The following is a 54,857-nucleotide window of genomic DNA, read 5'->3' as shown; positions in this document are numbered from 1 at the left end:
CCGACCGAGGTCGTCGTAGGTGTAGGTTGTCGTGTTGCCTAGCTCGTCAGTCTGCGTGAGGACGTTCCCGTCCGAGTCGTATGTCGTCGAAGTCGAAGCTTCATTCGCCGTACCCACCGCGTAAGTGGTCGAAGTGCGGCGACCATTCGCGTCGTAAACGTACTCCGTCACCACTCCATCAGCGGCAGTCACCGACTCAACCATCCCTCGCGGCGGATCGGTCACCCAGAACGGAGCATCGGTGTAGGCGTAAGTAGTCGTGAGATCATCCGTCTCCAGATTCACCCCATCATCGATCAGCCCGATCACCTTCGTCTCGGTAAGCATCAACTCGTACGTCGAGTCGTACGTCCAAGTCGTGATGTTCCCTTCCGCATCGGTGTACTGGATCGGCTGATTCCAGGTCGCATGATAAACCCACGTTCGCACGGACTCGTCGGGCAAGGTCTCTGTTAACCTATTACCACGCGAGTCGTAGGTGTACTCGTAAATCGGTGATTCCGAAGGACCGGCACCATCGGGGTCTGGGAGAATCTTCTTGAGCAGCAGGCCGTCCGGGTCACGGATGTAGATGGTCTCGTTGCCGAGAGGATCGATTTCGCGTGTCACGTTACCGAGTATGTCGTACTCGTACTGCTTCGAAATGCCACGGTGATCGGTCACCGTTTCGATAGAATCTTCGCCGGAAACGGCCGCCTGTTCCGGGGAAATGTATTCGTTCCTGAGACCACCCGGCAACTCAATTGACGCTAGGCGTCCGGTCGAGTCGTAGGTGTAAGTGGTTGTTAAGCCATTAACAGTCTTGGAGGCCAGGCTGTCATTGGGATTGTACGAATAGGTTGTCAACGGGGCAGCTAGTGCGCCAGCTCCATCCGGGTCGGTTCCAGTTGCAGACGTTAAAAGATCACCGCTATATGTCAGGCTGACCCAGGCACCTGTGGTGTTCGATGCACTAACTAGTTTGCCTCCCGAATAGCTGAAAGTGCTTGTGCTTAAAGGTCGGACAATTGAGGAAATGAGCTTCTTTGAGCCAATCGTAGTATAACTGTATGTTGTTGTGCGTCCTTTCGTGTCCGTAGTTTCAAGGGCATATCCATTGCTGTCAAATGTTGTAACGGAACCATCCTTGTCAACAAGTTCGTATCCACTTCCCGTAGACGTTAAGCTTGCAAAGGTTCCTTTTGCCGAGATATAGCTACCGCCACCAACATTGGCAAAGAAATCTCCTTGGTTATGGCTTTCTGCCATGACGCCATTTGTGCCCACGTTCAAATAAGGCACGGAGTCGACCTTGACGCTGTACGCGTCGCCGATAAATATGCTTCCTGAAACTTCGTATGGGCCGCCGTTTAAATGATATTTTGCGGGTGATCCAGAGGGAGTTGATGTCAGAATTGCCGAGTATTCAGTAAACGTAGGATCGCCAAATTCACTACGGTCGAATGTGAAAGTAAATACAACTTTTGTCGGCTCTGTGGTTTCGGGAAATCGACCGAAATGATGAGTTTGTGTGAAGCTCTTTCCTCCAATATTACCACTTACGGTCAGGTTGTCTGTCCCATACATTTCTGGGGCAATTGTCGCCGTAAACGAAAGTACGACCTTGCCAGGCTGGACGATTAAAATGTTGTCGTCGCATCCACACGAGGTAAATGGCACATCGTGCGTTGTGCCAGTCTGATTCGAGCTCGTCTTGTCTGCAAAAGTTGCCGTATATTCATCATCGTACACGGGGATAGATATCGACGCATCTACTGAGTCAATGACGTAGGATCCAGGAAGATAGGGATCGGGTGCAAGAGTAAAAGTTAACTCGCCTGTTCCCTCTTGGGTCCAGTTGTCAAGTAGAGGGATGTAGATCACTTCTTCTTCAGTCGCGTCAACCATTACTCCATAGGTGCGATACAGCCCAGAACTGGCATCGTACTCAACATCGAACGTGCTGTAGGCATCGTCCATGTCGATTCGTGAAGTGTCTCCGGATACTTCAAAGTATATGTAGTAATCGTACCATTCATGATCGTAGAGATTGTCTGATATTGTGATTTCTAATGTATCGGCCCCATGACCTTCAGTGATTGCGATCAGATCAGCAGAAAGTGATAAGCCGTCAAGCAGGCACCTAGTCTCAAGCGACTCGAAGAAAGCAGTTGCTGGACTGCCTCGCTTACATGTCGATTTTTTTTTGAAAGGACTCTTGCTCAATCGGCCTAAAGAAGAAAGCAGTTCGCGAAGTGACATGGAAGTCCTTTGCCAAGGTCAGTGGGGAGGGGCTATTGGACCGTGGCTAATCAGATGCAGTGAGTCATCTCCTGGCTAGGCTGACAGCAAAGATACCAGTGCAAGCAGTCGTCGTAAAGTTGATGAAAAGCGCAATAACAGAACAACAGTTTGTATTTCGGGTGGTATCCGCCACGAATGGGGAGGGTGATTGCGCAGACTCTAGAAAATGTTTCTTCTCTGGACAGATGTGTTGTGTCAGAGTGTAACAGCTCATACTGCGAAAGAATGTGGGGGGACAGTATTAAGTGTTACGCATAAGTAAACAGCAATGTAGAGGAGCGTTCGATTCGCTTGTGTTACCAGCAATCGAATCGTATGAAAAGAGGTTGCCAAGCCCGTATCAGGCAAGGAGGATGCCACCCATATTGGCTGCCCCAGGGCACGGTTTGTCACGTTCACCAAAGTTGGACTGGGCGGGCGTTTGCGGTGAAATCAAGTCGAAAGGCCTTGATGTAACACATCGCAGATTCAGCGTTAAGACGCACGCGGAATGAGTTGCTGTTAAAGCGGCATGATTGCGGTCCTGTCACTTTACGCGGATTTCAAAAAGAGAGATATGAAAAAGTCTGCGTGATCATCGGAGAGGGATTAAGGTCACGTTGCTTCAATTATCGTAGGCCTTGAAAGGTGCTGAGCATTTCAATCGCTTCCGAAGCACGTTCAAAACCGCCCAGACTCTCGGCGAACTTCTTCGTCTGCAGCAGGTCGTCTGCTGTGAGCGGGCCGCGTTGCTTCGGGCCGTTTGCTTTTCGCCGGTCCATCGACTTGATCGTGCTGACATACTGAGGCGTCACGTCCTTATAGCCAGCCTTCTTCAGGGCTTCAGCCGTTGCCCCTGGGGACGCGTTCGGGTTCGCGACCATGTGCTTACGGATCGCATCGGCCTTGCTGAGTTTGGGGGTCTTCGTCATCGGTTGTCTTTCCGTTGAGAGTTCTAAAAAGTGAAATCAAAAAAGGGATAGTTGGGGCGTCGCCTGGCCGGTTTGTCGATCGAATGCCAGGCGTGGTACCTGGTGCGATGGTTCGGCTGGCTTTGTTGTTGGTAAAGGCATCGTTCTCGCCGCGATTGGGGCGGGCAGGCTCGAGGGCACGCGGCCGTTCTTGACGCAAGGCACGCAGGGGCCTCCCTTGCTATTGCGGCCGGTGTCGCCGCAGGCCATGCAAAGCGGGGATTGCTCATCGATCCAAGTGGCCCAGTCGCCTTGAACCGATTCCGTTGCCGGCTGCAGCTCGGTTGTGGGTGCTGGTGGTGGTGCGACTTGTGGCGACTCACCAGGCAACGCGACCAGGCCAGGCGTTGCTCGCCTGCTTGCGTGGATCTTTGGTGCGGCCTGGTGGGCTTCGCGGAACGCGTCGCCGTAGTCGGTTGGTTTGTCCGTTGTGGGTAAGCCTCGATCGATTCGCCAGCACGCATAAGAACAGAAGACGCCAAACGCTGGACCGCCGCAGCGGTGACAGGTGTAAATGGTTGGTATGGTCTTCATGGTCCTAACGCCTTGCTGTTCGTCTTTCTTCAAACGTGAAACAATTCCATCTGCGATCCAGCAACGCGTTCGCGGTGGATCGGTTCAAACTCCGGGTTTCGGCAGGTCGGGCAGTATCCGGCTCGCGGATCCGCTTTGCGAATGAGGTTGCAGCGGGAACACTTCCAGAACCACAAGGCCCATTCCTCGTCGTCCGGCTTTCGTTCCTTGCGTTTCTTGGTCGCCATCACGCGGCCTCCGCTTCCCAGCGTTTGACCAGGCTTGTCAGGCCCTCCGTGACGCGCTGGGCATCTTCAAAGATCAACCGGCACGCCCAGCCATGACCAGGCACCTGGTGAACACACGCGGATGCCTTGATCACGTACAAGCCAGGTTCCCGGGGAACGTCGGCCATATTCATGTGCAGCCCCAGCGACCCCGCCAATCGCGAGTCGCCGCCTGGTGTCTCGATCCGCTGGTGTTCCAGAATCGGGGCCTGGTCGCGTTCAATGCCGACCCAAACAGCCAGCGTGATAATCGATTGCTTCTTGAGCATTGGCCGGCCCTTTCAGTTCAAGCTGGGCTGCAGTTGAGCGATACAGGCAACCACCTGGTGCAGGTGGTTGTGTTGTGCCAACCGGTAATGGGTGACGCATGGCGGTTGCGGTCGGCCGTTGTCGCCCTGGTCGGTAACGGCAACGCGAATGATGTCACCAGGAACCAGGTCGCGGCCTTGCTCCTTTGCTTGCGATCGCAAACTTTCCAGGGAGACGATCAGGCTTGCTGGTGATACCTCAATCGTTTGCCCCTCTAAGGCGAATTGCGTAAATGTGAAGGTCGGAAGGTTGTTGTCGCCAGGCATCGCTTCGTAGGGGGTGACTACGTCGACTTGGATCGTCGCGGATTTGCTCATGGGTTCACTTTCAAAAGGGGCAGTTGTTTGCCGTGGTTACGCGCCGACGGCTTCGAGTTGGTTGAGCACCTGGCGTCGGGCTTCTTCCGTCGGATCGCCTGGTGTTGGGCTTCGTGGCACGCCCCGCAATTGCAACGCACCGCGGGTGTGTGCTGGGATCTGATTCGGTGGGCGATCGGGCCAGCGTGGCTCGATCCAGACGCCCAGTTCCAGTTGGTCGAAGTCGGGGCACAGGTTGCGGATTGATTGCCGGAAGTAACCCGGCGCGTTCCCCTTGCCGCGACAACCGCGGGCCGCGTCGACGAGCTGGTGACGCGTTAGCTTGCCTGGGTTGGTGTGCAGGACGCCGGCCGCTTTGTAGAAGATCCCACCATCGCCCCCGACGTAGCCGGCTTGGTGGAACAATTCCTCGGCGACTTCCAGAACCTTCACCAGCTCGACTTCGGTGAATAGCTCGCCTTGGGCGTTCTTCCCTACCTTCGCCTTTACCTGGTCAGTGCAGGCAGGCGGATCAGGGGCCTGGCTTGGTGTGGCCGGTTGGGATCGCTTCGCCTTAGGTTGCTTCTCTCTGGTACTCTGACCAGAGATGTTCTTGTTGTTCTTTTCTGAACTCTGATTTAGGTCAGGCGTTTGTGGGCTGGCATCTGACGATTTCGTGACGGTCGTTTTGCGGCGTTTCTTCGCCTGGGTCTGGGCGTTCTTGCGGCGTGCTTTCGCGGCCTGGCTGAAGCGTTCCTCCCATCGCGGGACCTCGATCGCATCCTCGGTGATCTGCAGCCAGTCGACGTAAGGGTCGGCCAAGCTCGCCCAGAAGTCGGCCGTTCCGCCCAGCATGTCAGCCAGTGCGTCGACAGTCAGGCCTGGGAAGTAGCCGTCGACCGTGTGCCGCTCGACCCAGGCCCAGAAGCTAAACAGGCGATCGAGAACCGTTGCTCGATCTTCGCCAGTCAACAGCATGATTCGCCGGAACTCGGGCTTCTCACGCAGATCTAAATCCATTTGCATCCATTCGCCGGCCATCGTTACGACTCCTTCGCCTGGTGTGTCGTGTTGAAGCTGGCCGCGTTTGGTGTGCTAATTGTCAGATGGCATCTGACAAGCGTGTCTATCTCAATCCGTTCGCGGGGCATGGTTCGCAATCCTTCCTGGTTAAGCTGCGGAATCGCTGGGACCTTGGTCAGGTTCGTTTTCGCCATAGAGCTTTAGCCACACTTCCTGGCGATGAACTTCGATATCCTTCGGGGCCTCGATTCCCAGGCGAACCTTGTCACCTTGGATCGAAACGACCTTGATCATCACGTTCTCGCCGATGCGAATGATTTGATCGGGGAAGCGAGAGAGAACTAACATCAGAATCCTTTCAGGTGTGGTCCGAGGTATCGGCCCAGGGGGCAAAAAGAAACGCCCACGCAGACACTGCGCGGGCGTTGTTGATTGATTCAAATTGCGGGCAGCGATTGAACACGCGACGCGATTCGCTCGCGTGGTTCGGTGCTGCAGGTTGTTCGACTTGGTGGAATCCATCCCGACTACTCCTTAGGCCGCCAGGGCTCCTGGTTGGTTGCCGGCTGTTCCCACGGCACCTTGGGCAAAAGGTTGGAACAGCCAGCAACCGGGGGCATAGGAGAGCACGCGCAGGACCGTCCTGTGCGTGCAGCGGGTGGAAGAGTAGGGCAGGGGATCCCAACGAAGCGGACGGCCATTTACACGACGTCCAATTTCCCCTGCCCATTTGCCAGGTCGTCGAAGATCGTTAGCTTCTCCTGCGCGGAGGAAAGCAGGCGAACCTTCTGGTAAATGCGTGTCGTTCGCATGCTCGCGTGACCGGCTGCGAATTGGGCAGCTTCGCCGCTGATCTCTGACAGGCTGGTAATTGCAATCGCGCGGATGGCATGAAAGCCAAATGGGGGCACGTCGGCCAATTCCTGCAACCGGTGCAGTTCGTCGTAGATCGTCTTCTTGGAATGGGTGACGAACATCGGAAACAGAAGGTCGCGCTGCCCTCGGATCCGCATCAAGAGACGCATGGCGTGGGGGTGAATCGGCTTTGGTTCGTCCTTCTTTGACTTGCGGCAGATCTCGTAGGGCAGCACGATCTGCATACGATCCCAGCGAACCGCACGCATCGGTATTTGCGAACACTGACCAATACGGAGCGAAGTACAAAGCATGACGCCGAACAGTGCCTGCCAAAGGTGACCAGGCAGCACGCCATCGACCTTGGGGAACGTTGCATGTTCGCCCGCAATGTGGAACAACTTCACGACGTGTTCCGCGGGAATCTCGTCCTGATAGGTCTCGCGACGCTTGGGAAGCTTGGTAAAGGGAACTCGATCCAGGAAGCCAACGGCCGTCTTCTCTTTGCCGCGCCGGCCAGGTGGTCCCGCTTGGTCGAGCACCCATTGAATATGGGACAAGTGCTTGTGGACCGTGTTGACCGACAAGTTCCGGCCGCGATAGCGATAGGCGAGCAGCTCGCCTTTGAACTCGGACAGCGTTTCGCTGCTGATTTGGTTTAACGGTGGGTTGTCGGTCAGTTCCTCCCACAAGTCGAGGGCGCGTTCGTAGCCTTCCAGGTTGCGACTGGTGGGATCCTCGATGCAGTGGGGAATGTAGTGGCGTTGGAAGAACTGCCGCAAATAAGATGAGGGCCCGAGGATGGGCGGTTGTGAGATCATTTTGCAGATGCCTCGTGCAGAAGTCCGGCGTCTGCTCGCTCCTAGCGTCCGTCGCTGCAGCAGCCGGTATCAAGGCCTCCGTGGGAACCGCGGGTTCCGCCGCGGCATGAGAGGGGAATCGTGTGGGCGCGTAACGGCCCGGTGTGCGCATGCAATCTCCGCGCATCGCTTTTGATCCGTTGGTTCAGCACCAAGCAGCAGCGTCCGATTCAACCGGCGCAAGTGGCGTCGCATGAAACGGCGGTCAGAAGCGGCGCAGGGACCCTTACAGTTCTGCGCCGCTTCTGATCCAGCCAAAGCTCGGCGGTCGTAGCCAATGCCGAAACTTCTGCAAAACGGCTACGACAGGGTTCGGAGTGTGTGCAAGATACTCCGATCAATCGTGACCACGCCGCCGAAAAAGCACGTTGGACGGTGTTGAAGGCGCGGACGCGTTGACCAGGCCAGTCGGCCTATCGAAGAACTTGCAGAAGTTTGAACGTTAGAGGATCGCAAGCAATGCCCAAGGCAGTTGGACGCGATCGGCCGCGTGAATGCGGCACTGTTTTGGTATTCCTAAGGGACAAATCTAGCCAGAAAATATTGCGTGTCAAGCGAGACCGCAGCAGATTGTTTTTGCAGAGGCGCAGAAGAAAGCCGCAGTAGAGTGATACCGCGGCTGTTTAAGAGGAATGCGTTTCGAACCCTACGGGCCGTCCTTAAGTAGCTTGCGTTCTTCGCGTGCTTGCCTTGCTCGACGAGCGAATTCAACTCGAATGTATTCTTGGTCATCATCACTAAGTAGCGTTGAGTCAACCTCGACGAGCTCACCATTGTCTTGGCGTTCGAGTGTTACTTTGTCTCCACTAAGACGTTCGAGTCGGGCGTTCACTGAGAACTTCGCGTCGGCAGTTTCCCAAACGCGAAACTGAGCGGCTCTGATCTCTGCAGCTTTCTCGGCCGCTAGTCTTTCCGCCTCGGCTTTTCGCTCTGCTTCGATCCGGTCCATTTCAGCGCGTCGCTCGATCGCTTCTACCCGCATTTGTCGTCGGGCTTCGTCTATGTCGCCGAATGCTTCAAGTACGAGCACCGTCTTGTTGGCACCCAGGATGGTTGTGTATTGAGTTGTTCCAGTGACCTTAGCAAGAGGCAAGCTGATTCCTTGGCCATCGACGGCGTCTGCCATATTGAAGCCTTTCACGATGACAAACTGTAGAGATTCGCCAACGGTACAAATGGCTGTTGTGCGATCAATGACTTGCGTGATTTCAAGGCTTGGAACGGATCCGATTGCACCGACACGAAGATTCCCAATTCTGGGTTCACCGTCTCGGATCCATCGCTTTACATCTTCCTGGTCGGGGTCATATCTCTCTTCTTCTGGTTCGCTTTGAATTTGGGAACTGATTTGAGGGTCGGCAGATGTATCTGGGGCTTGGCGTTGAAATTTCGAGGATGATTTTGATTCAGGGTGGGAAGTGCTTGAGCGAGATGGAATCGAGCTTCCTCCTCCACCGCAAGCCAGTCCAATTATCAAAAACCCCGTGATGGTGCCCCCTAGCAGCACATTGCGAACAGACATAATTCCGGCAGATCCCCCCAAGGCTAAGACGATGACAGATAAACGAATGTCATTCTAAGTGTGGGGGTGTCGGTTCGCTACTTTGGGTGGCCCCTTGGTGGGTATTTATTTTTCTCCCAATGGCTAGTTTGGTGCTAGGCTTTGGCAGTCGAGGCTTTGAAAGAATACCGGAGTCCCACTCCGGTATTGGATCTAAGTCATTTAGATTCGACGACGTTTGATGAAGAGAAATCCGGACAAACTTCCGGTGGGCGCATGAAAAAGGATCCGTGGCCCGGCGTCGCAATGTAGCTAACGAAACGAGTAATTGGCAGCGAGTGCCAAAGAGTTTCCATTGCGACCCCGGACCAGGGATCCTTCACGTAAATCGAGCGGATAGCCTGCCCGGCGTCGGATAGTGTTAGGAATACCAAAACAGTATTGGCAGTGAATGCCAAGAGAGTTTGGCTATCCGACCCCGGGCAGGGCACCGCTTTAGATCCGTGGCCCGGCGTCGCAATGTTAGCAATACGAAACCATCGATTGGCAGCGAGTGCCAAAGAGTTTCCATTGCGACCCCGGGCCAGGGATCCTTTGAGTTGTGTCAAATTTGACACAACTTGCGCGTAGAAAATGGCAGTGTTCAGGTTGCCCTGAAACTGCCATTTCTAATTTCGCTTCCGAAAAGATCGGAGAGGCGAGGCCGACGGGGATCGAACCCGCAACCACCGGATCGACAGTCCGGTACTCTAACCAATTGAGCTACGGCCCCAACTTGTCTCGCGTTGAGATAAGTAAATATAGGCCCATCGTTCTGAAACTCAAGGCCCCCCTGGCAATTTCTTAACCGCTTTTTTGCCCAAAATCTTATCGAGGCAGGAAATGCCAGTTTTGTCGTTTGTATTGCCTGGTTCTCCCCCAAAAGGGACTTCCTAAACCGAGCATTCTGAGCTGTTTTCTCCACATTCCTCCCGTTTGTGACCTAGCGTTGAAAAGTGGAACCACGTTCTGCCTTCCTATTTGTTACCAGGTCTTAGGGATTCGGCCATGCGCCAGCTCGTATTTCAGGTCATCCGCGAAATCGAAGACTTTGTCGTGCATATGGGAAGTGTGGAATGGACCATCGCGTTTGCGGTTGTCGTCGGCTTTGGTTTCCTCTGCATGCAGGGGGTGGGCAAAAAGACCAGGTCGTAGGACGCCAGTAAGCGAGAACAGAAACAGAGTATGGGCAAACAATCGATCCAACTTTAACGTGTGCAGGACAGGCCAGGATGGAAGACTGGATAATGGGAATACCGACCCCAGTGGCGATGGCATTGATCGCGCTGATCGGATACTTCCTTGGCAAACGAAATCAGAAACCTGAATCGACCGATCAAGCTTACGCCCGGCGTGAACTGAAACGCGCCAAGGCGATCGTACGCCAATTGGAAGAAATCTCGCGCGAGGTACGTCGCAACCTCTCGGCACACCAGTCGAGCATCGCTCATTTCAAAGAACGCATTACCATGATGAGTTCTAACGAGGATCAGCCTGGGGAATCGTGGCAAACGCTGTGCGAAGAAGCCGAACGCATGCTCAGTCCGACGATTCGGCTCTCGGCTCAAATCGCCAACGCCTACGACGAAGTGCGACAGCAAGCCAACTTGCTGATGACGTTTACCGAGTCTCGCACCGATCCACTCACCGGTCTCAGCAATCGCCGGGCTCTCGACGATAGCCTGGAAAGCCTGTTCGCGATGAAGGATCGCTACGAGCTGACCTTCTCGCTCTGTATTATCGACGTCGATCACTTCAAGAAGATCAACGACGAATATGGTCACCTGGAAGGAGATCGTGTGCTGCAGGCGGTCGCCAGCCTGATCGACAACTGCGTTCGCGAAACCGACGTGGTGACTCGCTATGGTGGTGAAGAATTTGTCGTGCTGATGCCTTCGACCACGTTGGCTGGCGGTTTGATCTTTGCCGAACGTGTCCGTGCAGCCGTCCAGCAGGACATGAAGGTCACCGTGAGTGGTGGCGTCGCCCAGGCCAGCGAATCAGACGAACCTCAAACGTTGCTGGCTCGCGCCGACGCGGCCCTTTACCGCGCTAAAGCGAACGGTCGCAACTGCATCTATTTCCACAACGGCGATGCTGTCCTGCCCCATCCGCTGCCAGGGCAGTTCTCGGTGCCGAATCGACCCGAAGACGAAGACAACCTGCTCGAAGAAGTTCGCTCGTTGGAACGGACGCTCGGTATGCGGTTGGACGATCAGGTCGAAACGCAGCGTATCGAACAGCGTCAGCCAGAAGCGGTCTAAGACGCTCGATTACCAGAAGCCTCGTTTGCGATCGAGCCCGTACGCGTCGGCTCGGTCGCGATCCTCTTGAGCCTTCTCTGGCTCTTCCAGCTTTTCGTAAGCCGTAGCTCGGTGCGAATACAGCACCGACAGAACTTGCTTCAGCTGTTTGTCGAGCGAAGCAACATTCTTGGGCATGTTCTCGATCTGTTCTGGGGGCAGATCTTGCAGCATCTTCGTACGGCGTGACTCGTAGAACTCGATGGCCGTATCCAGGTCGTGCAGGCCACCTTCTGGGTCTCCGGCAAACACTTTCAAATAGCCCATCGTGTCGATGTAGGTTGCCTCGTGGCCATACATGTCGATGGCACGTGTGATGTCTTTCATCCCCTGTTCGATTTGCTCTGGCGTAGCTTCATCGTCACCGGCCGCCATGGCGATGGTGTAGGCCCGCTGATTGAGAGCCTGATGCAGATGGATCGTCTTCTTGGTTTCTGCCAGGTCAACCACCTTGTCTGCCAGGAAGAGGGCACCATCGTGCTGGCCCATACGCGACAGGATGAAGGCGGCCTGGTGTAGGACCTGAGGTTTCTCTTTGCCGAGGGCGATCGCTTCTTCGATTTGCTTGCGAGCTTCGGTCTCGTCGTCGAGGCGGAAGTACATTTCGGCGGCGTTCAAGCGGAGCTGCGGATCTTCCGGATCCAGCTCCAGGGCCTCGTTCGCCAATTGCTTGGCCTGGTCGTTCTGGTCGTTCTCTAAAGCTTCGACCACTTCCGCCCACTTCCACTGAGCGGCGGAGTCGCTGGTAAAGAACGAGAAGACTCCATAGAAGGTAAACAGCAGAACCGCGATCAACAGCATCGATGCGATCGGCACGCGGCGTTCGCGCGGCGGGGCCGGAGCAACGGGCGGCGTTGGAGCAGGGGAGGGAGTCTCGGGCGAAGTCGGCTCGGTCATTCGGGATTCAGGTGATTGGCAGAAAGAAAGTCAGAGGATGCCAGTAAAAGGCTGTTCGCCTGCATTCTACCAGAATGTGCCCGCTCGCGAGAACAACGGCAGAGAGTTAACCACTAGGCAATTGCGCGACTTTTTCCCGAGAAGCACCGCGTCAAAATTTGTTTGACGCTTTCCAGACGAAGTTTTAAATTCGCCGGAAACCACCTCATTTTGTCTTCTTCGGTCCCCCTCGCTAATGATTCTTTCTGCCACGACAAGTTACCGATTGGTATCGGCGGTCGCGCCCCAGTGGCCTGCGATGTCGTAGCGGAATGGCTGCATGGGTGATGAGGGCGAGTGTCGGACCAGGCGACGATGGGGTCCGAGTTCTTTTCCTGCTCGCTCTTTCTCTTGAATCTTCGTTGAAAGGAGATTTACCCATGGCGCTTTTCGAGGTTGAAACGAATGCACATATCGTCATCACCTGGGCGGATGACGAGAACGAGGCCAAAGGCCAGGTTTACGACAACTACCCCGGTGATGACATTATCCGCATCTCGAAGCGTCCACGCATGTCGTGGGTGATCTCGAAGGCGGCACTCGGCCTCACGACAGGGCCGCTCGATCCGTGCGTAGTCGCTCGCGAGTGCTTGTCGAAGGCGGAAGGTGACAAGGTCCACGCGATCCGGTTGTACATGAACGAAACCGGAAACGACCTGAATCAGGCACGCCGCGCCATCGAATCGAACATGGTATTGGGCTGGTAACGAAACCCAGCAGTCAGCTTTGATATGTCGAATTGTCCGATCTGCGGGGACCGTCCAGACAAGGTGCGGCGAACGATTCGTATCGCCGCGGATTGTCCCCCTGCGGTCGACGGACTTTACCCGGATGAAGGTTTGCCGTTATCGGCATTCCGAAGGGAAAAATGCGGGCACTTAGGCTGGTTTCGTGCGGGAATTGCCTTGCAGGTCTCCGCAAATCTCTCACCTCCATCTCAATTCATTGAAATTGAGTGATCTGCCAGGAGGAAACGGTTCGATGGAAAAGGAACCGCATCTATTTTCTTGGGAGATTGAGCAATGAATCAATCCATTCACCGAGCAACGGAAAAGTGGATTTCCGTGAGTGCCCCGGGAGGGATGGCGAGGCAGGTTTTTGTCGACGTCTTTGATGCGACGGAACATGCCTGGAAACGCGTTGGCACCTTCACAGATCGTGCTGCCGCTGAAAAAGAGATGACTGCACTGAAGATTAAGGGAACTCTTTCCCGTGTGATTCAGCAGTCGTTTTGTCCTACCGGACGGTAAACCGTCTTGGGCAATGGGCCAGGTTTCATCGGAATCTGGCTTTCGATCTTACCGCGACCAATCCCAGGGTAAGTCCACCCTGGGATCGCGCGGCAAGACTTCTTGGGTCGCCATGCGGACGATCAGATCCCCTCAGGGAAATTCGCCAAACCACTTGGCTTCATCGCTTGATCTCTGCGCATAAAAAAAGGGAGCGATCATGAATCGCTCCCCCGTGGTGTTGCTCGATCGGTTTCGCCAGCAGACTAGCGAGTGTAGGTCGATGTCGAAGGATACGAGTCGGTGCTGCCGTAACGTGAAGTGGTGCCGCTGGAAGAGCTTCCGCTGTAGTCAGCAGTGCCACCTGGGCGATAGTGCGAATCGGCACCTGCAGCCGAAGTTGCCGAAGCAGTCTGGTAGTTTGGGCTGGTCATCGACTGATAGTTATTTGGATTCGGGGCAGCGGTGCTGGAGTAGCTGCTGGTCGAAGGATACGAACTGCTCGACTGGCTACCGCTGGTCGATGGGTAAGCCGAACCGCTCGGAGTGCTGGTCGATGGATAGGTCGACTGCGGCGTCGAGGTCGACGGGTAGCTCGACTGTGGAGTCGAGGTGGTTGGGTAACCGGTTGCCGAAGGGCTCGAGGTCGATGGATAAGCACTGGTGCCTGTCGAAGCGGCTGGGCTGGTTGGGCTACCGCTGTAGCTCGATGGCTGCGTGGCTGGGTAAGCCGATCCACCGGTGTAGCTCGAACCACCGCTGTATTGCGAAGTGGATCCGCCAGGCTGGGTGTACGAGGTAGGTGGAGCCGAGTAACCAACCGGAGCGGTGCTGCTATAACCGGCGGCCGAGTTGGCGCTCGCGGTGTAAGCGGCTGGCGAGGTGCCGTAGCTGCTGGTCGGAGGTGCTGGGCTATAGCCACCGTTGCTGTAGCTCGACTGAGGACCGGCGGTGCTGGCCATCTGAGCCGATGGGCTCGGGCTTGGGCTCGCCGAGTAGAAGCCGCGTTGTGGCTGCATCGAGGCCTGGGCCGTTTGAGCAGCGCCGGCAGCGGCTTGCTGATAGTTGTATGGGCTGGTGGCCGTCGGAGCGGACGAAGGCGTCGCACCGGCCAGGTAATTCGGCGTGACAGCCGTACGGCTTGCCATCTGGGCCGAAGAAGGTGTCGGGGTCGAAGTCGACGAAGGCGTGTTCGCCGCGTACTTCGGAGCTTCCGAGGCGCCAGCAGCCTTGCTTTCAGGAGCACCCCAGCGAGCCATGTAACCGTAGCCTGGCATAGACTTGCACCCCGTGGCTGCCACGGAAGTAACGGAAACGGCTACGGCAAAAAATAGCGACCAATGTTTGGTGTGCATTCGCATGGCGTCCTTGCCTTCGGATGTGCACGAGGTGGCAGCAAAGAGTCATTCTTCGCAGGCCAGCTCATTCGTTGATGTTTCGTGTTCGGACATGATGGCGGCAGCTCGTTCCTACAGGGGGTGAGCCCTGCGCCGGCCCGGCATGTCCCTACCTTTAATTTCAGATCGGAAGTCGAAGAGAACTCCTTCAGACAATCCGACGTGAAATTCCAGAAAACTCCCCCCAATCTGACCTCAGATTTCGGAAAGCGTGGCGGATCGTAGTAACGCCCTTCAACCGGGTCAATGCCAGTGTCGGTGGGAAAGGGGAATGCAACGAAAAAAGGCCTGATCCCGACTTGGGGAACAGGCCTTTCGATGATGGCTCTGCTATCAGGCGCGGCTTACCGTTGCTGCGTTATCTGTGGCAGCGTTGGCATCGCCGGCGTTGCGACTAGCCTTTGGCTGCGGCGTAACGCGAAGCGACTTCATCCCAGTTGATGACGTTGAAGAACGCCGAGATGTAGTCGGGACGCTTGTTCTGATAGTTCAGGTAGTAAGCGTGTTCCCAGACGTCGAGACCCAGGATCGGAGTCTTGCCTTCCATCAGTGGCGAGTCCTGGTTTGGCGTGCTGTGGACTTCGAGCTTGCCGCCCGAGACGCTCAGCCAGGCCCAACCGGAACCGAAGCGAGTTGCGGCAGCGTTGCTGAAAGCTTCCTTGAACTTGTCGAAGCCACCCAGTTCGGCGTCGATGGCTGCAGCCAGATCGCCCGAAGGAGTGCCGCCGCCACCTGGCTTCATGATGGTCCAGAACAGCGAGTGGTTCGCGTGACCGCCACCGTTGTTACGGACAGCGCCACGGATGTTTTCTGGAACCGAGTTAATACCGGTGACCAGGTCTTCGATCGATTTGCCTTCGAGGTCGGTTCCCGCGATCGCATCGTTCACCTTGGTGATGTACGCCTGGTGATGCTTGGTGTGATGGATTTCCATCGTGCGAGCGTCGATGTGCGGTTCCAGAGCGTCGTACGCGTACGGCAGCGCGGGAAGTGTGTAAGCCATGGTCGAGATCCTCAACTTATTTCAATAGGTGTCGTTACGGGCAATTCAGGCGATCAGCCTATCCACCCCCGGCAGATGGGCTGACTTGCCGACAGAATAACGGATCCCCCGGTCAGAGGCAATCATCTGAACGCGGGACCATCATTCCATTCGTAACGGTTGCAGCGAATAAATCAATCGGGTCACCGTCGATCGTCTGGGGATTCAGCAAAGCGTGGCAGAGCAGGGGACCTGGAGAGCAGGCTGCTACTAGACTTTCAAAACGCGAATTCCCTTAATATTCTCCGCGAGGCCCTTCATGTCGGTAGCAACCAGCCTGGTCGATTGCACGTTCACCAATCAACAGTTGGAAGATCGACCTCTGACCGTACAGCATCATCTGCTGGAAACCGGGCTCTTCGACGACGAGCATTTAATCCGCGTTCTGGACACTCATCCGCGCGATTATCTTAACGTCCACACCATGGGGACTGACGAAAATCGCAATGAGTGGCAGGAAGGAGACGCCTCGAAGCTCTCCGGCGAGCAGCTTTGGGAAGCGACACAAGCCGGCCGCCTCTGGCTGAACGTCCGCAACATGGCCCAGCATCACGCCGACTATCGCAATGTGATCAACGACCTGTACGACGAACTGGAAAGCAAAGTGCCTGGCTTTATCGCTCTCGAGCGTTCGGCCAACTTGTTAATCAGCAGCCCGCGTGCCTTGGTCTATTACCACCTCGATATTCCCTGCAATATGCTGTGGCACATGCGCGGGGTGAAGCGTGTTTGGGCCTATCCGCCACGTGACGATCGTTACGTGACCCAGCAGAAGGTGGAAGATGTCATCTGTGGCATCTGCAACGAAGAGCTCGACTATCAACCGGAGTTTGATGCGGAAGCGATGGTCGTCGACTTGCAACCAGGACAGATGGTGACTTGGCCGCAGAATACGCCGCACCGGGTGAGCAATCTCGAAGGATTGAACGTTTCACTCACAACCGAGCATCTCACGCCGAAAGCTCGCCGCCGCATCAAACTGTTTCGCGCGAATCGGTTCTTGCGGCATACCATGGGTTGCCGTCATCTCTCGCAGAATACCGAAGGCCTGAGCTATCGAATGAAGGTCTCGTCGTATGCCTTCGTCAGGGCCTGGGAAAAGATGTTCCCCAAAAAGGCGGAAGGTTACCACTATCCGGTAACCTTCAAGCTCGATCCGAGCCATCCCGCCAAGATGGAAGAGATGGCCAAGTAAGGCCGAACGCACCCAGCGTGGTCGGCCTTTTTCAAACGACGAAGCGTCGCGTGCTTAGTGCAGCGTGAGCGAGCGGTTGATGTCGTCGACTTGCTGATTGATTGTCACCAGGTCGTATATCCATCCGATCCCGAACAGGCCGCCCGTCAGCAGCCAAATAATGCCGCTGATCCACTTGCCCATGTAGAAGCGGTGGATGCCAAACGCACCGAGGAAGACGGTCAGCAGCCAGGCCACGGTGTAGTCGAGCGGCCCTGCTTTGAAGCGAGCATTGCATTCGGCATCCATGGCCGGGATCAAGAACAAGTCGATGATCCAGCCAATCAGCAGCACACCGCCGGTTAGCATCCAAATAACGCCGGTAAGCGGCTTTCCATAATAAAAGCGATGCGCGCCGAAGATGCCGAACGCCCACGCAATGTAGCCGACGACGATGGAGTGAGTATTGTTGCTTTCGCTCATTCCTCTAATAGCCCTTTTAGGTGATAATCTGGTTGTTGGGTTCGCTACCCATAATGTAGATTCGCTGACACGCCGAGAACATTGGATAGTTGCCAGGAGCAAATTTTGAAGACCAAGCGGATCGATGTCTACCTACTGCCTGCGTTGATGGGCGAAGCCGATCTGACCCAGGGCGTTGCCGTTGTGATCGATGTCTTGCGGGCCACGACCACCATTGTGCACGCCGTTGCCAATGGGGCCGATTATGTCATGCCTCAGTTAACGATTGAGGAAGCACGCGAGCAGAAGACGCAGCAGCCCACCGCTTTGCTCGGTGGAGAACGGGGCGGGCAGAAGATCGAAGGCTTCGACCTGGGCAATTCGCCAGCCGAGTATCCAGCCCAGCGGGTAAAGGGGCGACCGATCATCTTCACTACCACCAACGGTACCAAAGCGATGCAGGCCTGCAAAACGGCTCGCGACATCTTCATTGCCGCCTTCGTTAACCTGACCGCTCTTTGCAACGAACTGGCCGAGCACGAACATATCCATGTCGTGTGTGCCGGGACCGAAGGAGAGATCACCCGCGAAGACGTATTGCTGGCCGGCGCGATCGTCGATCACCTTTCGTTGGGGCGTCTCGATTCGATCGAGCTGAACGACCAGGCCCAGATCGCGGCCGATGCCTGGAGAGAAGCGAAGACCGGACTGACGATGTCGACCCTGGCAGAGCGACTCAAGCGAAGCCGCGGAGGTCGCAACGTCCTGCGGATTGGCTTGGAAGCAGATATTGAAATAGCGGCCACGCTCGACAAATTCGACGTGGTGCCGCACCTGGATACGGCAAGCTGGAAAATTCGCGATCCGCGGAATCGGACCCCATAAGCGTCAATTTCGGTCGCCTGCTCCGCCAAAACACCGCTCAGGGAGGAAGCAGGCCGCTAGGAGGCCTTGTTTCCGCTGCTGAGAGTTGGCATATTGGTACCTTCCCCTCGGGTGCCGGGCGTCATCTAAGCGAACCGCCACCCACCGGCCGTGTCCTCCCGACACCGCCAGGCCCAAAGCACCCGCTTTCCGGCCACCAGGGAATCCATTCCGGGGTATAGCGCAGCCTGGTTAGCGCGTTTGACTGGGGGTCAAAAGGTCGCAGGTTCGAATCCTGTTACCCCGACTATCTTTCTGAAGAAGCCCTTCGGCCAACAGGCTGAAGGGCTTTCTCATTGTGGCGACGAGACTTGCGCCGTCGAGCGTCCAGTTCAAACAGAGGATTTCGAGGATTCGACGTTTTGCGGCATAGTCGGCGTCAAACCATTTCTCCCGAAGGCTTTGCGAAAGTTCAAACGCTTTCACCGCAATGTCGATGATTTCGTTCCGGCCACGGCTGCAACGGTCAATTTCGAGGCGCAACTCGGCTTCCTCATCCCTCAACTCTCGTGCTTTCCGGGCGAAGGTGTCGGCATCGATCTCTTCGAGCAGCCGAAGGTTGAGCAACTGCTGCTGAAGACGCACGACTTCGGTGTGCCGGTTCTTTAAGTTGCCGTCCTCTTTCGAAGCTTGGCCGAATTCCCAATTCGTCGCCTGCCGAAGCTGCTCACGGAACAAGTCACGGAACTCGGCGTCCTCCACCCGCAGGGTGTCGAAGATGGCGAGCATCTGGGAATCGAGTTCGTTCTCGGTCAGGCGGATGCGTGGATGGTCGCCCTTGTGGTACTGGGTGCAGCGGTAGTAGACGTACTCCCGCTCGCCGCTCTTCGTCATTTTGAATTTTCGCTCGCCGGTGATCGGCGATCCGCAGTGGGCACACTCGATCAGGTCGCTGGCGTAGGTCATTTGGTGCTGCTTGTAGACTTTCTGGCCGAGGAGAGTCTGGACTCGATCCCAGAGTCGCCGGTCGATGATCGGTGAGTGCGTGCCGGGAAGCCACTGCCCCCGGAACTTGATCTCACCGATGTAGGCACGGTCGGTCAGGATCGTGTAGAGCTTGCTTCGCCCGAACTTCGTCATCGACGGCAGGTATTCGATCCCCTCGGCCACCAGAGCATCAGGGAGCGTGTCGAGTGTGTGGCTGTGATACCCGTACAACTCGAAGATGCGTCGGATGGTCCGGGCATTCTCGGGGTGGACTTCGACGATGCTGCGGCCATCGATACGGACGTTTGGGTAGCCATAGGGCGGTCGGCTCGGAAACAAACCACTTTCGACCCGGCGTTCGATGCCTTCTTTCACATCAATCGACTGCTGTTCGGTGTAGAAGCTGGCCATGCTCGCCAGCATCCTCCGCTGCATCCGACCGGCTGGCGTGTTCTCGGTTGGCTGGGCCACGGAGATGAACTGGACGCCGAACTCGGACTCCAGACGCTCAAGCTCGACGTAATCGAACAGGTTTCGGGCGGCACGGTCCACCTTGTAGAAGAGCAGCCCGTCGAGCTTGTGAGCATTCTTCTTGGCGAAGGCCATCAGTTCCTTGAAGGTGCTGCGCTCGTCGTATTTCGAGGCCGTCTCAGCGATGCGAAAGAGGCGGACGATCTCACCATTGTTCCGCTCGGCATAGTGGCGCAGAGCATCCACCTGCACGTCGAGGGAGAACCCTTCACGCTCTTGTTCCCGGCTGCTGACCCTCGCCAGTGCGACATATCGTTTCTGTGGTTGCGCCACTGGACCATCCCTGAAAGAAAACAGACTTCACCTTTCGATGAAGTCCATTTTCTCCGAGAAAAGCCGATCTGCAACGGCGAAGCACTATCCTGCCCGAAATAGTTCTAACGGTGTCCTGTTCTCTGGGACCAGCGTTCGGCCTTCGAGCCGGAACCCTCCTAACAGGGCTGACAAAGCAAGCTGTCTGGCTCGCCGCTCCATTGCCAGCCAGTCGTTCGAGAGGACATCGAATACTTGAACAGCTTGACCGGAGATGGACTCGATGCCTTGCCCGATCCGCTCCTGCCGTGCCATCTGCGTTAGGAGTCTCCGCTCCCTCTCGTCGAATTCGGACTGCTGCTGGTCGAACAGTGCGTCTGAGATCGATCCTGATAAGTTTCGACTCAAAAGCTTCTGGCGCTGCGTTTCCAGCAGTGACAAGAGGCGCTTCGACTCGGAGACCTGAACCTTCTCGTCATCGAACCGGGTTTCCAGAATGGATCGGGCCACCATCTGGACAAGACTTCGGCTCTCATCCGACAAGTCGCCCACTGAGTCGAACATATTCTGCAACTGCCGGTCGAGTTCCTGCTCGGTGAGCCGCACTCGTGGGTGTCCTGCTGTGCGATACCGAGAGCATCGATAGTAGATGTAGGGTTTGAGTCCCTTCTTCGTCATCTTGGACTTCTCTTCGCCGGTCACGAAGTGTCCGCAGTGGCCGCACTTAATCAACTTACTGGCGTAGACCAGTTCGTGTGAGCGATAGGTCTGCTCGTTGAACGAGACACGAATCTGATCCCAAGTCAGTTGATCGATGAGTGGCTCATGTTGGCCGGGATGCCATGCCCCTCGGAACCAGATGAAACCAAGGTACGATCTGTCATGGAGAATCGAGTTGATCTTTGACTCGGAGAACTTCGGCTTCGACTCACAGTAGAACAACCCTTCGTCAAACATCCGTTCGCTGACTTCAAGCACAGTGAGGCCGTGGTTCGCACGAAGTTCGGCGACACGCCTCACCTTGTTGCCGTTCTGAGGATGCGTCTCGACGTAGCTTCGCTTATCGATGCGACGATTTCGATAGCCGAATGGAGGAGTAGACGGAAACCATCCCTCAGCCACTCGACGTGCGATCCCATCCCTGACATCAAGCGACTGCTGTTCAGTCTGGTAGGCGGCAACGGTTGCCAGTGTACGACGCACCATTCTGCCGGTCGGAGTGTTCTGGACTGGCTGCGTGATGGCGATGAACGGGAGTCCGAACCGAGTCTCGATTTCCTCCAGCTTCATGAAGTCGCTCATGTTTCTGGCGGCACGGTCAATCTTGTAGAAGAGTATCCCACCAAGTTCATGAGCGTGCTTTTTGGCATAGGCGATCATCTCACGGAACTGGCTCCGCTCTTCTGCTCTCGTCCCGGTCTCGGCAACTTCAAACGTCTTCTGAATTTCAATTTTCTCTCGCCGTGCGTAGTCCTCGAAGGCATCCAACTGCACATCCAGTGAGAAGCCCTCGTCTTTCTGTTCACGGCTGCTCACCCTCGCCCAAGCGATGTACTTCATTTTTTTCTTCTTCATCGTCGATCTCCAGCTTCAACAAACCAGTTGCTTCAAGAAGCTGGCTCAAAGACAGCAAGACCTGCACGGCCTCTTCTTCACCGAATGGCTCGGAACTTTTGGGTCGAAAGTTGCGAATCGCCTGCTCGACGAGTTCGTCGGTCATCCATCGAGGACGTTCATCGCTGTCCATGTCGCCCAACCATTGCCTGATCGGTAAAATGTGCTGTCTATAGAGCCAACGGGAAACACCGTGTTCCCCGTTAGCTGAAGGGCGAACTCGCAATTCGACAGCCGAATTCGGAATTCGTTGTCAGCGAAGCTCGGTGCCCTTCCACCGTGGAGGTGACGATTTCAGTTCGAAAGTTGGATCGAGGACCGTTGCGAATGTTTTCTCTGAGTCCGGCAGGACGACACAACTTGGAGGCGATTTGCGTCGAGCTTGAGCGAGCCGCACGGCAGCACCCAGCCCTGTTTCATCAGCAGCTAAAGCCGTGGTCCGTCAAAGGAGAAGTTCAAATCACGGAGCCGCAATGGGAAGCGTTCATCGAGAACGAGGGTCAATGCCTGTCGGAAGAAGTGTGGTGTGACTGGCATGGTCCCTTTGACGACTGCCTCGGGATTTGGCACGGAAGCCCAGATGGACTTGAGGAGTTCTGCAATCTCGTCGAGTCCTTGGGAGTGGTTCTGAGTCGAGAGGATTTCTCTGAAATCGACTCTCGTGATCTCCCCATCGAGTTCGATTCGGTCCACGGATGGCTCATGACTCTACACCAGTGGGCCATGCGGTTCTCACTGCCGCTGCTCCGGGGATACGGAGAGTTGTGGAATGGAGAGACTGATGACCCAAATGAGTACAACCGGCTGATACAGATGTGGGGTGGTGTCGGTGATGTGAGGTATCCGATGCACCCTCTCATCTTCAATTTGCAATTCAACGTGTGGTCATCTTCACTTGCTGCTGTTCGGGCATTACTGTCCCCGGAACTTGTGATTGCCACTAACACTATGTGGCCGCTTTCAGATGCGGAGGCTCTTGTCAGAACACGCACGACAAAAGGGGGAAAGCCAGAAGTGGCAGGACAGGAACGACAAGAACGTTGTGACGTTCATCGTATTGTTGAAGGACCGAAGAAGTGGAGCGTTCTACCAGCCGGTATGGAGTTCCCTTTTACTCCATCGAAGAATTCTGGACTGCAACGGATCGCCGCATATATCGCAAATCAGCATCGGAGACTTCCGCCAGCGGAAGCCATCGAATATGGCAAGAGACCAATCTCTAACCACGGTCGTGCCGTTTGGAGAACGGCTGACGGCAAGGCCGAGCAGTTGGAACACAATCGATATCGGAAGCAATCAAAGGACACACCTGAAGGGCGACGGCAAGTGGAAGAGCAGTTTAGGTCGATTTCTGAGGAACTGGAACTTGCCAGAAAAAACTCGGATCACGCAGCGATATCCCGGTGTCAGGTCGAACTCGAAGCGTTAGTCAAAGAGTTCAACATCGACGAGAAGGGAAATGTCAGAAAGCAACGTGGGTTTCGTGATATTAACGAGAAGAGACAGAAAGATGCGATTGCCACGACGATCAGGGACACGCTTCAAGAACTGCGTGATAATGGTCTTACTTACATTGCAGAGGAACTCAATGAGCAACTCGATCTAGCAAAGCTGGAGTTTCACGCCAAAGACCACTTGCCTCAGTGGGAGATCGTGCAGCTTCAGTAGGTCAACGAATAGCGAGGCACCTGCTAGGCACCCCAGTTTTCAACCTCAAACTGGGAGTCGATCATGTCCCGAAACGCCGTCCAAGTTCTCAGCCGCTTCTGGGTCGTAGCGTTCATCCTTAGCCTACCCATCGGCATCCCGGCTATTCTTGTCGGGGCGATTAGCCTGCCATTCTTGGCCTTCATCGCTCTGATTGCTGCGGTCTTCTTCAATGGGCTTCAATGGCTTGGCCACCGTGTTCTCTTCGGCGGCACGAAGGAATATGAAGAACTCAGGGCAAATGGACTCGATGCGTGGTTCGACGTGACATGCCCGTGGCCATTCCGCTCTGAGTCCGAGGAGCTTCCCCTGACGGACGAGCCTGAGATTCGGTGGTTCTGCCGGAATTGTGGAGCCGAGACGTTCGATCCCGAAATGCCCTGTCCGGCGTGTGGCTACGAGCAGTACGAGTGCCCGATCTGTGGCTCTCCGGTCAAGGACGAGTTCGCCGCCTGCCCACGATGCGGGAACGACCCTCTCGGACGACAAGGCACCTGCTAGACGCAGAAGGTCTCTGTGTTCCTGCTTCACCCCGAGAGGAGATTCCCCATGAAGCTCGACGTTACGGACGTTGAAATCTTGTCGCTCGACACCGGCGTTATTGACTGCCCGATTACCGCAGACAAAGTGGCGGTCCTGTTCATGACCATCCGAATCATCGGCCAGCCGCCGATCAATCTGGCCATCCGAAACCCGCACCGCCTCGCAAGCGATCTGCCGAAGGTGATTGCCCAATCTCGTGTTCTCAGCGGGGATGGCGATTTTGTGCCCGAAAGTCAGGAGGACGATCAATGAGTGACACGCCGCCGATGTTCTCGCTCATCAAGCGTGGGAACGACTCCTTTCCTCGCTACGTCATCGCCAAAGCTGACGCCTACCGAAATGCAGTCTACTGGGACGCCACCAGTCGTCTGTGGCACGCAGACGAGACGAAGGCCACGGTGTTCGCTGATGTGACCCAAGCCTGCTGGGAGCAGCACGACCTGCTGATGGAAGCTGTCGGTGAGCGTCCAGTCCATCGGTTCATCGTTCCGCTCATTGTCGAGGTGTTTGGTGAGAAGCCGCTGCTGACCGATCTCAGACGGTGGCTGGAGAAAGCCATGCGGATCGTCGTCGATTCGCCCAAGCACGGCCTTGGCCCAAAGGGAACCGTGGGCTTCATCATCGCCGACGTAGACGAGATGAAGGCTGTGTGAAATCTCGCATGGCCCTACTCGTCATGACGCATCTGCTCCAAATGCCGAGCAATGGCTCGCTTCAAGAGGAAGGAGATCAGCCACAGCAGCGGTCTCGTCACGACTGACTTCAGGTGTATCTCGAAGAACCGGACCACATGCGTCCGGTCGCCGTTTCGCTCGAACTCCCACGTCTCGTCGAAACTGGTCGCCAGCCGGGACACGGGCGGCGAGAACTCGTACATGTGCAAGCGCAGGCGTCGTGTCGGTTCCCATTCGACGATCTCTTCGACGTGCGTTGAACCATCTCGGTTCGTGACCCGGATTCTCGTTCCGACGATCTCGGCGGTCTTCGTCTCGAACTCAGCCTGCTTGATCCCCGGCACCGGGCCGTAGCCGTTGAACTCGGGCCACTTGCTCAGATCGAGTATCTGGCTGGCGATCACTTCGGGCTGTTGGGGAAGCGTGGCTTCACAGGAGAAGCGGATCGGCTTCATGGGCTGGCCTCGGCGAATTCCAAGTTTTGGAACGCCCCGAATTTCGGGCAGTTCAGGAGTTCGGAACGATTTCGCCGAACACCCTTGACTCTGTAGTATGGTACAGAGTCGATAATACCCGTGGAGGCTGACAAATGACATCGCTGAGAATCGGAGAAGTCGCAAAACAGGCAGGCGTCGGCGTGGAAACCGTGCGTTTCTACGAGCGTGAGGGCCTGCTGAATGAACCCGAGCGGAGAGCGTCCGGCTACCGTCAATACGACGAAGAAGCGGTCGCCGTCCTGCGGTTCATTCGGCGGGCGAAAGAACTGGGGTTCACGCTCAAAGAGATCAAGTCCCTGCTGAACTTGCGGCTCGACACCTCGGCCACTCGTGCGGACGTGCGAGAGCAGGCCCGAGAGAAGGTGTCCGAAATCGAAGCGAAGATCGCAGACCTTCAACGGATGAAAGACTCGCTCCTGAAACTGATCCGCAAGTGCAGCGGGCATGGGGCTACCAAGGGCTGCCCCATCCTCGATGCCTTGCAGGGTTCGAGAGATGAGCCAACGGAACAATGATCGACTTTTCGGAGACAAAGCAATGACGACGGTACTGAAGTACAAGACCAACCTGAACTGCGGCAGTTGCGTGGCTGCCGTGCAACCACACTTGGACGGCGATTCCTCGATTGAGCGCTGGTCGGTGGACACCAACAACCCCAACAAGGTGCTGACGGTCGAGGGAGCGAACCTCTCGGAGTCCGAAATCAAACGGCATGTCGCCGATGCCGGATTCAAGGTGCTGGGAGAAGTTGCCTCCGAAGCACCTGCTGAGAAGAGCGAACAGAAATCGTTCTGGCAGACGTACAAGCCGCTGCTGTTGGTCATCGGCTATCTGGTGGGAGTCGTCGGACTGGTGGAGATCACGGCGGGGGCGTTCGACTGGATGCGAGCGATGGGGAACTTCATGGGCGGGTTCTTCCTCGCCTTCTCGTTCTTCAAGCTGCTCGATCTGCAAGGCTTCGTGGACTCCTTCCAGTCTTACGATGTGCTGGCCCGTCCGATCAGAGCCTACGGCTATGCGTATCCGTTCATCGAACTGGGGCTGGGAGTCGCCTATCTGGTCGGTTTCGCACCCGTAGCCACCAACCTCGTTACGCTGGTCGTGATGCTGGTGGGAATCGTGGGGGTGTCGCAGGCGTTGTTCCAAAAGCGGCGGATTCAGTGTGCCTGCCTCGGGACAGTGTTCAACCTGCCGATGTCGAAGGTGACGTTCATCGAAGATGGTGTGATGGCGGCGATGGCAGCGGCAATGCTCTGTGGGTTGCTCGTGTAAAGTATGGAGTGAATCACTCAGCCGACCATTCAAGACTGACGTGCGAACGGAGAACAGCGTGATCGAGGAAGCGAGCGACAACCACAACAACCGGCCACTCCCCCGCAACGTGAAGTTGCTGGGAGCGGCCAGTCTGTTTAATGATGTCGCCAGCGAGATGATCTATCCGCTGATGCCTCAGTTTCTCATGACCGTTCTGGGAGGCAATCGCTTTCACCTCGGCATCATTGAAGGCGTTGCAGAATCGGTTTCGAGCTTGCTCAAGCTGTGGGCCGGGGCGTGGTCAGATCGAGCCGGTCAACGCAAAGGCTTCGTGGTCTTCGGGTATGCAATGGCGGCGGTGGCTCGACCGTTACTGGGCTTGGTCACTGTTCCGTGGCAGTTCTTCGCCGGTCGAATCGCAGATCGAATCGGCAAGGGGCTACGCACGGCTCCCAGAGACGCATTGATCGCTGACTCCACTGATGAGGCTGTCCGAGGCCGAGCCTTCGGGTTTCACCGGGCGATGGATCATCTGGGGGCCGCAGTCGGCCCAATCCTCGCCACGTTGTTTCTGCTCACTTGGCCGGGACAGTTGCGAACCCTGTTTCTGCTGACACTGATTCCGGGTCTGGCGGTCGTAGCCCTGCTGGTCTTCGGCCTTCGTGAGAAGTTCGTCGAACAGCCGCCGAAGGAACGACTGCATCTGACGTTGAAGCCGTTCGACCGCAACTTCCGAGTCTACTTGTTGTCCCTTGTGATCTTTACGCTGGGCAACTCCAGCGATGCGTTCCTACTCGTGCGTGCGGGTGAACTCGGTGTGCCGACCGCCTTGTTGCCGCTCTTGTGGTGCGCCTTCCATCTGGTGAAGAGTAGCGGGAGCCTCTTGGCCGGAAGAGCCGTGGACAAGGTTGGTCCACGACCGCTGATTCTCGTGGGCTGGTTGATCTATGCCGTCATCTACATCGCCTTCGCTCTGATCGAGACGGCGTGGCTCGTCTGGGTTGCATTCTTGGTCTATGGCGTCTTCTATGCCCTGACTGAACCTGCGGAGAAGACGCTGGTGGCGACTTTGGTTGGTGCCGAGCGAAAGGGACTAGCCTTTGGTTGGTTCAACTTCGCCATCGGCATCGCAGCCCTGCCGTCGAGCCTGATATTCGGTTGGCTCTACGAACAGCACGGGCCGCTTGTTGCGTTTGGCTGGGGAGCGGGCCTCTCGGCCCTTGCCGCCATGCTGTTGCTGTTCGTGACAACGAAGCCCACAAACAGTCACGAGTCCAATTCACCCAACAACTCGGCAGCGTGAACCACCAACCACTTTTCTTCGTCTTCCACCAGCTTCCCAGCGACTTCTGCCGCAAGTTCCGAGTCCCCTGCGATCTTCCACATGGCCCTTGCCGCTCGCAGGGCCAACGACCGCTCAATGTCCCGATCCGACTCCATGAGCGGCAGCAGGCCGTTCAAAGTCGCAAAAGCGGGCTTGGCCTGCGGCCCCATGTGAGCCAGAACGTCGATTGCTGCCACCTTGCGATTGAGAACAGGTTCGCTGTCGTCCATGTCGGCGAGAATTGACCGCATGATGTCGATGGTGCGGTCGGGAAGCTGCGGGAACGTCAGCAGGTGTTGGAGCGCCAAGTCCCGAACCAGATCAAGGTCTGGGTCGTTCACGAATCCACTGGACAGCAAGTCCAGTAGTGTTTCGAATTTCTCTTCGTTGGTTTGGGCTTGGCGGGGTTGGAGATCGTCGAAGTCGTCGCTCGGCATCGTTGCATTCCAAGAGTTGTAATGAAGAAGCACCTGTGTCCGCAGACAGCAGGTGCCTCTTCCCTTGGTTCAGATCGCTCATGCCTTTGAGACGGCCTGCCTTGCCTGAAGCTCGGCGAGGATACTCTCTGCGATCACTTCGGCAGAGCTTCTGGTTGGAGCATTTGGGCGACCCTCTTGGTAGAAGCACCCGCCGTCGTAGATTTCCCACGAGAGCCATTGTGATCGGTCGTGTCTCACGATGTTCAAGGCGTATGAGCCGAACATCGTCTTCGATGCTTCGATCTCCCAATCGCCGTGTTCGATGTGGAACAGAGACTTGTCGTTGTACGCATCTCCATGCGAGATGAGCCATTCTACGATGGCATTTGGTGGTGTTTGTGACTGCGCAGTCATTGTCGGATTCCCTTCCGATGAGGCTCTCGCTGATCCAAAGTCAAGCCAGCCACGCAGTCAGTCGCATGTCGCCCTGAGTTGTCTCAGCAAGTAAGCCCCTTCTACGACAATTCAAGAAACCCGTCAAATTGCCGTTCGTCGGCGATGCTCACCCCATTTTCTGTCAAAAAATGTGGCATCCACACTCTGTTGAGCGTGGAGGATCACATGACAGACAAACAACTTCTCACATCGGCGGTTCGCATTTTTGGCCCCAAAGTTCTGAGCCGCATCTCACAGTCTGAGATTTGCAGCGCACTCGGACTTTGTGACCAAAAGCAGATGGCTGCCCGACTGGGCCTCACCTACGAGGCGTTCCGGTGGCGGGTCGCCAAGGGAGACTTGCCCAAGCCCGAGATCAAGTTGGCAAGACGAGCCTACTACACCGCTGAGCAAGCAGACGCTCTTGAAAAGCAGCAGGCCCACTCAAACAATTCCACAGCCCCAGTCAAGGAGGACAACAGAAATGGCTCGTCGAAAGCGTAAACCACAGGTCTACAGTCGTTGGAAGGATGTGCCACGAACACTTGCCACACGGAACATCTGGCGAATGCGAAGCCGGAAGGTCAGAGCGAAGACAGAACCGGCAGCGTTGTTCGAGCAGATTGAAGAACGGAAGCTGACCGTCATCGATTCCACGGCGAAGATCGTCAAGACCATCCATCTCTACCACGAAGACCAGACCACGCCTGTCGTCCTTACGCCGTTGGAGCGGGCCAAGCATCTTTTCTATCTTGCGTTCGTGAAGCCAGCCAACCGAAACCGACTCATCAAGCGCTGCAAGGGGGCGTATGTCACTGACTCGGCAGGCGAGAGGTATTGGGACACCACGATTGACGAGGAAGGCTGGCGGTCGTTCAACGAGTCTCTGACGCTCCAGCGTGTCGTGAGCCATCTTTCAGGCAGTGAGGAGTTTGGCATCTTTGGCGGCGAACAGTCGTGTCATCTGATGATCGATCTCGACTTGCACAAGGTGTCTTACTCACTGTTCCTCAAACGCCTCGAAGTCTTGCTCGGCCACTTTCACGGGAAGCTCCGTTGCCACGTTCAGGTGGCTGAGGAAGACGCCCGTGGCGTTCACATCATCCTGTTCTTCGGCAAGAAGTCGCCGCTTAAAACTCGTCGGAAGTGGTTGAAGGAAGAATTCCAAAAGTTGGAACGGAGACATCCCGACATCTTCCTGACTGCCGACAGCATCAAGGCTCTGCCGGAAGAAGAACGAGAAGGCATCCGGCCAGTCGAGGTATTTCCGGCCCGTCAGTTTGGCCAACGTCTACCGTTGGCACGAGGCCGGATCGTTCTGCTGGACAAGCCCCTGCATCTTGTCTGGCGAAAGGGGAAGCTGCGGCAGGATGTCGAGGGCTATGCGAACTGGCTGCTTAATCGGAACCGGCAATACATGGACAGAGATGCTGTCCTGTCTTTCGTGCTGGAGCGTCTCGATCTGAGTTGCGCTGCCGAGAATTGTGGCAGTGCGTCTGACCGGCAGGCTGGTGATCCAGCGAAGCAGGCTTCGGCAAAGAAGAAGCGAAAGAGTAGCGGGAAGCTGCGAGGCAAAACTCGTGGTGCTTTCGTCAACCTGTGGGCGAAGGCAGAGCTTGGCCAATTTGCGCACTTCAATGCGGGCATCTACGTCACTTTGGGGGCGCTGCACGCTCAGGGCGTCAGTGAAGACGATGCCGTCGAGATCGTGATGCGGTTCGTGGATGAGTTGCCGGATGTCTCGATCTGTTCTCGCCTGCCGGACAACCGAAAGACGGTAGACGCAGACATTCGCCGAATTGCTCGGGGAGTCTGGCAGAGCGAACCGTCCTACACTTGGCAGGTTGTGGCGTCAGAGTGGGAGAAGATCGGGTTTCAACTGGCAGACAAGGGAACGTGGGATGTCCGGCGTGAAGCGCCACCGCCAGTGGTGCCATCCGAAGTCGAGATCACGTTCACCGAGGAAGAGAAGCAGTTGTTGCGTGAGAAGTTGGCTTCCATCGTGTTCGGAGAAAAGCAGGCCAAGAAGCCAGAGAAGCAGCAGCGGTTGTTTCGAGCGATGGCATTCTTCCTGCGGCATGTCAAAGGTTGTGATCGTGAGATTCCAGAATCAGGGCTGCCATCAATCCTTCAGGATTTCGGCCTGAATCTACGAAATCACGACAAACAGGCGGCCTTCTTTCGTTGTTTGAGGGAGATGGAATGGCTGTACGTTGCCGTTGAATACGACCATCCTCGGAAGAAAGGGGGTGGCACGACTCACCGGGCAAGGCGGTATGGGATCGGGAAGGCAGTGGCCTACAAGTTCGGCGAACCTGATCCGTTCCTCTCTTCTCTACACCCCCCACAACAAATGGAACTATATTCTGTCTCCCGTTTTTTGAGGGGAGACCCGAGATTGGAAGAAATCCCGTGTTTCGACGACCAGATTGCAGAAACGAGCGAAACTCAGTCGGAAGCTTCAACCCTCCCCAGCAACGACTGAATGGCGGCGGGTTTTGGGGGAGTCCCACACTTTCTAAGACCACAACCAGCCCAACAGCACAAGCTCATCCGGCAGACGAAGACAACTTTTGCAACAGCCGGACATGGGCGACATTACCAGCCAGCAGTTTTTCTGTCGGCGGATTTTTCGACTTCGCAAATCTGGGCTTGGTTTGATCCTGCGGCTGAAAACGAAACGGACGAGCAATAAAGAAAAGGGTGGTCGTGTAGTGGATAGAAACCCGCCCCCTGCGAGTTCTTGCCGGTCAAGCAGTGAACACATTGTTTGATTACAACTTTTGCACCCCAACTTCTTCAGTCGCCGGTGCCTCATGCTCTTCGGCTGGCCGCATCAGGGCATACGGAACATTGAATCTCGTGCCGACTGGACGCTCGGCTCTCGGCTCCAGCGTCTCAACTTTGGCCCGTGCCGGATTCACGGCGACGATCTTGCCGAGCATCTTTTCCTCGCCGTGCTTCCCGAATACCACCAGCATCCCGACGTATGCCTGATCTCGCTCCATGTGCCTGCTCCAAAAGGGAAAGCCAGCCCCAGCCCACGACGAGTGGAACTGGGACTGGCTCGGAGACCTGCTCACTCGGGCTGGAACGAATGATAGAGCCGAGGGGAATGCTGGAAGAGAAGCGAGCCACGACGACCGCTTTCCTTCTCAGCAACGACCACAAACGGGGCACAGAAACCCAAGACAACGAAATCACGCTGGAGTTCTTGCGTGTCCCAGACCTGACCGTGCTGCTGTTCGAGATGTTCTCGGCTGCCCGGCTGGGCGTTGATCTCAGCCGTCATGGTCCTGCGGATGTCTTCAGTCGGATCGTGCATGTGCTGCTCCTGCGAAGTGATGTGTGTTGTTCTTACGACTTCCTAGCAGGTGCCTCGCCGACTGGATCAATACTCGATGGCGCACAAAAGCGTTGTGACGGAGCGATCCCACTCGGTGATGCAGTAGAGCTTGCATCCGAGCTTAGTCTTGAAGACGCTGAGCAGCCTTTCGTCGTTGCGCAATGCGTCCTCGTTGGCTTGTCGGTCCTCCTCGCACACCAATCCCCACTGACCCGTGGCGTGTTGCTGAATGAACTCCAGCGGGGTCTGTCCGGCAGCCTCAAGTTCACTGAGACATTGCGTCGTTGCTACTATCTGGCCCAAAGGAAAAAGCGGTTTGCGTTCTGCGACCATGACGACTCCTGTTGTTCTAATTGCGTGAGTTGATGCTGCGTTAGCGGGTGCCTCTCCGATCAGGCAGCGGCGTCGATGCGGTCAGGGAAGTAGGCTTCGAGCGTGGAGTTCTCGTCGGCGTTGAGAACTTCTGCCCACGTCTCGATGAAGCCCGGCGTGCCGGGACAGAGAGCGTGGCCGTCCTCGTCGAACAGCGTGTCAACGCCGTCAACCATCGGGTGTTCGTCGCCCGATGGGTTGTGGCGGACTGCGAAGAAGCTGCTGTATTCGACGACCGTGAAGAGTTGCTGTTGCGGCATGATCCTGCTCCTGCGTGGTGGTGATGTTGACCAGCACGCCGGTAGCAGGTGCCTTGTCAGGCTCAGATCAGATGATGATGGCCCGACCCTTCCGCTTCTCTGCTTGACGGCGGTGATGTTCAACCACGATGGCCCGCCACTCCTCGTTGCCGCCGAATCGCTTGATGGGCACGAGTTCCAGATAGGACAGCGGCACGGAGAAATAAAACGGGTGTTCTGCTTCCGACATATCCTTGTAGCCGAAACCTTGGTTGTCTCGGCTGTATTGCATCAGGTCGCAGCCGATCCAGCGTTCCTCGGGACGCACTTCGACGCCATCGACCGTGAACGTTCTGCGCCACACGGTCCACAGCACGAAACGAAACCGACCGCCCCGCACACAGTGCTTCAGGCATTCGGTGCGGACGAGCATCTCACCGACCTGCCTCTCCCATGCTTTCGTGCGATCTTCGACGAGGCTCTTGCGTGTTGCGCCATACGGAAACAACCAACCCATTTGTGTTCTCCTGCTCTTGGTGAAAGTGAGTTATGCCCAACTAGCAGGTGCCTTTACTCGTCCTCGTCGGAGTCAAGATCATCCCAGCAGAACTCGGTCGGCAGCACGCCCTCAGCAGGCAGACCGTCCCCGTGGTAGCGGCACTGGAACGGCACGGGGCAGCCTTCGCAGCCGTGAATGCTGAGCCAGTCGGTGTCGATCACCTTCCCCGACCCCGAATACTCGCAGGTCTCGTGGGCATAGTCGGCGAGATCAGCTTCATCGACGATGATGTGGTGTCCGTACTCTTCGGAGTCGGCGAGTTCAGAGATGGCATCGCTCGCCGAGTCCGATTCGACGATCAGGAACAGTGGGGTGAAGCCGCCTTCAATGCAGATCAGCCATGTCTTGCCGAACCAATCGCCCGGATTGACGACATCGGCGGTCAGTTCGTGACCGTGGAACGTAAAGCTTGCAGTGATCTCGGGCATCGCCAGTCTCCAGAATGCAAAAGTTGGAATGCGTAACTGGAGACGTAGCGGGTGCCCCGAGTCGGCGATCAAACAGGGCATAACCGTATAGGTCAGAGCGGAAGAACCTCGAACTCAGCGTCTTCGCCTCGCTGGAGCCGGTCGATGGCCTCGAACGCCTTGATCTCTCGGTCCAGTGACATCCGACAGAGCGAATTGAGCTTGCTCACGAATGCGAGAGAGACCGGGTGGTTGTTCAAGTCATCACCGAACACGCCAGCCTGCCGCATCGCCAGCAGTTGTCGGTGAAATGATCCAACGATGGCGATGAGGTTGACGGCATCCTGCACAGCACTGGCGTCCGAGCAGGCTTGCTGGATGATTTCGTTGGCGGCTTGGGCAACGGCGGTTCTGCTCATAGTTGTTCTCCGAGGAAGCAAGGTGAGATTGTTCCCTCGGATAGCAGGTGCCCAGTCACATCCTCATCCGACCGGCAGATAGTTGCCGCTGGAATCGGTCGGACGTGCGTGCAGGTAACGGCCAGTCGTCGAGATCGACGAATGCCCCAGCGTGGCCTGCACAAGATGGATCGGGCAGCCCCGGTCGAGTGCATGGCTGGCGTGGGCATGGCGAAACCAGTGACACGACACGTCTTTGGCGATCCCGGCTCGCTTGGTCGCCTTCTTCACGATTCGCCAAACCGCTGATTCGTCCAGATGTCCCTTCTTCCGGCTCAGAAACACAGGAGCATCGGTAGGAGCATCACGTTGCAGCGCCATCAGGGTATCCCAGACGCTCTGAGGGATCAGTACCGTGCGAGTCTTGTCGCCTTTGCCGAACACGGTGATCTGCCCGGCGTTGTCCCGCTCTTGCAGGTGCCTCCATTTGAGCGAGCAAATCTCCGAAACACGGAAGCCACCAGCGTAGAACGTCAACAGGATCGCTCGGTTTCGAGGGTTCGGCTCCAGCGAGATGATCCGCAGGACTTCAGTTTCACCGAGGATTCGCTCGGCCAATTCGTCCCGAAAGCCCGGCAGCTTGAGCGCACGGCCCACATCGAACTGGAAGTAGCCAAGCTGGAAGCCGAAGGCGAACAGGCTCTTCACGGCGCTCAAGCTGCGATGCACCGACGATTCCTTCAACGTCTCGGCCAGATGGTCGGCAAAGGCTTGCAGGTCGAGCAGCTTCACCGACCGAAGCGGCTTGTCGGCGAACGCCATGAACCGCTCGGCTTCACGCCCGTAGGCTCGCTGCGTGTGCTTCGGGCGACCATGCAGCCAGAGTGCGACCAGTTGCTCATCGGAGTCGGCCTGTCGGATTATCTGCCCCGAGGATTCCGGCGAACGCATGATAACGGGACTTACATTGCTTAATTCCGAACAGTTTTCGGATTGGTCTTCGGACATCTTTCTTGCTCCTATCGGCAGGACTTCTCACACGATCCGAACACTGGCCGCACAAAACTCGACGGCAACCGCACGCACTTCGTCAGCGTTCCCAACAGACTTCGTGGAAACGCCGACCAGACTTCGCCGACGAATCAGCCAACTCCTGCACGCTTCAAGTGTCGGAAGACTGTGCGGAGAATGTCGTTTTCGTCCACGTTGCAGGTGCCTTTCGGGTAACAGACCGACACCGCTTCCGCCACTTGTTTCGCCGTCACACTGGTCAGGCCGAGGGCGTGCAGGCCGTCCAGCAACTCGGTGTGATCGGCCTTCGGTGGCGGCGTCTCACGAGGCTTCTGTGGCTCATCCGTTCGCTCGTAGAAGAGAACGTACTCCCCGTTTACCCCGATCCCCAATTCACGGGCCTTGAGGTTGTCCTCGACCTGCGAGGCATTGAAGTAAGGGCGTCCGTTCGAGAGTCGTAGCGGCGCATGAAACGTGCCCCTTTTGACGTGCCAATAAAACTGGCTGCGTGACATTCCAAGAAGGGCACATTGTTTGGACACCGTGATGGCAGCTTTCGGCTGGTTGTCGGTCATCGGCTTTACACTCACGATCAAGTCTCCGATCAAGAATCGAACAGTCGTTGTCAGGTTGAGTTGAGGTGTTCGAGGCCAGCAGGCGTCAAACTGCGGCCTTTTTCGTTCTTCGTGACAAGCCCCAGCCGAATGAAGTCGCTTTCGAACATTTCCACGGTCTGCCGAGGCAAGCCCAAGTGCGTAGCGAGTACGTTCAGACGCATTGCCCGTTGATGTTCCTTCAGCAGTTGAAGGTAGCGCTGCTCAACAGGATCGAAGCCCAGTGCATCGATCCCCTCCATGTCCAGCATCTCGGTGACATGTTCGGGCGTGATGATCTCGTCGGCCTTGGCCGAACAGACCCGTCTCGCACTCTCCAACATCCTCACCGCCAGCCGAGGGACGCCACGACTTCTCTTGGCGAGTTCGGCGACCGAATCGGCATCGATCTGCCAACCGAGTCGCTTGGCACGCTGAGCGATCAGCAGAGCGATCTCGCCCTCGGTCAAATGTTCGAGCCTTATGAGAATACGGAAGCGCTGCTGCATACTCGTATTGAGCAGGAACTCATGGGTCGTCGCCCCAGCCAAGCAGAATGGAGGCAACACGATGGGCTTGCGATTGCCACCGAGGAACAACTTGCGCTCTTCAAGGGCACGATAAAGACAGACCTGCACGGTGTCGTTGAGTTGATGAATCTCGTCGATCATCAGGATGTGCCCCGGCTCCAAAAACATGAGCAAACCCTGAATGTGCTGGATACTTTGCAAATTTTGGGCTAATTGGACTTCAACTTTTGTGCAGAGTTCACGGGCCACCAATTCGGTCAGAGTCGTCTTTCCCGTGCCAGAACTGCCCGTCACGAGAAAATGGGGGAACGCACCTTCTTCGCCCGTCTTGGATCGTTCGTTCCAATAAGCGTCGAGCGCAGTCCTCAAGACACGCACTGCTCGCTGTTGACCGACCACTTGATTCAGCGTCGGGATGATCGGCTCGATTTCGCTCATGATGGTCTCCGTGTCTTCAGTCGCATTGTGATGCGGCTCTAGCGGGTGCCTAGTCGTCCAGAACTTCGTCTTGGAAGTGCGTTTTCAGGTAAAGCGTTCGTCCGTTGACCACGATGTAACACGTTCCGCTGTTCGAGAAGCAGCAGCAGTAAACTCGCCGCTCCCGCTTCTCGCCTGAGAACCTCAGGCAGATGTCTGTGCTGATCTTGTGGCCGTAGCCATCTGCGCCCTGACCGGGAGCAAGTTGCAGCATCCCACGCTTTGGCACAGGGCGGCGATGCAGCGTGTATTCGCCGATGGCTTCGTCGGCGTAGGTGATTTGGCTCATGAAACTCCCGTTACAAAAGTTGGATCAGTGATGACCGTCTAGCAGGTGCCTAATCGAGCCAGACCTTGTGGAAGCCCTCACGATCCACCCAGTAGCCGAAACCACCGGCGTCACAGAGATTGTTTTGCTCGATCAACTCGAACGCTCTGTCTGCGAGAACGTCGTGCGTCAGGTTTTCCAGTCGCTTCCGTTCGGCGTCGGCGGCACGCTGGGCGTGGTACTGCCCAGCCACTTGCTCCACTCGCTCGAACGTGTCGTTGGTGATCGCAGCGATCAGGGAAGCTCGATCCCAGTCGTCGAGCTTGTCCCTGATCTGCTGCCAGCCTTCTGCGGTGATTGAGATTTCCCAAGCCATCGTAAGGTCTCCTGTTAAGTTGTGGTGACACTGACGTAGCGGGTGCCTCAGCAAGCGGTCTCAACCTGCGGATAGCCGAGAGCGTCGAAGGCCGCTCGAATGTCGTCTTCATCGGGCCAGCCGCCCTGATCGTCCACGTTTTCAAGAGCGTGGCAGCGGTGATCGCTGAGCCACTGGTAGACCTGATCCGCCCAGTCTTCGGGAAGCTCGTAATCATCCTTGACGCCATACGCAGCCAGTGGAATGTTTTCGCAGGTGGCGTCGAGTTCTATTTCGCTGTAGTGGGACTCGTCCAAGATGCAATAATCCTCAAGCCGCTCCAGCAGGCCGTGGAGAACCTTGAACGCCTCAGTGATCTCGCCGTCTCGATACACGAGAACTGACCAGCCCTTGATCCAGCCGCAAGCCCAGTGGTGGTGATCCTCTTCGATCACATCGGGATCGTCGGTGTCGGCGTCGATGAACGGCTGCAACGCCGTGCCGATCTGAATGCTGTTGCTTTGGTCGAGCAGGCCCGAGTCACGATGATGCCCGTAATAAATGAACCAGTCTTCCGGTCGCTCCAGTTCGCTGGCCCGAAACCATGCGAACGAATCCCATCGTTGCCAACTTCCAGAGGCTTCCTGCGCCGCCTCTTCCAACGTCAAGCTTCCCAATCGATTCGCCATGTGCGTGTCTCCAAGAGAGTGAGTGGCTGTCTGGCGAACTAGCAGGTGCCTTGTAGAAGCGAGGGCGGCACTCCATTGCCGCCCCTGCTCACCACCACTCACGCTCAAGCAGCTTCCACGACCAACGGCTCGTCCTCGGATGAGAGAGCCAGCACGTCGATGGTCAGGTTCTTTGTTTCCAGTCGCCCGGCCCGTGGCATCTTGGGCAAGGTGGCAATCAGGTCGGTCTTCACCGCTTTGATCGCCGCTTCCACGTCCTCGATCCGCTTCAGAACGGCGGCATCTTCCTTGCGGTTCTCTTGCATGGCCTCGGTGATCGCTTCTCGCAGCATGGACATGGCAGCGTCACGCTCCAGACCAGCACGTTCCCAGAAGTAGGCCAACACGCTGACGAGCGGGATGCTCACGGTGGGGGCGATCATCTGATCGTCGTGCTTCTCGATTTCTCCACGGACACGCACGATCAGCGTTTCGTTGACTTCGTGGCGACCGACCGGCAGATCGGCGGTTTCGTTCTTCCACGATTTGGCAAGCAGAGCTTTGGCGTTGGTCAGCATTCGGAATCTCCTTCGATGAGTGGTGGTAGTGACGCTTCGATAGCAGGTGCCTTGTTCCGCTTGCCCCTCCCGTCTTCCAGCAACGGGAGCGGACTCGAAGGCAGCAAGCGGCGCACCTCGTCGGGAATGACTTTGCTCGCCCGGTAGGGCAGCTTCAGGGAGCAACTCCCTTTCATGTCGGCGAGGAGAAGCAGGACGTATTGGCTGGCGATCTCCGAAGGCATCGGCCAGTGCGTGTGGTAGTAGCTGTTGGCGATTGCGGAGGCCCACGACCACGCTGCTCGCCACGCCTCGCCTTTGGGCCGGATGCCGTAGTGCCAAAGGTGCCGACGAACATCTCGAACGAGGCGCTTCTTCGGCCAGCCGGGAAGGTCTCGCTGTTCGGCCATCACTGCTCCATTGCAAAAATTGGAATAAAAACGCCGAGCAGGTCAGCGGTGACTTGAGGGGATGCTGGGTCTCCGAGTGCTGAGCAGGAAGACCGCAGATCGTTCTCGTTCACCGGCTGGTTTCCTGCTCGGCTGATCGACTAGCAGGTGCCTTATTCGTCGCCGAGGAGTTCCTTCACCTTGTCGGTCACGTCCGCCTCGAAAGCGTCAGCCGCTAGATCGGTGAACGGGAACTCGGCATTTCGTGCGTAGTGGTTGGCAGCGAATGTGCCGTTGAAGAACCCGGCGCAGGCGTTGCTTGAATACTTCAGGGTGTGGATGCACAGGTCATTGCCGATGACGTACTCATGCTGATCGCACTTTTCGGCGATCAGGCGGGAGATCAGTTCGTCACGGTCGTCCTCGTCGTCGGCGTCTTCGAGATCGGCCACCACGTTCTCGGCCACGTCGGTAACGGCCTGCCAATAGTCGTCGTGTTCCTGCTTCGCTTGCTCCTGACACATGAAACCTCCAGTGCAAAAGTTGGATTGGAAGAGACCGAGAGAGCCGCTCGTAAGTGACCCACCAAAGGCGTCGAGGCTTCGCTGTTGCAGTGGTGTCTGCCCCACGCTGGCCAGTCCGTGGTGGCAGTCCTGCTGCTCGCTTGGCGTCAAGGCCCGAGCGTCGGTGCGATCACCGTCCGAGCGGCTCTGCTCGGTTGTCGTCAACGACACTCGCCTAGCAGGTGCCTACCTCTTCGGAGACCGGCACGGGCCGTTGTTCCGGCTGGCGAACGTGGGAGAGGAGCAAGTCCACTGCCTTCGATGCGGTCGCCGCAGCCTTGAAAATGAACCTCGTGTCCCCACGCATCGCCTTGAGCCAGTGATCGAGATACCGAGTGCAGTTGTCGATGTTCTCACTGGCAGGCAAGCCGAGTTCGGCCAGCAGGAACGACGCACCGAGTTCGGCAACCAGTTCACCAAGGGCGTAGGCGTTCTCCTCTTTCGCTCGGTCGAAACCGATGCGTGACTCGCTCCAATGGGTCATCTCGTGAGCGAGCGTTTGGTAGTACGTTTCGCTCGACTCGAACTGGTGGCGATGGGGCATCTGGATGTAGTCACCGCCCGGCGAGTAGAACGCACGGTTGCCGCCATGCCGCACGTCGATCCCGACAGCGGCCACCAGCCGATCCATCGACTCGAATCGCTCGAAGATCGTGTGGGACGGCTGGGAGTAGCCTATGCGGAACTGATCGAGGCCCGTGGTCTGCTCGACGTTGAACACGTTGAAGGTCCGCATCACGAGGAACTTGTCCTCAACCTGCTCCCCCATTTCGTTTGTGCGCTCACGAGAGACCGGACGAAAAAGAACCACCTGCACCGCCTTAGCCCCCTTTTGCACGCTGGCACCGGCCTGCTTGATCTGCTGGAACGTGCCAAACCACTTGCTCTGGTAGCCACGTTTCATGGCCAGCACTTGGAGGAGCAACTGGTTGATGCCGTTGTAAGGCTTGCCGGTGCTGAGGCTCGTCGCCAGCCCGAGGCCGTTTGGGTCTGCGGCCCACGGCTTGCGCCATGCCGGAAGGCCACCGGCCTCCAAACTCTCGATGATCGTGCTGGTGATGGTGCTGCGGATGTCGTTTGCGTTCATGTCGTCGCTCCTATGTGTGGTGGTGAGTGGGAACGACGGCGATAGCGGGTGCCTCAGTCTCCTTCAGAAATGGCAAATCCAGCTTTTGGATTGGCAGGCGGCGCAGGCAGGCACCTGCGATGGAGTCACCGAGAGAAATCGGCGACAATCAGGCAAGCCGGTACCAATGAAATAACGAGCCTGACTTTGAGGTTTTCAACGTGAGCGACCAAGAACGTCTGTCACTGAAGGACTACATGCACGAAGTTCGTCGCCATCTGAGCCGACACTGCGTGTCGCTGTCGTACGTCCATTCCGATCATCCAAGCCCAGAGCATTGGAAGTATGGCACGGGCTTTTTGCTCAAAGTGGATGACCAGCCTATGGTCGTGACCGCAGGGCACTTAGCGGCTGAAGTATTCAAGTTCAAGAACGACGGCAAACTGGCCGAGTTTCACGTCACCTTTACTCACATCTCAAATGATTTGACATCGGCATCGTTTCGCTCTGACGAAATCACAGAAGACAATCTTGTGACTGCGCCCGATTTCGATGCAGCCCTCTTCCGGTTGCCTATGGACCTTGCCGCAGAGATTGCGAGACAAGGGAATCACTTCTTCACGATGGCGGAGTTCATGCGAGGAATAACCACCGTTTCCCATTTGGCGCTTGTGAGCGGATACCCGGTTCAAGCCAATATCATCACGAAGAGCGAGGCGTTCCTCACAAAGCAGGAGGGGCGGTGGTTTCAATACAATCAGGTAAAACTGGGCAGCCTTGCGTTCCAGTCAACGCTTGTGACGAGGCTCGGCGAGGAGAATGCGATTCTCCCAGAAGGCTTCGATTGCGAGATCGATGAACACGCATTCAGACCATTTCTCGGCAACATCAACTCAAACCCAGAGTCAGGCGTAACGTCTGCCGTTGGAATGAGCGGAGGGCCAGTGGTTGCAATCGTTGTAGATGCCGACAACGCAGACACATTTTTCCAGCCTCGGCTGCTGGGGATGCAAGCCAGCCAAAAGTACATCGAGTGGCAGGAACGAATTGAGATTACCGAACTAACCGCAGTCAGTAGCGCACGGTTGCAGAAATGGATTGAGGCAACACTTAACGTCCAGAATTAGCACAATCGAATTACTTGCCGAGAATTGATACCAACATGACAAACCTCCACGACATTGAGGAGACCTTGTGGCTCTTCGCCACACACCAGCAGCATCCAACTCAGTTGGACGAGGCTCATGCTGCGCTCCTCGGATTCGGCAAACACCTGATCGACGGACTCATCTGGGCGCTACAGCAGGACGCCACCGACCTGAAGTTGCTCGCCCTCCAACTGCTTCAGAAGCATTACTCGAAGGCCGTGCGTGCGTTGCCTGCTGTGCGTGCCTTGATCTCTGACGACGAGGACCGGCTCGTGCGTGTGACAGCGATCAACACGCTGTACGTCATGGGCGACACAAGCGACGGCCTGATTCCGCTGCTGTCGCCACGGCTCGAATCCGACGACGACTTCGAGCGAATTTGTGCGGCGGTGAACCTGTGGCGTATTTGCCGCAGTGAGGATGCCTTCGTCGTGTTGCGACGAGAAGCGGCTCAGGAGGGATCGCCGATGGCAGAGATTGCTCAGGGGTATCTGGGCAAGGAAACTTGAATGAAGACGCAGCTAGATTTCTGGCACTGATGCGGCTGACTTCCCGTATGCCGAAATTGCGGACATCCCAGTGGGTAACTTGTCCTGCCATCCAGCAATCTCGATTGCCGTCGATACCGCATCACTAATTTGCCGTGCCGCATCGCCGGTGAAATTGTGAATGATCTGACATCCGATGGTCCTCCCACTGGGCAGATATCGCACCTTGAGAACCGTGAACCCGAGTTCGGTTAGCTCATTTCGTACCGTATCTGAAAGCGAATCCTCGCCGGGTGGCTTGAGGGGAATGTTGTCACGCATCGTGACGGCTTTGATCGGCAGCCACATCATGAACAACCGAGGCGAATCCTTTGAGGGCAAGAATGCCTTGATCTCTTGCCACGACGGATACTCTCGCTTGCCCTTCGTTTTCAGGCCGGGAGGGTCGATAAACAGAACGTCGGCATTCAGCACTGCATCTTCATCGGGGCGTGCGGGCCTTTGGTAGATGGTAGCGTCATCCTCAAACTCGACTTTGAGACTTGCAACTGGATCATCTCCAGTATCCCAGAGCGACAAGGTGAATCCGACGCCTCGTGCTTTCAGAATGTCTCGAACAAGCACTGAAGAGCCGGGATACTGAGTGCCAGCCAATTCGTCGTCGATGAGGTAGCTATTCGCCCAATGCTTAATGTCGGGATTCTCTCCAAATCTCTCCCGCCTCTTGATGAGTTCACCGATCCCTTGTTTCCACTCTAATCCTTTGTCGTCATTGAGGGGATTCCAAGCGTAACCTGCAAAAGTATCGGCATAGCGGAACACCTCTCCGTTGAATGACTCCAATGCGCACCGAATCGCCGCCGTCAACGCAACATGCTTAACGATGTCGCCGTGGTTTCCTGCCTTTGTGTTGTGATCGTATACCTTCTTCTCTACCAACTTACTGTGCTGCTTCAGCAGCATCAGCGACATCACCACCGGCGTCTGGGGCTTGATGCTGTGTGGCGTATTGGCTGCCATCTGAATCCAAGTGCCCGGCTTGCCTACGATGGTCTCCTCGCCGACTGTCAGCGAGGCTTCGCCCTTGATGATTTGGATGATTGCAGGCATCGGAGCAACGTGTTCAGCGACGCCGTCATCAGCGGCGAAGGCGAACAATACAACTTTTGTATTGTCGTCGTCGGACAGCACGATGCTGTTCTTGCCAGTCTCGGGCGGCTGAAGTTCGTCGGCGAGTTGCCGGATTTGGAAGTTCTCGGTGGTCATAACCTACTCGTCTTCGTTGTCGTCACCGGGCTGCACTGCACTGGTTCTCAATGACCGCACATTCGCCGGATCAACGACGATCTCCTTTTCCTTCCGGCCATTGAAGTACGCCAGCACGTCTTTCTTCTTGACGATGCCTTCCAGCAACCGAGGCTGCCCGAGGTGAGTCAGCATGGCGAACCGGCGTGCGAACCATTCTGCCTTCGATTGGTCGATGGTCCACGAGAGTCCCTTGCCACGTTTGCCGATGAAGCCACGGTAGACCGGGAACTCATCCGGCATTCCGTCAAGCTTTCGGCGCTCTGCCGCCGTCATGAGGAACTGCCGCTGGGGGCGTGGAGATTGGAATAGCTGAAGATACAGCTTTCGGTTCTGCCACAACTGTTCCTGATCCGTCCAGACCGCTGCAAGAATTTGCCAGTAGCTCTTGTCGTCGAATTGATCGATGTACTGCCGGAAGGCGTCGAACAGGAATGCCCTCTCGTGCATGAACACGACCTGATACCACTTCCTCTTCGAGATCAGTCGATCAATTTGCGACTGAGACTGCTCAATCGTGAAGTTTACAAGTGCGGCCTGCTCAGGATCACAGGAGCCAACGTACAACGGATGCTTGAGCATCGAGCCAAGCATGTTGTGCCATTCAAGGTAAGGGTGGAGTTTCTTCTCCAGCGGTTCTTCACGCTGGAACATTTCCCCGTTCCAACTACTTCTCACCTCGAACGGCCACTCTGAGTCGAAGGCTGCCTTCAACTCATTCGTAGTCATCTTCGAGAAGTTGGGCTTTAGTGTCTGCTTCTTTGCCATTTTCTTTTCCCGTTCGTCCCAGAGTCGGCAAAGGGAATCACGTCATCGGCTCAACAGTGAAGGATCAGTAGAACTTCCAGACTCCACGTCGGACGTTTTCAATTCTCCCGTTCTCTTTCAGCTTTCCATACTGTTGCAGCACCCTTCGGACACGATGTTTCCATTCAGGTGAATTGTTGCCGTTCGTGCAGGTATACCGGCAGAGAAAGTCGTCTCTGCAAAGTTCGGGGTAATGCTCTTGAACAAGTTCATGGACTTCACGGGTTAGGTACTCACCGGGCGCTATAAAGCTAAGCTCATTTGCAAGGAGCGCTGCATGAAGCTCCTTTACGATCCTTTGCTCTGTGGCTAAGTCAATGGGGTGCTGATTCGACATGTCTCACGCCCTGAAGAATTCAACAGCGTGAATTGCGACAGACTTCACCGTGTTCCCCAAGTCGTCTGGAGGTAGGCTCGAATAATTCGGAGCGTGCTGCCGATGCCACGCCTTTATGGCAACAATGTCGCCCGCATCAGCAACATCATAGAGTGCTTCCCCTGCAACGGTGTCCGCCTGATTGGATTGCTGCTTGCCCAACTCGTGGATGACCGCCCCAAGAGTCTTGAGTGCCTTGAAGACCTTCTCGTGTTCCACGACGCTCTCCATTGCCTCCCATCGATGCGCACGAAGAAATTCGCAGCAGAGTTCTATAAAGTCGTCAAGAGCGTCACCTTTCAATTCGAGAATAGACTTTGTTGATTGTGTGGCCGTAAGAGGTTTAGCAATCTCGTCCCACGCTTCATCGGAGTAGAAGAACTGCCGCAACATCGTCCTCATCGGACTCATGAAGCGAGCAAGCTCTCGTTGTGTTGCTTCAATCGAGTCTTGAAGCTGTTCGTGAATTACATCCACGCAAAGGTGACGCAGTACATCCCAACTGAGAGTTCTATCTCGGTATTCAGCTTGTGCAACTTCGTTGTCGCTATCACTCTGATGATCTGGGTCGATAGCCACTCCGTGATTGAAAACGGACCTTTCTGAGTACAGCCCCTTAATCCAACGGGCAAATTTGGGATGTGAGCCATAAAGTGACTCAAGTGCGTCAATAAGATTCTCTTTGTATCCCGGCCCCTGTATATCGAAAGCAGCCTCAAGACACGCACAGAACGCCGCAGCGTCTTGCTGTGGTGGAGCAAAGAATGGATCGTCGATTTGAGACCGAAACAGGTGGTAGCACGCTGCTCCCAGTCGGTCGTATGGGTTCTGGTCGAATCGCTGTATCAATTCGACGTGATGTTGGTTGGTCAAAGATACTCTGAAGTGTGAGTTTACCCCACGCAACTCAAGCGGTGGCAGCAAGCAAAGCGAGCGCAGGTCTTCGATCTTGCCTCCGGTCTTGGTGAAAAGTTCCACCATGTCATGCGGTTGATCGGTTGCTAGAAACGACGAGTACCGGAAGGCGTCGGCAGGGGTTTGCCACCTGCGCTCTCCCATTACATAGACGATTGCCAACAGTCGTCCGATATGCAGTCTCAGCCACTCCTCGTCATCAGAGAAAACCAAAGTTCCTCGTGCCGGTTCCGCTGTCGCATCTTCATCAATGACCGGAAAGTCACGGTAGATGTCCAACCACTCAGGCCGGGGAAGCTTGAGAACTTCGACCCATGTTTTTTCCGCATCAGGATGGAAGTGCGCTTTGGAGATTGAAAACGAATCCTGCCGAAATGCGGTCCCGGTAAGTTGAATTCGTGGAAGCACATAGATGAGCTTCTTCGTCGCTTTCGAATTGCCCTCCTGATCTGCCACGGCTGTTTTTCCCTCTGACGATGAGGTGAGTGTCCGAAGAGGAGTTTGCTGCTCCACCTGATCGACAATCATAACGCAGTTTGGTAAGGTTTACCAATGCTGTCGTCCGCCAATTCAGGGGGCCGCACTCGTTTGAGGAGACCGTCTGTGGAGAACCTACGGGACTTCCTGCGAATCTCGGAAGCAGCCGAGTATCTCGGGGTCTCGCCGAACACGCTCCGTAACTGGGAAAACGCTGGCAAGATCGCCGCTCACCGACATCCGGTGAACGGCTACCGGCTCTTCAAGAAAGAAGAACTGGACGCCTTGCTCAAGCAGTTGCAGGAGCCTCGGCCAGCACCCAAGAAGCGCTGAGCGAACGGGAATTCGTGGATTGAGGGTCAGTGAACAATGGAACCACCATTCTGGAACATCATCACGCCGTCCCAGTACGAATGGGAGCGCCGTGGGTTGGACTTCATCCGGGCGGGTCTGCCCAATCACGACCCGTACCGGGCGTGGGCCAATTTCGAGTTCCAGACTGCTGACGGGGCCATCTACGAAGTCGATCTCCTCGTCCTGACGAAGCAAGGCTTCTGGCTCGTCGAAATTAAAAGCTGGCCCGGAAAAGTCCGTGGCGATGTGGCGACGTGGACTCGCACGCATGACAGCAAAACGATCACCGAAGACAACCCGGTTCTGCTCGCCAACCGCAAAGCCAAGGCGCTCGTCTCGCTGCTGAAGTCCCAGCAGGCCACTCGCAACATCCGAGTGCCGTGGATGGAAGCGGTCGTCTTTCTGTCCGCCGACGATCTTCAGTGCGAACTGAGCGGCCCGGCCCTGAATCGTGTTCTGCTTCAGGATCGCTCAGCGAAGGATTCGACTCCCGAACGCAAGGGCATCCTTGCAGCGCTGCTCAATCGACAGGGGCCGGGGATCGAGCCGGACAGTCGCAGCCTGATCGACAGCAAGGTTGCCAAAGCCCTCTCTCGGGCGATGGAACAGGCGGGCATTCGCCCCTCGCAGAAATCACGGCGAGTCGGGGACTACATTCTGGGCGATCTGCTGGCCGATGGTCCGGGCTACCAAGACCGGCTGGCGAAGCACGCCTCGTTCGAGAACGTCTTCTGCCGGGTTCGCCAGTACACGGTAGCACAGGCAGATTCCGAGGAAGAACGTCAGCGACGGAAGCGAGCGGCGGCTCGTGAATTCCAGATCATCCAGTCGCTCAACCACCCGAATATCCTGCCGGTGCTGGACTACAAGGAACACGAACTTGGCCCGGCTCTGCTGTTCCGCTACCTCGATCCGAACTCGGTTCGATTCGATCACTACCTTGCCACGAATTGCCACAAGCTGACCACCGAGCAGCGGCTCGACATGCTGCGGCAAGTGGCTGATGCCATTCGCTACGCTCATCGCAAACGAGTGATCCACCGGGCACTCGGGCCGCAGAGCATTTTGGTCAACGACGCCGAATCGAAAACGCCCTCGCTTCAGGTCTACAACTGGCAGGTCGGCGTGCGTGACACCAGCACAACTTCGGGCCGAGTCACCAATGTCGAGGACTTGGTGGAGGCTCAGTCGTTTGTCTACATGTCTCCCGAGGCCATCGCCGACCAGAGGAAGGTGACGGAAGCTTCTGACGTATTCTCACTGGGTGCCATCGCCTATCACCTGTTCGCCTCTCGGCCACCTGCTGGCAGTCCGTCTGAGTTGGCGAAGATTCTGCGGGAGAAGAAGGGACTCAGCCTGTCCGCCGTGGTCGATGGTGTTGGGCCGAAGCTGGAAGAGATGATCCAGTGGTGTACTCACCCCGATGTGAACACCCGAGTCGGTTCGGTCGAAGACTTCCTCGCCCTGCTGGATGATGTCGAAGACGAACTCACCGCTCCTGAAGAAACCTTCGTTCCCGATCCGCTACAGGCCAAGCGTAGCGACCGTCTCGAAGGGGGCTACATCGTCGAGAAGGAACTCGGACAAGGAGCCACGGCCAAAGCTCTGCTCGTCACGAAGGACGATCAACAGTTTGTGTTGAAGGTCGCTCTCACTGATGACGACAACACTCGTCTCCATGATGAAGCCGAGGCTCTCCGCACGATTCACAGTGAGTTCATCGTCGCCATCCATGACGAACTGGAGATGTCTGGCCGCACGGTGCTGGTGCTTCAGAAGGCTGGCGACGAGACGCTGGCCGGGCTGTTGCGAAAGGAAGGAGTTCCCGGTCTGGAACTGCTTGGTCGCTACGGCGATGACTTGATGTCGGCGGTCGCTTCGCTGGAACGCCACGGCGTCACGCATCGAGACATCAAGCCGGACAACATCGGCATCCGCTCGCTGACCAAGCAGCGGAACCAACTGATCCTGTTCGACTTCTCGCTCACGGGTGCCCCGCTCGACAACATTCGGGTTGGCACCCCCGGCTACATCGACCCTTTCCTGCCCAACCGCAAACCTTTGCGATGGGACTTGTCGGCGGAACGCTACTCTGCTGCGGTCACGTTGTACGAGATGTCGGCAGGCTTCGGGGTCTTGCCGTGCTGGGGGGATGGCAAGTCCGATCCGGCTGTCACGGATGCCGAACTTGTCGTCGATGCTGAGAAGTTCGATGCCAGCGTGCGGGAAGGACTGGTCGAGTTCTTTCACACCGCTCTGCATCGTGACTCGAAGAAGCGGTTCGACAACGCCGAGGAGATGAAGTGGGCGTGGCAGCAGGTCTTCAAGGAAGCTGAGCAGCGCAAGGTCCGCACGCCCAGCGGTGAGGAAGTCGATCTCAGCGTCACGCTCGATCAAGTTGATCTCAAAACACCGATTGCCGCTCTCGGCCTCAGCACTCGTGCCCGAAACGCATTGGAGCGAGCCAACATCCTCACGGTGCGTGATCTGCTGCTGACGCCAATCATCCAACTCCACACGATGCGTGGAGTCGGCAACCAGACTCGACGAGAGATCACCGAGTTCGTCGCCGAGCTTCGGGATCGCTTCCCCGATGTCCGTGAAGAAGTCGGCACTCGCAAGGACGAGTCCGTCCACGATGAAGACGAACTCACGTCGCTGGAGTTGCTTGAGCAACGAGTCTTTGGCGCTCGCAACTCGAAGAAGGAATCCGAGTGGAGCATTCGGTCGGCACTGCTCAAGCCAACCGTCTCAGATGACTCGTCGTCTGATTTGGTTTGGCCCAGCCAGTCCGATGTGGCCGCAGCGCTCAAAACGACGCCGGTGAAGATCAATCAGGTCTTGAGCGCCGACCGGAAGCGATGGGCCAAGGAATCTTCACTCAACAGTCTGCGTTCTGATCTGTGTGAAGAGATTCTTCGACTCGGCGGCGTGATGACCGTTCCCGAAGTTACCGAGTTCGTCCTGCTGCGACGACCTGCTGTCGATACGCTCGATACCAACAAGCAACAACAGATGGCGTCTGCCATCGCTCGTGCGTTGGTCGAGACCGAATCATCACTCGCCGAACCTCGGTTCCAACTGCGGCGGATCAGTGGCAAGACGCTCATCGCCTGCACTCGTGATCTGGCGGTCTACGCCGAGAAGCTCGGACAAGTGGCCGACGAGTTGGCTCTGTCCGATCCGCTGTTGCCACCGCTGCGTGTCTTCCAAGAACTGTTCGATGTCCCTCAGCCTTCACTGCCCGAAGGCTGCCAGCCGTTCAACAATGAACGTCTGCTGCGATTGGCGGCAGCGATGAGCAGCACGGCGGCGGTCTCGGCCAAGCAGGAACTCTATCCCAAGGGGATGGCTGCCGAGCGAGCATTGCGGCTGGGGATCGGCGCACTGACTGGGTTGGGTCTCGGCGACAACGAAGGCGGGTTCTCGATCACTCAGATTCGTGCCCGTGTCGAGAGCCGGTATCCCGAGGCCGAACGTCTGCCGGATCGCCCAGAACTCGATGCGCTGCTGGAGCGTGTCGGTCTCGATGTGCGGTGGAACCCCGAGACCACGACGTACCATCGCCGGGAAGTCTCGGTGATGTTCACGTCGGGTTCGTCGATGCCACGTCGTCGCACCACTGCAACCAGCACTCGGCAGGTGGAAGTCACACCCGACATGGCCGATGCCCGGCAGTTCGAGGAACGGCTTCAGCACGCCTACGACGAAGGAGGTTTCCTGATCCTCACCGTGCGGCCCAGCCGGATGCGGGCCTGCGAAGCCAACCTGCTCAAGCGGTTCAACGACAACGGCTGCACGCTCGAACGGGTCTCGTTCGATGATCTCCTATTCGATGGTCTGCGAGCCGAGGCTCAGGAACTCGATGTGGAATGGAAGGTTGTCGAACAGGCGGACGGCACCGACGAAGGAAGTCAGGATTGGAAGAACCTGCTGCATCTGGTGAGCATGGCTCAGCCCAAGATCGAAGAGAACCTCTTAGATCGGGAAGACCATCTGCTGCTGGTGCATCCGGGGCTGATCGCTCGCTACGACATGATGTCGCTGCTGGAAACCCTGCGGGATCGCACCGGCCACGATGCGGCCTGTCCCGGTGTCTGGGTGTTGGTAGCGACCGACGAACAGAACGACATGCCGTTCCTTGACGATGCGGAGATTCCGCTGATCTCACCGGGACAACGAGCCAAGGTCTCCGAACCGTGGATCGACAACCTGCACCGGGGACGGTCGCCCAAGCTGGCCACGACGGAAACAACTGAGACAGGTGGGAAATAACGAATGCTCGACATCAAGACGCTGTTGCCCGAACTGAAGAAGCTGGTCACGGACCTGTCCGAAGACCTGCTCGCTCGCAGTACGGCCAAGAACGATCCCTACAGCGCCAAGGTCGATACCGGCCTGCGGGAAGCGTATGCCCAGATCGAAAAGGGTGGCCGCACGGCTGATGCGTTCGAAGTCTGGCGGGAGGACTATCTCGATCAAGTCGCCGTGGCGTGGGTGCTGGGCTGTGTCTTCGTGCGGTTCATGGAAGACAACCATCTGATCGATGAGTGCTGGCTGGCCGGGGAAGGCGAACGTCGCAAGCTGGCCGAGGACACGCACGAGCTTTACTTCCGTGCGCATCCGCACGATTCCGACCGGGAATACTTCGAGCATGTGTTCCACGAAGTCGGCAAGATTCCGGCCTGCCGTGATCTGTTCGCCGAAGGGAAGACGCCGCTGTGGGCCGTGGGGCCGAGCGGCGATATGGCGATGAAGCTGCTTGGGTTCTGGCGAGACGTGGTTCCCGAAACAGGTGGACTCCAGCGGTCGTTCGAAGTCGAAGACGGCGACACTCGTTTTCTGGGCGACCTGTACCAAGACCTGTCCGATGCAGCACAGAAGAAGTATGCGCTGAAACAAACCCCCGTTTTTGTGGAGGAGTTCATTCTCGACCGCACGCTCAGTCCGGCCATTGATGAGTTCGGTCTCGACGAAGTGCGGATGATCGATCCGACTTGCGGCTCAGGGCACTTCCTGCTCGGCAGCTTTGCCCGGCTGTTCGATCTGTGGATCAAGCGGGAAGACAACGAAGTCGTGGCAGCACAGAAGGCTCTTGATGGAGTTTGGGGCTGCGACATCAATCCATTCGCCGTGGCCATCGCTCGTTTCCGGTTGATTGTTGCAGCGCTGCGAGTTTGCGGTATCAAGCGACTGAAAGGTGCCCCAGCGTGGAACATCCACTTGGCGACGGGCGATAGCCTGCTCTTCGGAAGTCGCTGGAACCGTGAGGGTAAAAGGGTTTTCGAGCAACGGTTTCTTGGCACAGAAGAAGAAAGCTGGGCACCGGAGATTTACGCCTGCGAAGACAAGGAAGCGGTTTCCGAGGTGTTGGGGCAGCAGTATCACGCAGTTGTCGGCAACCCACCCTACATTACAGGAAAAGACAAAGCGCTCAACGACGCATACCGTTCACGGTACAAATCCTGTTACAAGCAGTTTTCGCTTGGTGTTCCCTTTACCGAACGCTTCTTTGATCTCGCACTCTGTCGAGACTCATGCCCATCAGGGTACGTCGGAATGATCACAGCCAACTCCTTTATGAAGCGAGAGTTTGGCAGTCGGATTATCGAAACCTTCATTCCTCATATTGAACTAACCCATGTCATAGACACATCAGGTGCGTACATTCCGGGCCACGGGACTCCAACCGTGATACTTTTTGGACGGAATCGCAAACCCCAGCAGCAGACTGTTCGAGGAGTTCTTGGAATTCGAGGCGAACCTGAAACTCCTGATGACCCTGCTCAGGGTAAAGTCTGGAATTCGATCACAACTCAAATCGACGCAGCGGGGCTTCAGGACGCCTTCACGTCAACGGAGGACGTACCAAGAGACTATTTCTCTACTCACCCATGGAGCCTGACAGGTGGTGGTGCAAGAGAGATGATGGAAGAGTTGAGGAGTCAATGCCAAACAACTCTTGACAGTCTGATTGACGTTCTTGGCTACATCTGCATGACCCGAGCCGATGACGTGTATCTGACCGAGGATTCTTGCCTCGCCAGAAAAGGGATTCCACAAGGGAACAGAATCACCGTTGTGGCAGGGAATACGATTCGTGACTGGCAAATCGAGGGGACCGAAACGGCACTCTTTCCATACGATGCACAACTAAATCCCGTGGAAGATTCGGCTGCGAATAGCGTGATTAGATACTTGTGGCCTTATCGGACGGACTTGTGGCTTCGTCGGGAGCCGAATGGCGACCATAGGGAGATCGGGCTGACGTGGTATGAATGGAGTCGTTTTCAAAAACAGCGATTCATGAATCCCAAAGCGATTGCATTTGCCGAAATTGCATCCCACAACCATTTTGTGTTCGACGAAGGTGGCAAGGTATTCAACCAAACCGCTCCAATCATCAAATTGCCAGCAGAGGCATCAGAAGACGTTTACTTTAGCCTGTTGGGATACTTGTCGTCGTCGGTGATCTGCTTTTGGATGAAGGAAACGTGCCATCAAAAACAGATGACTGGTGGGGATGGTGTGCGTATTGAATCAAGAGCCAAAGTTCCGTACCAGTTTGCTGGAACTGCACTAAAGAAGATGCCGATTCACCCACAGTTGGCGAATAGTGACATTCCCAGCGGGCTTAGAAGTCGCCTTGCACTTTGTGCCAAACGCCTGACAGAGTGTTCTAAACAACTGGCTAGTTTGAACGCCGAGAACACTATTTCTCGATGGATTAGAACAAACTTCGCCACAGCGTTTGATGACGTGTGGGATGAGGTGCTTCTTGAGCGTCAGCGTATCAGGTCGGCGATGGTGCTTGCTCAAGAGGAGATTGACTATTGCGTGTATGCAATGTTTGGAATCGTGGATGAATCACTTCTCAGTGACTCCGACACATCACAAATCCTAGATTGTGACGCTGGCAAAAGGGCCTTCGAGATTTATCAGGGCTACAACGAGGATGGTTTTGCTACTGCGTCACAGATTCCCGAGGAATGGCCAGTTTCAACCCGAGAACTGTGGCATCGGCGGATTGATGCGATTAGTGCGTGCCGCCAACTCAAGCTCTTTGAAGACCCGCATTACAAGCGACGATGGGTAGGACGCCAAGGGCTGTTTAACCAGTCTGCACGGCAAGATGAAATTGAATCCGCCTGCCGTGAGTGGTTGTTGTGGCGAATTGAAAGTCAATGGGTGGCTACTTCTGATCAGCAGCCGGAACTTACGACCTGTTCTGCCATTAGTGATAGGCTCAGTGGCGATGACGAGTTCATGCGAATCGCTGGCCTTTACCGAGGTAGGGAAGGCTTCGACGTGTCTGCTCTTGTTGAACAGCTAGTTAATGGTGAGTCAGTGCCGCATCTTCCCGTATTGCGATACAAAGCCACGGGGATTCGCAAAAGACGGTTATGGGAAAAGGTGTGGGAGTCTCAACGCAAGGAGGATGAGAGCGGCCAAGATAGTCAGATCAAGCCTCCTCCCAAGTATTCACAGGATGACTTCCAAAGTGCGACTTACTTTAGATTACGAGGGCCATTTGATACTCCCAAGGAACGCTGGATCAGCTTTCCTCACTGCGAAACCGAGAGCGATCCGTCACTCGTCGTTGGCTGGGCAGGCTGGAACCATCTGCAACAGGCTACAGCCATGATCGCCTACTACGACGCCCGCAAACGGGAAGGCTGGGACGCCAAACGTCTGACGCCGTTGCTCGCCGGTCTCGATCAACTGCTCCCATGGATTCACCAGTGGCATCCCGAAATCGATCCCGAGTTCGGCGAAACCGCAGGCCAGTCCTTTGAGACCATGCTCAAAGCCGACGCCCACGAACTCGGCCTGACGCTCGAAGACATCCGAGCGTGGGAGCCACCCAAGAAGTCAACGACCCGTCGCAAGAGGAAGACGAACTAATGGACAAACTCATTGCCGACATCCTCGATCTGCCGGAACGGGTGCGGAAGGGCGATTTCGTCCTGAACCTGTCCAAAGGCGTCACCGAACCGGAAAAGACGCTCGAACAGTACGTCGTCACGCCGCAGCTTGTCGCCTGCTTCGATGACGCACTCGGCTTCATCCGCAGCGCCGTGGAAGCGTCCAACAGCAAGGCGTGTTACCTGCACGGTAGCTTCGGTTCTGGTAAGTCGCACTTCATGGCCGTGCTGCACCTGCTGCTCCAGCACAATTCCGCTGTGCGGTCGATCCCTGAACTGGCCAAGGTCTGCGACAACAACCAGTGGGTCGAGAACAAGAAATTCCTGCTCGTGCCGTATCACATGATCGGTGCCCGCAGCATGGAATCGGCGATCCTCGGCGGCTACGTCGATTACGTTCAGGAACATCACGCCGGTTGCCCGCTCCCCGGCGTCTATCTGGCCGATGAAATCTTCGACAATGCCAAGCAGCTTCGAGATCGACTCGGTGACGAGAAGTTCTTCGAAGACTTGAACAAAGGAGGCAGCGGAGGCGGTGGCGGCGGCTGGGGCAAGCTCGAAGGCTGGAACGCCGCCCGGTTCGAAGCGGCCCTCGAAGCACCGCCCAAGAGCAAGGAGCGAAGCCAACTGGTCGGCAAGCTGGTCGAGAACATCTTCCCGGCCTTCCGTGGCATCGCTCAGGGGAAGGACGAAGCCTACGTCGA

At 56.4% G+C, this 54,857-nt stretch carries 59 protein-coding genes, 2 tRNA genes and 1 pseudogene (2 of these 62 only partly in view); 23 read left to right on the top strand and 39 right to left on the bottom strand.

Features of this window, described 5'->3' with window-relative positions; all coding sequences use genetic code 11:
• The 9 genes from AB1L30_RS17955 to AB1L30_RS17915 all read right to left on the bottom strand — a co-directional run.
• Positions 1–846: the 5' end (the start) of an RHS repeat-associated core domain-containing protein gene (locus AB1L30_RS17955; protein WP_367014781.1), read on the bottom strand. Its footprint begins 4,536 nt before the window's first position; 846 of the gene's 5,382 nt are visible here — the first part of the coding sequence; it begins with the start codon at positions 844–846; its stop codon lies beyond the left edge, outside the window.
• A gap of 2,045 nt (positions 847–2,891) precedes the next feature.
• Positions 2,892–3,194, bottom strand: coding sequence for a hypothetical protein (locus AB1L30_RS17950; RefSeq protein WP_367014780.1), 303 nt, complete (start codon positions 3,192–3,194; stop codon positions 2,892–2,894).
• Positions 3,195–3,993: 799 nt separating this feature from the next.
• Positions 3,994–4,302: a hypothetical protein gene (locus AB1L30_RS17945; protein WP_367014779.1), complete on the bottom strand. Its 309-nt coding sequence runs from the start codon at positions 4,300–4,302 to the stop codon at positions 3,994–3,996.
• A gap of 12 nt (positions 4,303–4,314) precedes the next feature.
• Positions 4,315–4,659, bottom strand: coding sequence for a hypothetical protein (locus tag AB1L30_RS17940; protein WP_367014778.1), 345 nt, complete (start codon positions 4,657–4,659; stop codon positions 4,315–4,317).
• A gap of 36 nt (positions 4,660–4,695) precedes the next feature.
• Positions 4,696–5,679: a hypothetical protein gene (locus tag AB1L30_RS17935; RefSeq protein ID WP_367014777.1), complete on the bottom strand. Its 984-nt coding sequence runs from the start codon at positions 5,677–5,679 to the stop codon at positions 4,696–4,698.
• Positions 5,680–5,808: 129 nt separating this feature from the next.
• A complete protein-coding gene (locus AB1L30_RS17930; protein WP_367014776.1) occupies positions 5,809–6,009 on the bottom strand; it encodes a carbon storage regulator in 201 nt (66 codons plus the stop codon).
• 353 nt (positions 6,010–6,362) lie between these two features.
• Entirely contained in the window at positions 6,363–7,337 is a 975-nt protein-coding gene (locus AB1L30_RS17925; protein ID WP_367014775.1) for a tyrosine-type recombinase/integrase, read from the bottom strand.
• Positions 7,338–8,022: 685 nt separating this feature from the next.
• Positions 8,023–8,898, bottom strand: coding sequence for an SHD1 domain-containing protein (locus tag AB1L30_RS17920; protein WP_367014774.1), 876 nt, complete (start codon positions 8,896–8,898; stop codon positions 8,023–8,025).
• A gap of 677 nt (positions 8,899–9,575) precedes the next feature.
• A tRNA-Asp gene (locus tag AB1L30_RS17915) sits at positions 9,576–9,649 on the bottom strand.
• 275 nt (positions 9,650–9,924) lie between these two features.
• On the opposite strand from AB1L30_RS17915, the gene AB1L30_RS17910 reads away from it, so the two are divergent.
• A complete protein-coding gene (locus AB1L30_RS17910) occupies positions 9,925–10,071 on the top strand; it encodes a hypothetical protein (protein ID WP_345087040.1) in 147 nt (48 codons plus the stop codon).
• A 77-nt stretch (positions 10,072–10,148) separates the two neighbouring features.
• Entirely contained in the window at positions 10,149–11,180 is a 1,032-nt protein-coding gene (locus tag AB1L30_RS17905) for a GGDEF domain-containing protein (RefSeq protein ID WP_367014773.1), read from the top strand.
• A gap of 9 nt (positions 11,181–11,189) precedes the next feature.
• Here the strand turns inward: AB1L30_RS17905 and AB1L30_RS17900 are convergent, their stop codons facing one another.
• The gene (locus tag AB1L30_RS17900) at positions 11,190–12,116 is read right to left on the bottom strand and encodes a tetratricopeptide repeat protein (RefSeq protein WP_367014772.1); all 927 of its coding nucleotides are present in this window, start codon (positions 12,114–12,116) and stop codon (positions 11,190–11,192) included.
• A gap of 419 nt (positions 12,117–12,535) precedes the next feature.
• Between AB1L30_RS17900 and AB1L30_RS17895 the strand changes: the two genes are divergently transcribed.
• Positions 12,536–12,862, top strand: a complete 327-nt coding sequence (locus AB1L30_RS17895; RefSeq protein ID WP_367014771.1) for a DUF6793 family protein — start codon at positions 12,536–12,538, stop codon at positions 12,860–12,862.
• 315 nt (positions 12,863–13,177) lie between these two features.
• Complete coding sequence (locus AB1L30_RS17890) at positions 13,178–13,405, top strand: hypothetical protein (RefSeq protein ID WP_367014770.1); 228 nt, start codon at positions 13,178–13,180, stop codon at positions 13,403–13,405.
• Between the two features lie 245 nt (positions 13,406–13,650).
• On the opposite strand, the gene AB1L30_RS17885 is transcribed toward AB1L30_RS17890, so the two are convergent.
• Positions 13,651–14,661 (bottom strand): hypothetical protein, encoded by a 1,011-nt coding sequence (locus AB1L30_RS17885; protein WP_367014769.1) that lies wholly within the window; start codon positions 14,659–14,661, stop codon positions 13,651–13,653.
• 514 nt (positions 14,662–15,175) lie between these two features.
• On the bottom strand, positions 15,176–15,784 hold the full coding sequence (locus AB1L30_RS17880) for a superoxide dismutase (protein WP_345087030.1): 609 nt from the start codon (positions 15,782–15,784) through the stop codon (positions 15,176–15,178).
• A 298-nt stretch (positions 15,785–16,082) separates the two neighbouring features.
• Between AB1L30_RS17880 and AB1L30_RS17875 the strand changes: the two genes are divergently transcribed.
• Positions 16,083–17,018, top strand: a complete 936-nt coding sequence (locus tag AB1L30_RS17875) for a cupin-like domain-containing protein (RefSeq protein ID WP_367014768.1) — start codon at positions 16,083–16,085, stop codon at positions 17,016–17,018.
• A gap of 54 nt (positions 17,019–17,072) precedes the next feature.
• Here the strand turns inward: AB1L30_RS17875 and AB1L30_RS17870 are convergent, their stop codons facing one another.
• Entirely contained in the window at positions 17,073–17,480 is a 408-nt protein-coding gene (locus tag AB1L30_RS17870; protein WP_367014767.1) for a TM2 domain-containing protein, read from the bottom strand.
• Between the two features lie 105 nt (positions 17,481–17,585).
• Between AB1L30_RS17870 and AB1L30_RS17865 the strand changes: the two genes are divergently transcribed.
• The 3 genes from AB1L30_RS17865 (at position 17,586) to AB1L30_RS17855 (ending at position 18,992) form a co-directional block, all read left to right on the top strand.
• The gene (locus tag AB1L30_RS17865; RefSeq protein WP_367014766.1) at positions 17,586–18,344 is read left to right on the top strand and encodes a 2-phosphosulfolactate phosphatase; all 759 of its coding nucleotides are present in this window, start codon (positions 17,586–17,588) and stop codon (positions 18,342–18,344) included.
• Positions 18,345–18,555: 211 nt separating this feature from the next.
• Positions 18,556–18,630: transfer RNA gene (locus tag AB1L30_RS17860), tRNA-Pro, on the top strand.
• 155 nt (positions 18,631–18,785) lie between these two features.
• Complete coding sequence (locus AB1L30_RS17855) at positions 18,786–18,992, top strand: hypothetical protein (RefSeq protein ID WP_367014765.1); 207 nt, start codon at positions 18,786–18,788, stop codon at positions 18,990–18,992.
• Positions 18,993–19,169: 177 nt separating this feature from the next.
• Here the strand turns inward: AB1L30_RS17855 and AB1L30_RS17850 are convergent.
• The 3 genes and pseudogenes from AB1L30_RS17850 to AB1L30_RS17840 all read right to left on the bottom strand — a co-directional run.
• Positions 19,170–20,033, bottom strand: a pseudogene (locus AB1L30_RS17850) (recombinase family protein); the annotation flags it as partial.
• Positions 20,034–20,198: 165 nt separating this feature from the next.
• Complete coding sequence (locus AB1L30_RS17845; RefSeq protein ID WP_367014764.1) at positions 20,199–21,668, bottom strand: recombinase family protein; 1,470 nt, start codon at positions 21,666–21,668, stop codon at positions 20,199–20,201.
• Positions 21,616–21,840: a hypothetical protein gene (locus AB1L30_RS17840; protein WP_367014763.1), complete on the bottom strand. Its 225-nt coding sequence runs from the start codon at positions 21,838–21,840 to the stop codon at positions 21,616–21,618. The genes AB1L30_RS17845 and AB1L30_RS17840 overlap by 53 nt, the downstream gene beginning before the upstream one ends.
• A gap of 194 nt (positions 21,841–22,034) precedes the next feature.
• Between AB1L30_RS17840 and AB1L30_RS17835 the strand changes: the two genes are divergently transcribed.
• The 4 genes from AB1L30_RS17835 (at position 22,035) to AB1L30_RS17820 (ending at position 24,610) form a co-directional block, all read left to right on the top strand.
• Entirely contained in the window at positions 22,035–23,375 is a 1,341-nt protein-coding gene (locus AB1L30_RS17835; protein ID WP_367014762.1) for a hypothetical protein, read from the top strand.
• A 63-nt stretch (positions 23,376–23,438) separates the two neighbouring features.
• Complete coding sequence (locus AB1L30_RS17830) at positions 23,439–23,915, top strand: hypothetical protein (RefSeq protein WP_367014761.1); 477 nt, start codon at positions 23,439–23,441, stop codon at positions 23,913–23,915.
• A 48-nt stretch (positions 23,916–23,963) separates the two neighbouring features.
• Positions 23,964–24,209 carry a hypothetical protein gene (locus AB1L30_RS17825; protein ID WP_367014760.1) on the top strand — a complete coding sequence of 82 codons (246 nt, stop codon included), beginning with the start codon at positions 23,964–23,966 and terminating at the stop codon, positions 24,207–24,209.
• Entirely contained in the window at positions 24,206–24,610 is a 405-nt protein-coding gene (locus tag AB1L30_RS17820; RefSeq protein ID WP_367014759.1) for a hypothetical protein, read from the top strand. The genes AB1L30_RS17825 and AB1L30_RS17820 overlap by 4 nt, the downstream gene beginning before the upstream one ends.
• A gap of 14 nt (positions 24,611–24,624) precedes the next feature.
• Here AB1L30_RS17820 and AB1L30_RS17815 read toward each other — a convergent pair whose 3' ends face one another.
• Positions 24,625–25,086 carry an SRPBCC family protein gene (locus tag AB1L30_RS17815; protein ID WP_367014758.1) on the bottom strand — a complete coding sequence of 154 codons (462 nt, stop codon included), beginning with the start codon at positions 25,084–25,086 and terminating at the stop codon, positions 24,625–24,627.
• 134 nt (positions 25,087–25,220) lie between these two features.
• Here AB1L30_RS17815 and AB1L30_RS17810 point away from each other — a divergent pair, with 134 nt between their 5' ends.
• Genes AB1L30_RS17810 through AB1L30_RS17800 form a run of 3 tightly spaced genes read left to right on the top strand, consistent with a single transcriptional unit; the run spans position 25,221 to position 27,685 of the window.
• Entirely contained in the window at positions 25,221–25,643 is a 423-nt protein-coding gene (locus AB1L30_RS17810; protein ID WP_367014757.1) for a MerR family transcriptional regulator, read from the top strand.
• Between the two features lie 22 nt (positions 25,644–25,665).
• Positions 25,666–26,400: a heavy-metal-associated domain-containing protein gene (locus AB1L30_RS17805; protein WP_367014756.1), complete on the top strand. Its 735-nt coding sequence runs from the start codon at positions 25,666–25,668 to the stop codon at positions 26,398–26,400.
• A gap of 40 nt (positions 26,401–26,440) precedes the next feature.
• On the top strand, positions 26,441–27,685 hold the full coding sequence (locus AB1L30_RS17800; RefSeq protein ID WP_367014755.1) for an MFS transporter: 1,245 nt from the start codon (positions 26,441–26,443) through the stop codon (positions 27,683–27,685).
• On the opposite strand, the gene AB1L30_RS17795 is transcribed toward AB1L30_RS17800, so the two are convergent.
• Together AB1L30_RS17795 and AB1L30_RS17790 are read right to left on the bottom strand one after the other, a co-directional pair.
• Positions 27,649–28,143, bottom strand: coding sequence for a hypothetical protein (locus AB1L30_RS17795; RefSeq protein WP_367014754.1), 495 nt, complete (start codon positions 28,141–28,143; stop codon positions 27,649–27,651). The genes AB1L30_RS17800 and AB1L30_RS17795 overlap by 37 nt on opposite strands.
• Before the next feature lie 78 nt (positions 28,144–28,221).
• Positions 28,222–28,539, bottom strand: a complete 318-nt coding sequence (locus tag AB1L30_RS17790) for a hypothetical protein (protein WP_367014753.1) — start codon at positions 28,537–28,539, stop codon at positions 28,222–28,224.
• Positions 28,540–28,746: 207 nt separating this feature from the next.
• Between AB1L30_RS17790 and AB1L30_RS17785 the strand changes: the two genes are divergently transcribed.
• Both AB1L30_RS17785 and AB1L30_RS17780 read left to right on the top strand, forming a co-directional pair.
• The gene (locus AB1L30_RS17785) at positions 28,747–29,064 is read left to right on the top strand and encodes a hypothetical protein (protein ID WP_367014752.1); all 318 of its coding nucleotides are present in this window, start codon (positions 28,747–28,749) and stop codon (positions 29,062–29,064) included.
• Complete coding sequence (locus AB1L30_RS17780; protein WP_367014751.1) at positions 29,045–31,045, top strand: hypothetical protein; 2,001 nt, start codon at positions 29,045–29,047, stop codon at positions 31,043–31,045. The genes AB1L30_RS17785 and AB1L30_RS17780 overlap by 20 nt, the downstream gene beginning before the upstream one ends.
• 289 nt (positions 31,046–31,334) lie before the next feature.
• Here AB1L30_RS17780 and AB1L30_RS17775 read toward each other — a convergent pair whose 3' ends face one another.
• The 17 genes from AB1L30_RS17775 to AB1L30_RS17695 all read right to left on the bottom strand — a co-directional run bounded on the left by AB1L30_RS17775 (position 31,335) and on the right by AB1L30_RS17695 (position 40,379).
• Positions 31,335–31,568: a hypothetical protein gene (locus AB1L30_RS17775; protein WP_367014750.1), complete on the bottom strand. Its 234-nt coding sequence runs from the start codon at positions 31,566–31,568 to the stop codon at positions 31,335–31,337.
• A gap of 71 nt (positions 31,569–31,639) precedes the next feature.
• On the bottom strand, positions 31,640–31,885 hold the full coding sequence (locus tag AB1L30_RS17770) for a hypothetical protein (RefSeq protein WP_367014749.1): 246 nt from the start codon (positions 31,883–31,885) through the stop codon (positions 31,640–31,642).
• 66 nt (positions 31,886–31,951) lie between these two features.
• The gene (locus AB1L30_RS17765; protein WP_367014748.1) at positions 31,952–32,239 is read right to left on the bottom strand and encodes a hypothetical protein; all 288 of its coding nucleotides are present in this window, start codon (positions 32,237–32,239) and stop codon (positions 31,952–31,954) included.
• 59 nt (positions 32,240–32,298) lie between these two features.
• Positions 32,299–32,538, bottom strand: a complete 240-nt coding sequence (locus tag AB1L30_RS17760; RefSeq protein WP_367014747.1) for a hypothetical protein — start codon at positions 32,536–32,538, stop codon at positions 32,299–32,301.
• 67 nt (positions 32,539–32,605) lie between these two features.
• Positions 32,606–33,034, bottom strand: a complete 429-nt coding sequence (locus tag AB1L30_RS17755) for a hypothetical protein (RefSeq protein WP_367014746.1) — start codon at positions 33,032–33,034, stop codon at positions 32,606–32,608.
• Between the two features lie 53 nt (positions 33,035–33,087).
• A complete protein-coding gene (locus tag AB1L30_RS17750) occupies positions 33,088–33,504 on the bottom strand; it encodes a hypothetical protein (RefSeq protein WP_367014745.1) in 417 nt (138 codons plus the stop codon).
• A 92-nt stretch (positions 33,505–33,596) separates the two neighbouring features.
• A complete protein-coding gene (locus tag AB1L30_RS17745) occupies positions 33,597–33,902 on the bottom strand; it encodes a hypothetical protein (protein WP_367014744.1) in 306 nt (101 codons plus the stop codon).
• Positions 33,903–33,965: 63 nt separating this feature from the next.
• Positions 33,966–34,889 carry a tyrosine-type recombinase/integrase gene (locus AB1L30_RS17740; RefSeq protein ID WP_367014743.1) on the bottom strand — a complete coding sequence of 308 codons (924 nt, stop codon included), beginning with the start codon at positions 34,887–34,889 and terminating at the stop codon, positions 33,966–33,968.
• Positions 34,890–35,023: 134 nt separating this feature from the next.
• On the bottom strand, positions 35,024–35,482 hold the full coding sequence (locus AB1L30_RS17735; RefSeq protein WP_367014742.1) for a hypothetical protein: 459 nt from the start codon (positions 35,480–35,482) through the stop codon (positions 35,024–35,026).
• Positions 35,483–35,517: 35 nt separating this feature from the next.
• Positions 35,518–36,453 (bottom strand): Holliday junction DNA helicase RuvB C-terminal domain-containing protein, encoded by a 936-nt coding sequence (locus AB1L30_RS17730; protein ID WP_367014741.1) that lies wholly within the window; start codon positions 36,451–36,453, stop codon positions 35,518–35,520.
• Positions 36,454–36,502: 49 nt separating this feature from the next.
• A complete protein-coding gene (locus AB1L30_RS17725; protein WP_367014740.1) occupies positions 36,503–36,781 on the bottom strand; it encodes a hypothetical protein in 279 nt (92 codons plus the stop codon).
• Positions 36,782–36,830: 49 nt separating this feature from the next.
• Positions 36,831–37,136 (bottom strand): hypothetical protein, encoded by a 306-nt coding sequence (locus AB1L30_RS17720; RefSeq protein ID WP_367014739.1) that lies wholly within the window; start codon positions 37,134–37,136, stop codon positions 36,831–36,833.
• A gap of 47 nt (positions 37,137–37,183) precedes the next feature.
• Positions 37,184–37,804: a hypothetical protein gene (locus AB1L30_RS17715; RefSeq protein WP_367014738.1), complete on the bottom strand. Its 621-nt coding sequence runs from the start codon at positions 37,802–37,804 to the stop codon at positions 37,184–37,186.
• Positions 37,805–37,908: 104 nt separating this feature from the next.
• Complete coding sequence (locus AB1L30_RS17710) at positions 37,909–38,361, bottom strand: hypothetical protein (RefSeq protein ID WP_367014737.1); 453 nt, start codon at positions 38,359–38,361, stop codon at positions 37,909–37,911.
• Complete coding sequence (locus tag AB1L30_RS17705) at positions 38,355–38,750, bottom strand: hypothetical protein (RefSeq protein ID WP_367014736.1); 396 nt, start codon at positions 38,748–38,750, stop codon at positions 38,355–38,357. Before AB1L30_RS17705 ends, AB1L30_RS17710 begins: the two co-directional genes overlap by 7 nt.
• Positions 38,751–38,902: 152 nt before the next feature.
• Positions 38,903–39,463 carry a hypothetical protein gene (locus AB1L30_RS17700; RefSeq protein ID WP_367014735.1) on the bottom strand — a complete coding sequence of 187 codons (561 nt, stop codon included), beginning with the start codon at positions 39,461–39,463 and terminating at the stop codon, positions 38,903–38,905.
• 4 nt (positions 39,464–39,467) lie between these two features.
• The gene (locus AB1L30_RS17695; protein ID WP_367014734.1) at positions 39,468–40,379 is read right to left on the bottom strand and encodes a zincin-like metallopeptidase domain-containing protein; all 912 of its coding nucleotides are present in this window, start codon (positions 40,377–40,379) and stop codon (positions 39,468–39,470) included.
• Positions 40,380–40,579: 200 nt separating this feature from the next.
• Between AB1L30_RS17695 and AB1L30_RS17690 the strand changes: the two genes are divergently transcribed.
• Together AB1L30_RS17690 and AB1L30_RS17685 are read left to right on the top strand one after the other, a co-directional pair.
• Positions 40,580–41,485 (top strand): hypothetical protein, encoded by a 906-nt coding sequence (locus tag AB1L30_RS17690; protein WP_367014733.1) that lies wholly within the window; start codon positions 40,580–40,582, stop codon positions 41,483–41,485.
• Positions 41,486–41,520: 35 nt separating this feature from the next.
• Complete coding sequence (locus tag AB1L30_RS17685) at positions 41,521–42,015, top strand: HEAT repeat domain-containing protein (protein WP_367014732.1); 495 nt, start codon at positions 41,521–41,523, stop codon at positions 42,013–42,015.
• A 12-nt stretch (positions 42,016–42,027) separates the two neighbouring features.
• On the opposite strand, the gene AB1L30_RS17680 is transcribed toward AB1L30_RS17685, so the two are convergent.
• The 3 genes from AB1L30_RS17680 to AB1L30_RS17670 form a co-directional block, all read right to left on the bottom strand.
• Positions 42,028–43,260 carry a hypothetical protein gene (locus AB1L30_RS17680; protein WP_367014731.1) on the bottom strand — a complete coding sequence of 411 codons (1,233 nt, stop codon included), beginning with the start codon at positions 43,258–43,260 and terminating at the stop codon, positions 42,028–42,030.
• 3 nt (positions 43,261–43,263) lie between these two features.
• Positions 43,264–44,067 carry a hypothetical protein gene (locus AB1L30_RS17675; RefSeq protein ID WP_367014730.1) on the bottom strand — a complete coding sequence of 268 codons (804 nt, stop codon included), beginning with the start codon at positions 44,065–44,067 and terminating at the stop codon, positions 43,264–43,266.
• Between the two features lie 379 nt (positions 44,068–44,446).
• Positions 44,447–45,925, bottom strand: a complete 1,479-nt coding sequence (locus AB1L30_RS17670; RefSeq protein WP_367014729.1) for a hypothetical protein — start codon at positions 45,923–45,925, stop codon at positions 44,447–44,449.
• 75 nt (positions 45,926–46,000) lie between these two features.
• Between AB1L30_RS17670 and AB1L30_RS17665 the strand changes: the two genes are divergently transcribed.
• The 4 genes in view from AB1L30_RS17665 to AB1L30_RS17650 are tightly spaced (at most 36 nt apart) and all read left to right on the top strand, a layout consistent with a single transcriptional unit that may run on beyond the window.
• On the top strand, positions 46,001–46,207 hold the full coding sequence (locus AB1L30_RS17665; RefSeq protein WP_367014728.1) for a helix-turn-helix domain-containing protein: 207 nt from the start codon (positions 46,001–46,003) through the stop codon (positions 46,205–46,207).
• 36 nt (positions 46,208–46,243) lie between these two features.
• Positions 46,244–50,503, top strand: coding sequence for a BREX system serine/threonine kinase PglW (pglW, locus tag AB1L30_RS17660; protein ID WP_367014727.1), 4,260 nt, complete (start codon positions 46,244–46,246; stop codon positions 50,501–50,503).
• Between the two features lie 3 nt (positions 50,504–50,506).
• Positions 50,507–54,133 (top strand): BREX-2 system adenine-specific DNA-methyltransferase PglX, encoded by a 3,627-nt coding sequence (gene pglX / locus AB1L30_RS17655; protein ID WP_367014726.1) that lies wholly within the window; start codon positions 50,507–50,509, stop codon positions 54,131–54,133.
• Positions 54,133–54,857, top strand: partial view of a DUF6079 family protein gene (locus tag AB1L30_RS17650; protein WP_367014725.1) — the 5' portion only. Its footprint extends 2,959 nt past the window's final position; 725 of the gene's 3,684 nt are visible here — the first part of the coding sequence; the start codon lies at positions 54,133–54,135; its stop codon lies beyond the right edge, outside the window. Before pglX ends, AB1L30_RS17650 begins: the two co-directional genes overlap by 1 nt.

The sequence above is a fragment of the Bremerella sp. JC817 genome (genome assembly GCF_040718835.1).
Lineage (GTDB): Bacteria > Planctomycetota > Planctomycetia > Pirellulales > Pirellulaceae > Bremerella.
The sequence above is the reverse complement of the archived record's forward strand: the minus strand, read 5'-3'. Positions and strand labels throughout refer to the sequence as shown.

Excerpts from the sequence above, each read along its gene's own strand:
- AB1L30_RS17950 (WP_367014780.1), bottom strand. The coding sequence starts at position 3,194 with ATGACGAAGACCCCCAAACTCAGCAAGGCCGATGCGATCCGTAAGCAC.
- AB1L30_RS17945 (WP_367014779.1), bottom strand. The coding sequence starts at position 4,302 with ATGCTCAAGAAGCAATCGATTATCACGCTGGCTGTTTGGGTCGGCATT.
- AB1L30_RS17940 (WP_367014778.1), bottom strand. The coding sequence starts at position 4,659 with ATGAGCAAATCCGCGACGATCCAAGTCGACGTAGTCACCCCCTACGAA.
- AB1L30_RS17935 (WP_367014777.1), bottom strand. The coding sequence starts at position 5,679 with ATGGCCGGCGAATGGATGCAAATGGATTTAGATCTGCGTGAGAAGCCC.
- AB1L30_RS17930 (WP_367014776.1), bottom strand. The coding sequence starts at position 6,009 with ATGTTAGTTCTCTCTCGCTTCCCCGATCAAATCATTCGCATCGGCGAG.
- AB1L30_RS17925 (WP_367014775.1), bottom strand. The coding sequence starts at position 7,337 with ATGATCTCACAACCGCCCATCCTCGGGCCCTCATCTTATTTGCGGCAG.
- AB1L30_RS17920 (WP_367014774.1), bottom strand. The coding sequence starts at position 8,898 with ATGTCTGTTCGCAATGTGCTGCTAGGGGGCACCATCACGGGGTTTTTG.
- AB1L30_RS17910 (WP_345087040.1), top strand. The coding sequence starts at position 9,925 with ATGCGCCAGCTCGTATTTCAGGTCATCCGCGAAATCGAAGACTTTGTC.
- AB1L30_RS17905 (WP_367014773.1), top strand. The coding sequence starts at position 10,149 with ATGGAAGACTGGATAATGGGAATACCGACCCCAGTGGCGATGGCATTG.
- AB1L30_RS17900 (WP_367014772.1), bottom strand. The coding sequence starts at position 12,116 with ATGACCGAGCCGACTTCGCCCGAGACTCCCTCCCCTGCTCCAACGCCG.
- AB1L30_RS17895 (WP_367014771.1), top strand. The coding sequence starts at position 12,536 with ATGGCGCTTTTCGAGGTTGAAACGAATGCACATATCGTCATCACCTGG.
- AB1L30_RS17890 (WP_367014770.1), top strand. The coding sequence starts at position 13,178 with ATGAATCAATCCATTCACCGAGCAACGGAAAAGTGGATTTCCGTGAGT.
- AB1L30_RS17885 (WP_367014769.1), bottom strand. The coding sequence starts at position 14,661 with ATGCCAGGCTACGGTTACATGGCTCGCTGGGGTGCTCCTGAAAGCAAG.
- AB1L30_RS17880 (WP_345087030.1), bottom strand. The coding sequence starts at position 15,784 with ATGGCTTACACACTTCCCGCGCTGCCGTACGCGTACGACGCTCTGGAA.
- AB1L30_RS17875 (WP_367014768.1), top strand. The coding sequence starts at position 16,083 with ATGTCGGTAGCAACCAGCCTGGTCGATTGCACGTTCACCAATCAACAG.
- AB1L30_RS17870 (WP_367014767.1), bottom strand. The coding sequence starts at position 17,480 with ATGAGCGAAAGCAACAATACTCACTCCATCGTCGTCGGCTACATTGCG.
- AB1L30_RS17845 (WP_367014764.1), bottom strand. The coding sequence starts at position 21,668 with ATGAAGAAGAAAAAAATGAAGTACATCGCTTGGGCGAGGGTGAGCAGC.
- AB1L30_RS17840 (WP_367014763.1), bottom strand. The coding sequence starts at position 21,840 with ATGGACAGCGATGAACGTCCTCGATGGATGACCGACGAACTCGTCGAG.
- AB1L30_RS17835 (WP_367014762.1), top strand. The coding sequence starts at position 22,035 with ATGTTTTCTCTGAGTCCGGCAGGACGACACAACTTGGAGGCGATTTGC.
- AB1L30_RS17830 (WP_367014761.1), top strand. The coding sequence starts at position 23,439 with ATGTCCCGAAACGCCGTCCAAGTTCTCAGCCGCTTCTGGGTCGTAGCG.
- AB1L30_RS17825 (WP_367014760.1), top strand. The coding sequence starts at position 23,964 with ATGAAGCTCGACGTTACGGACGTTGAAATCTTGTCGCTCGACACCGGC.
- AB1L30_RS17820 (WP_367014759.1), top strand. The coding sequence starts at position 24,206 with ATGAGTGACACGCCGCCGATGTTCTCGCTCATCAAGCGTGGGAACGAC.
- AB1L30_RS17815 (WP_367014758.1), bottom strand. The coding sequence starts at position 25,086 with ATGAAGCCGATCCGCTTCTCCTGTGAAGCCACGCTTCCCCAACAGCCC.
- AB1L30_RS17810 (WP_367014757.1), top strand. The coding sequence starts at position 25,221 with ATGACATCGCTGAGAATCGGAGAAGTCGCAAAACAGGCAGGCGTCGGC.
- AB1L30_RS17805 (WP_367014756.1), top strand. The coding sequence starts at position 25,666 with ATGACGACGGTACTGAAGTACAAGACCAACCTGAACTGCGGCAGTTGC.
- AB1L30_RS17795 (WP_367014754.1), bottom strand. The coding sequence starts at position 28,143 with ATGCCGAGCGACGACTTCGACGATCTCCAACCCCGCCAAGCCCAAACC.
- AB1L30_RS17790 (WP_367014753.1), bottom strand. The coding sequence starts at position 28,539 with ATGACTGCGCAGTCACAAACACCACCAAATGCCATCGTAGAATGGCTC.
- AB1L30_RS17785 (WP_367014752.1), top strand. The coding sequence starts at position 28,747 with ATGACAGACAAACAACTTCTCACATCGGCGGTTCGCATTTTTGGCCCC.
- AB1L30_RS17780 (WP_367014751.1), top strand. The coding sequence starts at position 29,045 with ATGGCTCGTCGAAAGCGTAAACCACAGGTCTACAGTCGTTGGAAGGAT.
- AB1L30_RS17775 (WP_367014750.1), bottom strand. The coding sequence starts at position 31,568 with ATGGAGCGAGATCAGGCATACGTCGGGATGCTGGTGGTATTCGGGAAG.
- AB1L30_RS17770 (WP_367014749.1), bottom strand. The coding sequence starts at position 31,885 with ATGCACGATCCGACTGAAGACATCCGCAGGACCATGACGGCTGAGATC.
- AB1L30_RS17765 (WP_367014748.1), bottom strand. The coding sequence starts at position 32,239 with ATGGTCGCAGAACGCAAACCGCTTTTTCCTTTGGGCCAGATAGTAGCA.
- AB1L30_RS17760 (WP_367014747.1), bottom strand. The coding sequence starts at position 32,538 with ATGCCGCAACAGCAACTCTTCACGGTCGTCGAATACAGCAGCTTCTTC.
- AB1L30_RS17755 (WP_367014746.1), bottom strand. The coding sequence starts at position 33,034 with ATGGGTTGGTTGTTTCCGTATGGCGCAACACGCAAGAGCCTCGTCGAA.
- AB1L30_RS17750 (WP_367014745.1), bottom strand. The coding sequence starts at position 33,504 with ATGCCCGAGATCACTGCAAGCTTTACGTTCCACGGTCACGAACTGACC.
- AB1L30_RS17745 (WP_367014744.1), bottom strand. The coding sequence starts at position 33,902 with ATGAGCAGAACCGCCGTTGCCCAAGCCGCCAACGAAATCATCCAGCAA.
- AB1L30_RS17740 (WP_367014743.1), bottom strand. The coding sequence starts at position 34,889 with ATGTCCGAAGACCAATCCGAAAACTGTTCGGAATTAAGCAATGTAAGT.
- AB1L30_RS17730 (WP_367014741.1), bottom strand. The coding sequence starts at position 36,453 with ATGAGCGAAATCGAGCCGATCATCCCGACGCTGAATCAAGTGGTCGGT.
- AB1L30_RS17725 (WP_367014740.1), bottom strand. The coding sequence starts at position 36,781 with ATGAGCCAAATCACCTACGCCGACGAAGCCATCGGCGAATACACGCTG.
- AB1L30_RS17720 (WP_367014739.1), bottom strand. The coding sequence starts at position 37,136 with ATGGCTTGGGAAATCTCAATCACCGCAGAAGGCTGGCAGCAGATCAGG.
- AB1L30_RS17715 (WP_367014738.1), bottom strand. The coding sequence starts at position 37,804 with ATGGCGAATCGATTGGGAAGCTTGACGTTGGAAGAGGCGGCGCAGGAA.
- AB1L30_RS17710 (WP_367014737.1), bottom strand. The coding sequence starts at position 38,361 with ATGCTGACCAACGCCAAAGCTCTGCTTGCCAAATCGTGGAAGAACGAA.
- AB1L30_RS17705 (WP_367014736.1), bottom strand. The coding sequence starts at position 38,750 with ATGGCCGAACAGCGAGACCTTCCCGGCTGGCCGAAGAAGCGCCTCGTT.
- AB1L30_RS17695 (WP_367014734.1), bottom strand. The coding sequence starts at position 40,379 with ATGAACGCAAACGACATCCGCAGCACCATCACCAGCACGATCATCGAG.
- AB1L30_RS17685 (WP_367014732.1), top strand. The coding sequence starts at position 41,521 with ATGACAAACCTCCACGACATTGAGGAGACCTTGTGGCTCTTCGCCACA.
- AB1L30_RS17680 (WP_367014731.1), bottom strand. The coding sequence starts at position 43,260 with ATGACCACCGAGAACTTCCAAATCCGGCAACTCGCCGACGAACTTCAG.
- AB1L30_RS17675 (WP_367014730.1), bottom strand. The coding sequence starts at position 44,067 with ATGGCAAAGAAGCAGACACTAAAGCCCAACTTCTCGAAGATGACTACG.
- AB1L30_RS17670 (WP_367014729.1), bottom strand. The coding sequence starts at position 45,925 with ATGATTGTCGATCAGGTGGAGCAGCAAACTCCTCTTCGGACACTCACC.
- pglW (WP_367014727.1), top strand. The coding sequence starts at position 46,244 with ATGGAACCACCATTCTGGAACATCATCACGCCGTCCCAGTACGAATGG.
- pglX (WP_367014726.1), top strand. The coding sequence starts at position 50,507 with ATGCTCGACATCAAGACGCTGTTGCCCGAACTGAAGAAGCTGGTCACG.